Annotated in this window: 46 protein-coding genes (1 of these 46 running past the window's edge); 11 read left to right on the top strand and 35 right to left on the bottom strand. The window is 62.9% G+C overall.

Annotated features, from left to right (window positions below; genetic code table 11):
• Positions 1-95 carry the beginning of a LysR family transcriptional regulator gene (locus E8F06_RS09220; RefSeq protein WP_280366396.1) on the bottom strand. Its footprint begins 844 nt before the window's first position, so 95 of the gene's 939 nt are visible here — the first part of the coding sequence; its start codon is at positions 93-95; the stop codon falls past the left edge of the window.
• Positions 96-184: 89 nt separating this feature from the next.
• Here E8F06_RS09220 and E8F06_RS09215 point away from each other — a divergent pair, with 89 nt between their 5' ends.
• Positions 185-1,108: a carbon-nitrogen hydrolase family protein gene (locus E8F06_RS09215; RefSeq protein WP_280366394.1), complete on the top strand. Its 924-nt coding sequence runs from the start codon at positions 185-187 to the stop codon at positions 1,106-1,108.
• Between the two features lie 152 nt (positions 1,109-1,260).
• Here the strand turns inward: E8F06_RS09215 and E8F06_RS09210 are convergent, their stop codons facing one another.
• Complete coding sequence (locus E8F06_RS09210) at positions 1,261-4,059, bottom strand: winged helix-turn-helix domain-containing protein (RefSeq protein ID WP_280366393.1); 2,799 nt, start codon at positions 4,057-4,059, stop codon at positions 1,261-1,263.
• 479 nt (positions 4,060-4,538) lie between these two features.
• Between E8F06_RS09210 and E8F06_RS09205 the strand changes: the two genes are divergently transcribed.
• Positions 4,539-4,937, top strand: coding sequence for an AraC family transcriptional regulator (locus E8F06_RS09205; protein WP_280366391.1), 399 nt, complete (start codon positions 4,539-4,541; stop codon positions 4,935-4,937).
• 175 nt (positions 4,938-5,112) lie between these two features.
• On the opposite strand, the gene E8F06_RS09200 is transcribed toward E8F06_RS09205, so the two are convergent.
• Together E8F06_RS09200 and E8F06_RS09195 are read right to left on the bottom strand one after the other, a co-directional pair.
• Positions 5,113-6,486 (bottom strand): winged helix-turn-helix domain-containing protein, encoded by a 1,374-nt coding sequence (locus tag E8F06_RS09200; RefSeq protein ID WP_280366388.1) that lies wholly within the window; start codon positions 6,484-6,486, stop codon positions 5,113-5,115.
• Positions 6,487-6,657: 171 nt separating this feature from the next.
• On the bottom strand, positions 6,658-7,614 hold the full coding sequence (locus tag E8F06_RS09195) for a GlxA family transcriptional regulator (RefSeq protein WP_280366386.1): 957 nt from the start codon (positions 7,612-7,614) through the stop codon (positions 6,658-6,660).
• Between the two features lie 241 nt (positions 7,615-7,855).
• On the opposite strand from E8F06_RS09195, the gene E8F06_RS09190 reads away from it, so the two are divergent.
• Positions 7,856-8,509, top strand: coding sequence for a hydrolase (locus E8F06_RS09190; protein ID WP_280366383.1), 654 nt, complete (start codon positions 7,856-7,858; stop codon positions 8,507-8,509).
• A 162-nt stretch (positions 8,510-8,671) separates the two neighbouring features.
• Here the strand turns inward: E8F06_RS09190 and E8F06_RS09185 are convergent, their stop codons facing one another.
• The 4 genes from E8F06_RS09185 to E8F06_RS09170 all read right to left on the bottom strand — a co-directional run bounded on the left by E8F06_RS09185 (position 8,672) and on the right by E8F06_RS09170 (position 13,265).
• On the bottom strand, positions 8,672-9,583 hold the full coding sequence (locus E8F06_RS09185) for a LysR substrate-binding domain-containing protein (protein WP_280366381.1): 912 nt from the start codon (positions 9,581-9,583) through the stop codon (positions 8,672-8,674).
• 366 nt (positions 9,584-9,949) lie between these two features.
• Positions 9,950-11,791, bottom strand: coding sequence for an amidohydrolase (locus tag E8F06_RS09180; protein WP_280366377.1), 1,842 nt, complete (start codon positions 11,789-11,791; stop codon positions 9,950-9,952).
• 11 nt (positions 11,792-11,802) lie between these two features.
• Positions 11,803-12,621, bottom strand: a complete 819-nt coding sequence (locus E8F06_RS09175) for an alpha/beta hydrolase (protein WP_280366375.1) — start codon at positions 12,619-12,621, stop codon at positions 11,803-11,805.
• 74 nt (positions 12,622-12,695) lie between these two features.
• The gene (locus E8F06_RS09170) at positions 12,696-13,265 is read right to left on the bottom strand and encodes an antibiotic biosynthesis monooxygenase (protein ID WP_280366373.1); all 570 of its coding nucleotides are present in this window, start codon (positions 13,263-13,265) and stop codon (positions 12,696-12,698) included.
• A gap of 266 nt (positions 13,266-13,531) precedes the next feature.
• Between E8F06_RS09170 and E8F06_RS09165 the strand changes: the two genes are divergently transcribed.
• Positions 13,532-14,461 (top strand): malate dehydrogenase, encoded by a 930-nt coding sequence (locus E8F06_RS09165; RefSeq protein ID WP_280366401.1) that lies wholly within the window; start codon positions 13,532-13,534, stop codon positions 14,459-14,461.
• A gap of 320 nt (positions 14,462-14,781) precedes the next feature.
• Here E8F06_RS09165 and E8F06_RS09160 read toward each other — a convergent pair whose 3' ends face one another.
• Complete coding sequence (locus E8F06_RS09160) at positions 14,782-15,816, bottom strand: aldo/keto reductase (protein WP_280366370.1); 1,035 nt, start codon at positions 15,814-15,816, stop codon at positions 14,782-14,784.
• A 52-nt stretch (positions 15,817-15,868) separates the two neighbouring features.
• The gene (locus tag E8F06_RS09155) at positions 15,869-16,741 is read right to left on the bottom strand and encodes an alpha/beta hydrolase (protein WP_280366367.1); all 873 of its coding nucleotides are present in this window, start codon (positions 16,739-16,741) and stop codon (positions 15,869-15,871) included.
• 205 nt (positions 16,742-16,946) lie between these two features.
• Between E8F06_RS09155 and E8F06_RS09150 the strand changes: the two genes are divergently transcribed.
• Entirely contained in the window at positions 16,947-17,825 is an 879-nt protein-coding gene (locus E8F06_RS09150) for a LysR family transcriptional regulator (protein WP_280366365.1), read from the top strand.
• A gap of 135 nt (positions 17,826-17,960) precedes the next feature.
• On the opposite strand, the gene E8F06_RS09145 is transcribed toward E8F06_RS09150, so the two are convergent.
• The 12 genes from E8F06_RS09145 to E8F06_RS09090 form a co-directional block, all read right to left on the bottom strand.
• A complete protein-coding gene (locus tag E8F06_RS09145; RefSeq protein ID WP_280366363.1) occupies positions 17,961-19,385 on the bottom strand; it encodes a coniferyl aldehyde dehydrogenase in 1,425 nt (474 codons plus the stop codon).
• 18 nt (positions 19,386-19,403) lie between these two features.
• A complete protein-coding gene (locus E8F06_RS09140) occupies positions 19,404-20,066 on the bottom strand; it encodes a hypothetical protein (RefSeq protein ID WP_280366361.1) in 663 nt (220 codons plus the stop codon).
• A gap of 21 nt (positions 20,067-20,087) precedes the next feature.
• A complete protein-coding gene (locus E8F06_RS09135; protein ID WP_280366359.1) occupies positions 20,088-20,741 on the bottom strand; it encodes a c-type cytochrome in 654 nt (217 codons plus the stop codon).
• A gap of 9 nt (positions 20,742-20,750) precedes the next feature.
• A complete protein-coding gene (locus E8F06_RS09130; RefSeq protein ID WP_280366357.1) occupies positions 20,751-22,244 on the bottom strand; it encodes an FAD-dependent oxidoreductase in 1,494 nt (497 codons plus the stop codon).
• Between the two features lie 75 nt (positions 22,245-22,319).
• The gene (locus E8F06_RS09125; protein ID WP_280366355.1) at positions 22,320-23,036 is read right to left on the bottom strand and encodes a hypothetical protein; all 717 of its coding nucleotides are present in this window, start codon (positions 23,034-23,036) and stop codon (positions 22,320-22,322) included.
• A 62-nt stretch (positions 23,037-23,098) separates the two neighbouring features.
• A complete protein-coding gene (locus tag E8F06_RS09120) occupies positions 23,099-24,466 on the bottom strand; it encodes an FAD-dependent oxidoreductase (protein WP_280366353.1) in 1,368 nt (455 codons plus the stop codon).
• Between the two features lie 316 nt (positions 24,467-24,782).
• Entirely contained in the window at positions 24,783-25,658 is an 876-nt protein-coding gene (locus E8F06_RS09115; RefSeq protein ID WP_280366351.1) for a crotonase/enoyl-CoA hydratase family protein, read from the bottom strand.
• 3 nt (positions 25,659-25,661) lie between these two features.
• Positions 25,662-26,633 carry a nitronate monooxygenase family protein gene (locus E8F06_RS09110; protein ID WP_280366350.1) on the bottom strand — a complete coding sequence of 324 codons (972 nt, stop codon included), beginning with the start codon at positions 26,631-26,633 and terminating at the stop codon, positions 25,662-25,664.
• 351 nt (positions 26,634-26,984) lie between these two features.
• A complete protein-coding gene (locus E8F06_RS09105) occupies positions 26,985-27,950 on the bottom strand; it encodes a YCF48-related protein (RefSeq protein ID WP_280366348.1) in 966 nt (321 codons plus the stop codon).
• Between the two features lie 10 nt (positions 27,951-27,960).
• A complete protein-coding gene (locus E8F06_RS09100; protein WP_280366345.1) occupies positions 27,961-30,375 on the bottom strand; it encodes an efflux RND transporter permease subunit in 2,415 nt (804 codons plus the stop codon).
• 8 nt (positions 30,376-30,383) lie between these two features.
• Positions 30,384-32,030: a DUF1302 domain-containing protein gene (locus tag E8F06_RS09095; RefSeq protein WP_348532251.1), complete on the bottom strand. Its 1,647-nt coding sequence runs from the start codon at positions 32,028-32,030 to the stop codon at positions 30,384-30,386.
• 23 nt (positions 32,031-32,053) lie between these two features.
• On the bottom strand, positions 32,054-33,478 hold the full coding sequence (locus tag E8F06_RS09090; RefSeq protein WP_280366341.1) for a DUF1329 domain-containing protein: 1,425 nt from the start codon (positions 33,476-33,478) through the stop codon (positions 32,054-32,056).
• A gap of 463 nt (positions 33,479-33,941) precedes the next feature.
• Between E8F06_RS09090 and E8F06_RS09085 the strand changes: the two genes are divergently transcribed.
• Complete coding sequence (locus E8F06_RS09085) at positions 33,942-34,541, top strand: TetR/AcrR family transcriptional regulator (RefSeq protein ID WP_280366339.1); 600 nt, start codon at positions 33,942-33,944, stop codon at positions 34,539-34,541.
• Positions 34,542-34,750: 209 nt separating this feature from the next.
• A complete protein-coding gene (locus tag E8F06_RS09080) occupies positions 34,751-36,931 on the top strand; it encodes an EAL domain-containing protein (RefSeq protein WP_280366337.1) in 2,181 nt (726 codons plus the stop codon).
• Between the two features lie 166 nt (positions 36,932-37,097).
• Here the strand turns inward: E8F06_RS09080 and E8F06_RS09075 are convergent, their stop codons facing one another.
• The 3 genes from E8F06_RS09075 to E8F06_RS09065 form a co-directional block, all read right to left on the bottom strand.
• Positions 37,098-37,880 carry an SDR family oxidoreductase gene (locus E8F06_RS09075; protein WP_280366334.1) on the bottom strand — a complete coding sequence of 261 codons (783 nt, stop codon included), beginning with the start codon at positions 37,878-37,880 and terminating at the stop codon, positions 37,098-37,100.
• 236 nt (positions 37,881-38,116) lie between these two features.
• Complete coding sequence (locus E8F06_RS09070) at positions 38,117-40,228, bottom strand: 3-hydroxyacyl-CoA dehydrogenase NAD-binding domain-containing protein (RefSeq protein ID WP_280366331.1); 2,112 nt, start codon at positions 40,226-40,228, stop codon at positions 38,117-38,119.
• A gap of 62 nt (positions 40,229-40,290) precedes the next feature.
• Positions 40,291-40,437, bottom strand: a complete 147-nt coding sequence (locus tag E8F06_RS09065) for a hypothetical protein (protein ID WP_280366328.1) — start codon at positions 40,435-40,437, stop codon at positions 40,291-40,293.
• A 238-nt stretch (positions 40,438-40,675) separates the two neighbouring features.
• Between E8F06_RS09065 and E8F06_RS09060 the strand changes: the two genes are divergently transcribed.
• Together E8F06_RS09060 and E8F06_RS09055 are read left to right on the top strand one after the other, a co-directional pair.
• The gene (locus E8F06_RS09060) at positions 40,676-41,734 is read left to right on the top strand and encodes an AraC family transcriptional regulator (protein ID WP_280366326.1); all 1,059 of its coding nucleotides are present in this window, start codon (positions 40,676-40,678) and stop codon (positions 41,732-41,734) included.
• Positions 41,735-41,740: 6 nt separating this feature from the next.
• Entirely contained in the window at positions 41,741-42,796 is a 1,056-nt protein-coding gene (locus E8F06_RS09055; RefSeq protein ID WP_280366323.1) for an AraC family transcriptional regulator, read from the top strand.
• 503 nt (positions 42,797-43,299) lie between these two features.
• Here the strand turns inward: E8F06_RS09055 and E8F06_RS09050 are convergent.
• Complete coding sequence (locus tag E8F06_RS09050; RefSeq protein WP_280366321.1) at positions 43,300-43,566, bottom strand: hypothetical protein; 267 nt, start codon at positions 43,564-43,566, stop codon at positions 43,300-43,302.
• A gap of 515 nt (positions 43,567-44,081) precedes the next feature.
• Between E8F06_RS09050 and E8F06_RS09045 the strand changes: the two genes are divergently transcribed.
• A complete protein-coding gene (locus E8F06_RS09045) occupies positions 44,082-44,504 on the top strand; it encodes a hypothetical protein (RefSeq protein ID WP_280366319.1) in 423 nt (140 codons plus the stop codon).
• A 138-nt stretch (positions 44,505-44,642) separates the two neighbouring features.
• Here the strand turns inward: E8F06_RS09045 and E8F06_RS09040 are convergent, their stop codons facing one another.
• The 6 genes from E8F06_RS09040 to E8F06_RS09015 all read right to left on the bottom strand — a co-directional run bounded on the left by E8F06_RS09040 (position 44,643) and on the right by E8F06_RS09015 (position 51,175).
• Positions 44,643-45,071 (bottom strand): hypothetical protein, encoded by a 429-nt coding sequence (locus E8F06_RS09040; RefSeq protein ID WP_280366317.1) that lies wholly within the window; start codon positions 45,069-45,071, stop codon positions 44,643-44,645.
• A 55-nt stretch (positions 45,072-45,126) separates the two neighbouring features.
• A complete protein-coding gene (locus tag E8F06_RS09035; protein ID WP_280366315.1) occupies positions 45,127-47,082 on the bottom strand; it encodes a methyl-accepting chemotaxis protein in 1,956 nt (651 codons plus the stop codon).
• 447 nt (positions 47,083-47,529) lie between these two features.
• Positions 47,530-48,423, bottom strand: a complete 894-nt coding sequence (locus E8F06_RS09030) for a LysR substrate-binding domain-containing protein (RefSeq protein ID WP_280366314.1) — start codon at positions 48,421-48,423, stop codon at positions 47,530-47,532.
• 80 nt (positions 48,424-48,503) lie between these two features.
• A complete protein-coding gene (locus tag E8F06_RS09025) occupies positions 48,504-48,710 on the bottom strand; it encodes a 4-oxalocrotonate tautomerase family protein (RefSeq protein WP_280366312.1) in 207 nt (68 codons plus the stop codon).
• An 8-nt stretch (positions 48,711-48,718) separates the two neighbouring features.
• The gene (locus E8F06_RS09020) at positions 48,719-49,981 is read right to left on the bottom strand and encodes an acyl-CoA dehydrogenase family protein (RefSeq protein WP_280366309.1); all 1,263 of its coding nucleotides are present in this window, start codon (positions 49,979-49,981) and stop codon (positions 48,719-48,721) included.
• 288 nt (positions 49,982-50,269) lie between these two features.
• Complete coding sequence (locus tag E8F06_RS09015) at positions 50,270-51,175, bottom strand: LysR family transcriptional regulator (protein WP_280366307.1); 906 nt, start codon at positions 51,173-51,175, stop codon at positions 50,270-50,272.
• Positions 51,176-51,763: 588 nt separating this feature from the next.
• On the opposite strand from E8F06_RS09015, the gene E8F06_RS09010 reads away from it, so the two are divergent.
• On the top strand, positions 51,764-53,191 hold the full coding sequence (locus E8F06_RS09010) for a cytosine permease (RefSeq protein ID WP_280366305.1): 1,428 nt from the start codon (positions 51,764-51,766) through the stop codon (positions 53,189-53,191).
• Between the two features lie 259 nt (positions 53,192-53,450).
• On the opposite strand, the gene E8F06_RS09005 is transcribed toward E8F06_RS09010, so the two are convergent.
• From E8F06_RS09005 to E8F06_RS08995, 3 genes are all read right to left on the bottom strand, one after another.
• Positions 53,451-54,083, bottom strand: a complete 633-nt coding sequence (locus E8F06_RS09005; protein ID WP_280366302.1) for an NAD(P)H-dependent oxidoreductase — start codon at positions 54,081-54,083, stop codon at positions 53,451-53,453.
• Positions 54,084-54,139: 56 nt separating this feature from the next.
• On the bottom strand, positions 54,140-55,330 hold the full coding sequence (locus E8F06_RS09000; RefSeq protein ID WP_280366398.1) for an OprD family porin: 1,191 nt from the start codon (positions 55,328-55,330) through the stop codon (positions 54,140-54,142).
• 185 nt (positions 55,331-55,515) lie between these two features.
• Positions 55,516-57,671, bottom strand: a 2,156-nt coding sequence (locus E8F06_RS08995; protein WP_280366301.1) for a malate synthase G, incomplete at its 5' end; no start/stop codon positions are given.

Here is a 57,671-nt window from a genome sequence, read left to right as displayed (position 1 = left end):
CGAAGGGCTGCCCGGCTTGCGCTGGATTCCTCATACAGCGCTTCGAACACCTTCAGCAGGTTCAGGTCTACATCGGCGATATTCATGAGGCTCATATCAACTAGAAGTGATTGGTTGTTTATTTATAGTTTGTCCGACCCTGAAAATGCGCGAAACCCCACCGCACATCGAGGAGCGTCACCCCATGTCCAAGTCCATCGTCGCTGCGCTACAAATCGGCTCGCTACCTGGCGGCAAGGCCGACACACTCGAACAGATTCTTTCCTACGAAACGGCCATTCGCGAAGCCGGCGCCAATCTGGTGGTCATGCCGGAGGCTCTGCTGGGTGGGTATCCCAAGGGCGAGCGATTTGGCACCCAACTCGGCTACAGGCTGCCGGAAGGGCGCGAGGCCTTCGCCCACTACTATGAAAACGCGATCGATGTGCCCGGGACTGAAACTGATGCTCTGGCGTCCCTTTCCGAGCGCACTGGCGCCGACCTGGTGGTTGGCGTAATCGAGCGCAGTGGCCACAGCCTTTACTGCTCCGTGCTGTTCTTCACTCCCCAGGCAGGATTCGTTGCCAAGCATCGCAAGCTGATGCCCACGGGCACCGAGCGGTTGATCTGGGCAAAGGGCGATGGATCGACCCTGCCCGTGGTGGAAGGTGAGTCTGGCCGACTGGGCGCGGCCATTTGCTGGGAGAACTACATGCCCCTCCTACGCACCGCGATGTACGCCAAGGGGGTCGACGTCTGGTGCGCACCCACGGTCGATGAGCGGGAAATGTGGCTAGCCACGATGCGCCACATCGCTTGCGAGGGGCGCTGCTTTGTCGTTAGTGCTTGCCAGGTGCAGGACTCACCTTCGGCGCTCGGCCTCAAGGTCGAGAACTGGCCGGAAGAGCGTCCGCTGATCAACGGCGGCAGCGTGATCGTGGGCCCTCTGGGAGATGTGCTGGCCGGCCCACTAACCGGAGAACGCGGCCTGCTGGTAGCGGAGATCGATACAGCCGACCTGGTACGTGCGCGCTATGACTTCGACGTGACCGGTCATTACGCGCGACCCGATGTCTTTGAGCTGGTCGTCGATGAGCGAACCAAGCCGGGCGTGAAGTTCATTCAATAGCCATAAATATCTTCAACACCCTCGGCCGGAAGAGGCAGCTTCCGGCCAGAAGCGGGCTCTTCAGTTGCACAAGCAGCCCTCCCTGGTCACTCCCCGTAGGCCAGGACGCAGTGGTCACAGCGCGGTTGAACCAGGCCGGAAAACGCTCACCTTCAGCGCAGCGTCTCCAAGCACGCGCGTGCGGCTACAAGATCGGGTGTACCCAGGCCTTCTTCATAACGACCATAGACGGGTTCAAGCAGCTCCATCGCCGGCTGCCTATGCCCTTGGTCACGCCATACCTGGGCCAGGGTGGTCGCGCTGCGCAGCTCCCAGGCAAGCGCGCCGCCTCTGCGGGCCAGCTCCAACGATCGGGTCAGCAGGGCCTCGGCCCCCTCCGCACCGGCTTCAAGCAGTTGGCAAGCCTCCAGTCGAAGCATCTCTGGGGCACACCATCCAGTGGCGCCGATGCTGCTCTGGAGCGATGCAGGTCGCTCCTCGAACGACCTCGATCCCCCGAGTGTCATGACGATATCCCTCACCAATCCACTTGCCGGTAGCGTCGGCCTGGGAAGACCTTCGCAGCCCATCACCCCGGCATAGTGCTGCGCCCAGTCGGCGAACAACGGGATGGAGTGGCGTGAAGAGGCCTCGAGCAGGAGTTGCAGGCGGAGGGATGCCTTCTCGTACTCACCGTTGTAGTAGGGAATCACGCAACCGGCCGTGGCCAGCAAGTACGATATCGACGGGATGTGCTCCAGCTGGTAGGCCAGGTCCAGGGCCTGCTGCACGCGCTGTTCGGCCTGGTCCGGGTAACCCCGAAGCCAGAGGATACGAGCCAGGACGGTGAGCGACGCCACCCTTTGCTCGTATTGCACACCCATGCAAAGCGCAAAGCGGTTCGGGCGATTTTCGCGCTCGAGCGCCTCCAACACCGATTCAGCCAGGTGATGGGCCCGCTCCTGCATCCCCGAATAATGAAGGGCGAGGACCTTGAGGCGTTGCGAGCTGACCGCTAACTCTTCACCACGCCCTTGGGCCAACTGATCGAACTCTTCGCTCAGCGCCAAGGTTTGCAGGTACCGTCCAGAACGCAGGTTGGCCGCTAGCTGGCCCGAAATAGCATGCAGCATCGCGCCCGGGTCCCCGCTTCTCTCCGCGAGCGACTGGGCGCTCTGGAAGGCTCCGATGGCCTGGGTAGCAACAATCTGACCATGGTAGGAACAGTTGCCCAACGCCAGCTGCAACTGCGTCGCCAGTTGCAAAGACTCATGGCCTTCAGCATCGAAAGCCGTGCTCAGTAGGCTGAGGGCACTCGCCACATAGGAACCATACTCGTGCAGGAGCGACATCTCCTGCCAGATCGGTGCCGAGCATGCTGTCAGGCGAATGGCCAGGGGGTGGCGCACCTCGGCATCCAGCCCCCAGTTCAACGCCGAGCGCAGGTCACCCAGCCACCTGGCGTATCGCTCCAACCAACGGCTGGTTGGCAGGCTTTCCCATTCAAGCTGCGCCTGCTCCAGGCGCGCCATGCAAATTCCAAGGTGTCGGACGCGGGTTTCGTGGAGCTCACCCGCCGCGTCCAGCTTTTCCAAGGCATAGAGCCGCGCCGGTTCGAGCAGGCGGTAAGCGAACTCATCGTCGCTGACCTCGACGCTGATCAGCGACTTCATCGCCAACTGCGAGATGAGCATGCAACCGGCCCCAGGGTCGCCCGGGAGGCCAAACAACGCCGCGGCGGACTCCAGGGAAAAGCTCCCGCGAAACACTCCCAGGCGACGCAGGCCGGCCCGCTCCGCATCGGACAGCAGGGCGTAGCTCCAGTCGAACATTGTGCGCAAGTGCCGGTGTCGTGGATGGACATCCTGGGCGTCGATGGGACAGTCCAGGTAGCAATCGCCGCCGAGCAGCGCCGCGCCAATGTCCCGCTCGCTGGCGATCTGGCCGGCCGCCAGTTCAATCGCCAGAGGCATGCCGTCCAGGCGATGGCAGATATCAACGAGGCGCGGCAGATCCGCCGCACCAGGCTCGAAGGCTTCGTCGACGTTCCTGACCCGCTCAACCAGCAGGGCGAGCGCCGGGTAGGCAAGCGCCTCGGCGACCTCGGTAATCTGCATTGGTGGGTTGGCCAGCGGAGGCAATCGATAAACGCGCTCGTGCGCGGTACGCAGCGCCTCCCTGCTGGTGGCAAGCACATGAATCCCCGGAGCAGCGCACAGCAGGCACTCCATGAGGTGCGCCGCCGCTTCGACCATGTGCTCGCAGTTGTCGATCAGCAGGAGCATCTCGCGCGAGCCGAGCTGGCTGCAGAGGACCTCGAGCGAGCTATCTGCCTGCCCGGGTATGCCCAACAGCGCGGCAAGGGTGCTGGCCAGCGGCCCGGCATCCTGAAGCAGCGTGAGGTCGAGCATGCGGATCCCATCGCGATAGCGGCCGATCAGCTGCTCAGCCACCAGCAGGGCGACACTGGTCTTGCCGATTCCCCCGCAGCCCACCACCGAAACGCTGCGACCGCTCTGCAGCTGGCCGATGATATGTGCTACTTCCCGCTCCCTGCCGACCAGGCGACTGCGCCGCGCCGGCAGGTTGTGCTGGCTCGACGGATCCACGCTCATCAAAGGTGGGACACTGCCAACCTGGCTGATCGGTGCGACGAAACTGTAGCCTCGCAGCGCCACCGTCACTATGTAGCGGCGCCCTTCCTGGCCATCTCCAAGAGCCTTCCGCAATGCCGCCATGTGCACGCGAAGGTTGCCTTCATCTACCGCCAGGCCGGGCCAGGCCCTGGCCATCAGGTCGCGCTTGCCGACGACCTCGCCGGCGTTTTCCAACAGCACGAGAAGCAGATCGAAGGCGCGCTGCCCCAGGCGTAGCGGTCGGCCACTATCCACGATCGAGCGCGAGGTGGGATAGACCACGTAGGGGCCGAAGCACAACGCGGACTCGACCGGCATCAGTTGTTCTTTTCTCATCGTTACCAACAAAAAATTGCACGCGGGCCGGGTGCCGGTCTCTTTCTAACGGGAGGCCTCGAACACAGCTCCGCAGAGCTGCCACCTCCGTTCTATTGCAAAAAAGGTGAGCTGCCGAGGGCTCTTCATAAAAATTAACAACGACCATCACCGCTGCTTCCGGCGGCAAGCGGTTCACGAAAAACCTTGCGCTCGTCCCGCGCACGGTCGTCACGGTGCCGACGCCGGCGGAAGTGGCCGGCCGACTCACCAAACCCGCACGGTTCACCCGTGGCACTTGGGCACCTGAAGGCACCCTTCGGCTTCACAGAAACGTCGCAGAAAGATGGGCCTGGTCACGCCACTGATTGACGGTTGCGCCATCGCAAAGTTCATGGTTCCCAGGCGACTGTCCGCTTAATGAACTTTAACCGGCATTAACTGGCCGCCTCGCTCCAGCCTGCGAAAGATAGCGATACATCAGATCGGCGAGAACACCCATGCTGAGCGAAAGTATCGAGCGATCCACAAGTTACGCAGAAGCGCGCAAGCTCGCCCGCTGGCAGGAAGAACAAGCATTGAAGCTCATCCTCACGCACCTGGAAGCAGGCATCACCGTCACGTGGCTGGCGGACGCCTGCGCACTGTCCAGAAGCGACTTCACACGCAAGTTCAAGGTCAGCACCGGCCACTCGCCGCTGGAGTGGGTACGGCTCCAGCGGGTGGAAAAGGCCAAGCGCCTGCTGACCGACGCGGATCGGCCATTGGCGGAGATCGGTCTGGAATGTGGCTTCTACGACCAAGCGCATTTCTGTCGTGTGTTCAACCGCCTGACGGGGATTTCTCCCAAAGGCTGGATACGCCAAGCGCGGGCCTGCCCCCTTACCTCCGCTTCGTAGCCGAACTGGTGGTCGGAATCTGCAGGAGCGCCGGCACGCCCGCCCGCTTCCACCGGCCGCCTGTACCGATGAAGAACCGGTCGTCGTGCGGCCCTGCGTAGCAAGTACGGAGGTGCAAGCCAGTCACGGATAAAGGCGATGGCACGGTAGACGGCGCGCGGCCAAGTCTTCCGCGTCACGCCGCCGGGCTGGCGGCGTCAGGCCTACTGACGCAGATCCCCTCGAGTACATAGGCGCGAACCGTGTGGAGCATCCGGTAGCGCACGCCGCGCTCGCCCTCTTCCACCAGCAACAGCGACTTGTCAGCCAACTGGCTGACCGCGGCGAAGATGCGTTCGCGGCACAGCCGGGTATCCACCAGCGCGCTAACCGCCGTTTCCAGCGTGAAGCTGCTGCCCAGCGGCGCGAGCAGGCGCAGGCATGTTTGCTCGGTGCCGCTGAGCTGGTCATAGCTCCAGTCGTAGGTGGCGCATAGGCTGCGTTGCCGCGCTGGAGCGGTGCGGCGGCCGGGCATATGCAGTAGAACGCCGCTGTCGAGTAGCTTCGGCAGTCCGGTCAGGCCCAGGGTATCGATCTGGCGGGCGGCCATCTCGATAGCCAGCGGGATACCGTCCAGACGCCGACAGACTTCGACTATCGCGCGCACCTGGGCCGGGCTCAACTCCAGGCGGTCGTACACATCGCGAGCGCGCTGCACGAAGAGTTGCACTGCCGAACAGCACAGCGCACCGACCAGCGTCACCTCGTCGCTGACGGGCAGTTCCAGCGGCGGCAGGCGCAGTACGTGTTCACCCTCGGCACGCAACGGTTCGCGGCTGGTGGCCAGGACGCTGAGCGCCGGGTGCTGGCGCAACAACCGCTCGATCAGTTGGGCGCAGGCGCAAGCCAAGTGCTCGCAGTTGTCCAGCACCAGCAGCAGCCGTCCCTTGCCGGCCGCCTCGAGCACCGTGGCGAGCAACCGGGCCAGCGCCTCTGCGTCGGATACTGACGACAGGTCGAGGAACCGAATGCAGACGTAGTGCTGCTGTAGCGACTCGCAGACCTGGATTGCCAACGAGGTCTTGCCTATCCCTCCCGGCCCCACCAGGGTCAGCAGGCGGGTGCCCAGCATCTGCTCGAACAGGTGCTGGGTGAGGTGCCCGCGCCCCACCAGCCCCGCCAGCAACACCGGCAGATTGCTGGCGGGCGTGACCTGGGTCGGCTGAGCCTGCAGCGTCTCCACCACGCCGACGAAGCCGTAGCCGCGCAGCGGCACGTTGGCGATGTAGCGTTCACCGGTGTGCCCCTCGCCCAGGACGCGGCGCAGCGCGGCGATGTGCACCCGCAGGTTGATCTCCTCGACCACCGTGGTGCCCCAAACGCGGGCAATGATGGTCTCCTTGGCGATGATCTCACCGGGCTGAGCCACCAGTACCAAGAGGATGTCCAGGGCACGGCTGCCGATGCGGACCGGGCGATTGCCCTGCAACAGCTGACGTTTATAGGGGTGCAGTTGGAAGCGGCCGAACTGCAATACCGTTTCCGTGCCGATTGGCGTGGGGGCGTTCATGTCATCTCCCGCCTTGTCCGTACCGACCGCTCTACCACGGGGGGATCCGAGCAAATTCGAACGAATCGGGGCGGTGGCTCCTTTTTGTCGATGGACCCATTCTCCGGTCTCTGGATGACAGCGCAATTCGGCCAGAGGGACGGATACGGCCAAGAAGGGTGCATCAGACGGTCAAGTAGCGGAAAACTGTTGACGGTACTGACTGGGCGTCATGCCGATGCGCTCACTGAACACCGTGCGCAGGTGCCGGGCGCTGCCGAAGCCGCTGCGGCAGGCCACCACCTTCAGTGGCAGGTCAGTCGTTTCCAGCAACCGCCGCACGTGCTCGATGCGGGCATTCTGCAGGTACTGCATGGGCGTCAGTTTTACTTCGCGCTGGAAGGCGCGGGCGAAATTGCGCGGGCTCATCGCCGCCAGCTCGGCCATACGCTTGATGGTAAAGGGCTCCTCAATGTGATCGGCCATGTAGGCCTGCACCCTCGCGATTGCCGAGCCATCGCGCAGGACCGTGGCCAGCAGCGGTGCAAAGGGGGCTTGGCCGCCCTGACGCTTCATCACCACCAGCAGCACCTTCGCCACCTCCAGCGCCAGCTCCTTGCCATGGTCCTCGCCGAGCACCGCCAGGGCCATGTCGATGCCGGCGGTGATGCCGCCAGTGGTGATCAGGTTGCGGTCCACCACGTAGATCTGCTCGGCCTCCACCCGCGTGCAGGGAAAACGCTGCGCCAGGCGCTCCAGGTAGTTCCAGTGGGTGGTGCAACGGTAACCGTCGAGCAAGCCGGCATTGCCCAGCAGGAAGGCGCCGGTGCAAATCGCCCCGTGTCGCCGCGCGTGCCCTGCCGCCTGTGGTAGCCAGGCACTCAGCGCCGGCTGCGCGGTGTCGTACGCGCCGGGGCCGCCGGGCACCAGCAGCAGGTCAATGCCGGCGGGCAGCTCTTCCAGGGTCAGGTCGGCCAGCATCTTCAAGCCGCAGGAACTGCGGATCGGCTCGCGGTTCTCGGCGACGGTCAGCAGGCGGTAGTGATGCTCCGGCGCGAGGAAGCGATTGGCGATGGAAAACACCTCCATCGGCCCCGACACATCGAGCATCAGCACATCGCTATAAAGCACCATCGCCACTGTTTTCATCGCACCACCGCTCAATTCGCCACCCTCACTCTCTCAGCATCACAGCAACCCATTGGCTGATCTGCGTATCTACCTACACGGAACAGCCATTCTATCTTCGACGTACACAACGCGCCCGCACCGAGCACATCGATCCAATAACTCCTCCGCCACCCCGGCGATAGTGGGCCATCGCGCCGGCCGCCGGCTGGCGCGTCCCTTTGCGCCATCCGGCGCGTCACCGACCCAGGAGCTTCATTTCATGGCCACCGCTTCCGCCGTTCCCGGCAAGACCCTGCTCAGCCCCATCGACCACACCCTGATCATGATCGACCACCAGTCGCAGATGTCGTTCGCCACCAAGTCGATCGACGCGGTGACCCTGCGCAACAACACCGCGCTGGTGGCCAAGGCGGCGAAGGAGTTCGGCGTCTCCACCATCCTCACCACCGTTGCCGAGAAGAGCTTCTCCGGGCCGATCTTCGACGAGATCAAGTCGGTGTTCCCCGAGCACAACATCATCGACCGCACCAGCATGAACACCTGGGAAGACCCCCGCATCGCTGTGGAAGTGAACAAGTTCGGCAAGCAGAAGATCGTCCTGGCCGGCCTCTGGACTTCCGTATGCATCGTCGGCCCGGCACTGTCGGCACTGGACCAGGGCTTCGAGGTCTACGTGATCGCCGATGCCTGTGGCGACGTGTCCACCGAGGCCCACGAGATGGCGATGCAGCGCATGATCCAGCTCGGCGCGCGCCCCATGACCTCCCTGCAGTACCTGCTCGAACTGCAACGCGACTGGGCCCGCGGCGAAACCTACGACCAGACCGTGAAGACCTCCATCGAGCACGGCGGCGCCTACGGCCTGGGCCTGATCTACGCCAAGACCATGTTCAACGCCAGCGAAGGCCACTGAGCCTCGCGAGGGAGCGGCGCTGTCGCTCCCTTTTCCCTTTCTTCCTGGTAGCTCCCCTGTCCCCAGACGACCGTACCAGCGGCGTTTTCTGATTCAGCCACGAACAGGCTCGGACATTTGCGCCGGGTATCGCTTCGCTCCCTCCGACGAAAAGCACTGGGCTCAGGGTAGTGGCGCGCTCATGTGTTCGACCATTCGCTCGCGCAGCCAGCGCTCGGCCGGGTCGTTGTCGTGGGCGGCGCTCCAGACCAGAGAAAGTTCCGCCGGCTTGATCTCCAACGGCGGGTCCTCGGCACGCAAGCAGCTGTCTTCCACCAGGGCACAGGCGGCATAGTCCGGCACTGTGGCGATCATCCCGGTGTTGCGCAGCAACGCGCGAAGGCTGCCGAACTGCGGCACGGCCAGCACTACCCGGCGGCGACGGTCGATGCGTTCCAGGTCGAGGTCGATGGCGCCGTTGAGGTCGCCGGAGAAGGAGACCATCGCATGCGGTCGCGAGCAGTATTCGTCCAGGGTCAATGGGCCGGGGCGGTCGTCGCCGCGCAGTACCTTCACGCCGATATCGCGCAGCTTGCGGCGCTTGGCATTGGCCGGTAGATCCGTGGTGTAGCTGACGCCGGCGGTGATCTCGCCGGAGGACAGCAGTGCCGGCATCAGCAGGAAGTTGGCACGGCGCACCACCACCGTGATGTTCGGTGCCTCCTGCTGCAGGCGCGCGAGGAGCGCGGGGAACAGACCGAATTCGGCGTCGTCCGAGAGCCCCAGGCGGAAGATGTTGCAACTACTCTGCGGGTCAAAGCTCTTGGCCCGGCTGACGGCGGCGGATATCACATCCATCGCCGGACGCAGTTCCTCGAAGATGTGCAGTGCCCGACTGGTGGGCTCCATGCCGCGGCCGACGCGCACCAGCAGTGGGTCGTCGAACAGGTCGCGCAGGCGCGCCAGGGCGGCGCTGACGGTGGACTGGGTGATGAATAGCTTCTCGCCGACGCGGGTGAGGTTCCGCTCCAGCATCAGGGATTCGAAGATCACCAGCAGGTTCATGTCCAGGCGGCGCAGGTCGTTTCGGTTCATGGGTAGTCGCTCGGGGCTCTGAGGAATGCGGTTGGTTACGCGGGAGAGGGTCGCGCCAGTCGATCAACTTTCGCCGCGCTTTTCTTGTACGGCTGCGCTTGAAACCACAGTCCACGGCCCGATTCGATCAAGCATCGGATCGCCTTCATTTGCCCCCATTCCGGAGCGGCCTTCCGCCGCTGATGGAACCACAGGAGAAGGGAGATGCCGCTCGCGGAAAACAAAACGCCCCGCGAACTGGATAGCGCTCGCGGGGCGTGCTTTTCGCCAGGGATCAGCGCAGATCGAAGCGATCCAGGTTCATTACCCTGGTCCGGGCATTGACCTGGAAGCGCTTCCGACAGGCAACGGTGCCGACCTGATCCATCAGAACGCGAAGCACGAACAGCCGAACGCGCCCCAGAACCCGGCGAAGTCGCTCACCGGCACGTCCTTGGTGCGCGCGCGCTCATGGCTGTGGCCGTGCACACCGCAGGAGCCGATGCACTGGTGCACGGCCTGCTGCAGCGGCGCCTGCGGGCGCCAGTGGCCGGGAACCATGGCCACCGGGGACCACTCCGGTACCACCGGGATGCTCGGCGGGGCCAGCTTGTCGAACTCGCGATCGCCATGGACGATCTTGCCGCCTACCACGGTGAGCACCGACTCGATGGTCTTGATGGCTTCTTCCTCGACGCTGAAGAAGTCTTCGGAGAGCACCGCCAGGTCCGCCAGTTGGCCGACCTTGAGCATGCCCTTCTTACCCTGCTCGCTCGAGAACCAGGCGCTGCCGTGGGTGAACAGCTGGATCGCCACCTCGCGCGACAAACCTTCCGGATACAGGCTCAGGCCGCCCACGGTCTTGCCGCTGACCAGCCAGTACAGCGAAGTCCAGGGGTTGTAGCTGGACACGCGGGTGGCGTCGGTACCGGCGCCCACCGGCACGCCTTCGGCCAGCATGCGCTTGATCGGCGGCGTGGCCTCGGCGGCCTGCTTGCCGTAGCGATCGACGAAGTACTCACCCTGGAACGCCATGCGGTCCTGGATGGCGATGCCACCGCCCAGGGCGCGGACGCGCTCGATGTTCTTCGGCGAGATGGTCTCGGCGTGGTCGAAGAACCACGGCAGGCCATTGAAGGGAATGTCGCGATTGACCTTCTCGAACACGTCGAGCATGCGCGAGATGGACTCGTCATAGGTGGCGTGCAGGCGGAACGGCCAGCGCTGCTCGACCAGGTGGCGCACCACCGGCTCCAGTTCCGCTTCCATGGTGGCGGGCAGGTCCGGGCGCGGTTCGAGGAAGTCCTCGAAGTCTGCCGCCGAGAACACCAGCATCTCGCCCGCGCCGTTGTGGCGCAGAAAGTCGGTGCCCTGGCCGTAGGTCACGCTGGAGGTCCAGTTCTTGAAGTCGGCCAGCTCTTCCTTGGGCTTCTGGGTGAACAGGTTGTAGGCGATGCGCACGGTGAGCTGGTCGGCGTCGGCCAGCTGCTGGATCACCTGGTAGTCGTCCGGGTAGTTCTGGAAGCCGCCGCCGGCGTCGATCACGCTGGTCAGGCCCAGGCGGTTCAGCTCGCGCATGAACTGCCGGGTCGAGTTGACCTGGTATTCCAGCGGCAGCTTCGGCCCCTTGGCCAGGGTCGCGTAGAGGATCATCGCGTTGGGACGGGCGATCAGCATGCCGGTGGGTTCGCCGTTGCTGTCGCGGACGATCTCGCCACCGGGCGGGTTCGGCGTGTCTTTCGTGTAGCCGACAACACGCAGCGCCGCGCGGTTGAGCAGCGCGCGGTCATACAGGTGCAGGACGAACACCGGGGTGTCCGGCGCCGCCTTGTTCAGCTCCGAGAGGGTCGGCAGGCGGCGCTCGGCAAACTGGAATTCGTTCCACCCACCAACCACGCGCACCCACTGCGGCGACGGCGTGCGCTGGGCCTGCAGGCGCAGCATCTCCAGCGCGTCGGAGAGCGAAGGCACGCCCTCCCAGCGCAGTTCCAGGTTGTAGTTCAGGCCGCCACGGATCAGGTGCAGGTGCGAGTCGTTGAGGCCGGGGATGACGGTGCGGCGGTTGAGGTCGACCAGTTGGGTCGAACCGTCGCGGTAGGCCATCACTTCGGCGTCGCTGCCCACGGCGAGGAACTTGCCGTCGGCGATGGCCACGGCGGTGGCGTGCGGGCGCTCGGGGTCGACGGTGTGCAGCTTGCCGTTGAACAGGATCAGGTCTGCAGTGCTCATGTTCGGGTACCTCAGCGTTGCAGGAAGGCCAGCAGGTCTTCGTTGAGTTGTTGTGCGTGGGTGACGGCGAAGCCATGGGGCGCGCCGGCGTAAACCTTCAGCTGGGAACCCGGGACCTGCTCGGCGGCCAGCTTGCCGGTGGTTTCGAACGGTACGATCTGGTCGTCATCGCCATGGATCACGAGGGTCGGCACATCGACCTTGGCCAGGTCCGCGCGGAAGTCGGTTTCCGAGAACGCGGTAACGCAGTCCACGGTGCCCTTGAGCGAGGCCAGCAGCGCGATGTTGAGGGTCTGGGTCAGCACGCCGTCGGAGACCTTCTGGCCGTGGTTGGTGCCGTAGAACGGTGCAGCGAAGTCCGCGATGAACTGCGCGCGGTCCTTCAGCAGGCCGGCCTTGATGCCGTCGAACACGGAGGTTTCCACGCCCTGCGGGAAGTCGGCGGATCGGCCGAAGATCGGCGTCACCGCGCCCAGCAGAACCAGGCCTGCAACGCGCGAGGCGCCATGGCGGCCGATGTAGCGGCTGACGTCGCCACCGCCCATGGAGAAGCCGACCAGGGTGACGTCACGCAGGTCCAGGTGCTCGATCAGACCGGCGATGTCATCGGCAAAGGTGTCGTAGTCGTAGCCGTTCCACGGTTGGCTGGAGCGGCCGAAACCGCGGCGGTCAAAGGCGATGGTGCGGTAGCCGCGACTGCTCAGGTACTCCATCTGGTATTCCCACATGTCGCCGTCCAGCGGCCAGCCGTGGCTGAACAGCACAGGTTTGCCGCTGCCCCAGTCCTTGTAGTAGATCTCGGTGCCGTCGCGGGTTACGAAGGTGCTCATGGAAAACTCCTGTGACTGCGGTGCAGGTCGTTGTGGGAACGGGCGCCACGCAGGGCGCCGCGGAAAGGGAATCGTCAGTCGGCGCGGAGCCAGCCGGCGCACCGCCGGGTGACCCAGGGCATGATCAGGAAGACCACCGGCACCACGATGCACAACGTGATCAGCAGGTTGCTCGGCACGACGCCTCCCAGCACCGGGTAGCGCTCGAAAGCCGGCGCCCAGAGGCGCGGGATGACCATGGTCAGCGGGCAGATCACCAGGTAAGTGAGCACCGCCTGCTTCCACTTCGGTGGCTGGCGGACGTTGCCGTGGGCCGGGGTGAACCAGAACTCGGCGTCGTTGTGGATCAGCGGGTGGTCACCCTCTTCCAGCAACGGCGAGACTTCCTGGATAAGCGCCGCACGCTCGGCCGAATCGATCCATGCCTGCAACTGCCCGGCTCGAGCAAAGCGCACCACGGTGGTGAACATCGCGCCCTCGCCGCCTGGGCGGATTACGTTCACGCCCAGGTGCCCCGGCTGCCGACGTGCGGCCGCCACGGTGCGGCGCAACCAGGCTTCGTAGCTGGGCAGGGCTTCGCGGCGCACCTTATGGTGGACGACCAGCGTCACCACGCTGTTCAGATCGATAATTTCGGCGCTCATGGGTGTCCCGAGGGCTGATGCAAGTGCCGCTACTATGGCGACGCCGTGGAGCCCTCTATTGGACGCATGTGCTGCATCACCTCCGTCAACCGGGTCTAACTCGCTTCAACACGCCGCCTCGGGCGCTTCGGGACACGCCCTGGGGCCAGGACTGCCCATTAGCAACGGCTTCGGCCACCTTCGGGTGGCCTTTTTGCATTAGCGGGTAATACTTCTCTGCAGAGGTGGGCATGTCGCTGGTGGCGCGCGCCTCGCGGAGGTGTGAGGTGAACAAGCTATCAATTGTGGGTGCCGGCATGGTCGGTGAGGCGGCAGCTCAGATCATCGCCCGGGAAGAGTTCTGTCGTGAGTTGATGTTGATTGATGTGCAGGGTGAGTTGGCACAGGGCAAGGCGCTGGACGTCTGGCAGGCGGCAGTCGAGTCAGGTTCTGATACCCGGGTTTACGGCGGCTCCAATGCTGAAATGCTGCGGGATTCTGACCTGGTGGTGATTACGGCGGGTGTGCCCCGCAAGCCTGGTCAGTCACGCCAGGATGTATTGAGCATCAATCTGCCAATCCTCGACGGCATCATGCGGGATATTAACCATCATGCTCCGGCAGCGACGGTGTTGGTGGTGTCGAACCCGGTCGACGTGCTGACCTATCGGGCCTGGTCTCTCAGTGGGCTGGGACGCGACAAGGTGTTCGGGCAGGCGGGGGTGCTGGATACAGCGCGCATGAAGTGTTTCATCGCCGAGGAGACAGGGTTTTCTGCCCGGGATATCACGGCGCTGGTGCTGGGAGGGCATGGCGATAGCATGGTGCCGCTGATGCGTTACTGTGCGATCGGTTCGGTGCCGCTGTCTCACTTCCTGTCCAGTGAGCAGATAGAGCGGATTGTAGAGCGCACACGTCAGGGTGGCGGCGAGATTCTGGGTTTGAAGAAACTCGGGAGCGCCTGCGATGCGCCGGGCGTGGCAATTGCGCAGATGGTGGATGCTATCGCCAATGGGCGAAACCGCATCTTGCCGACGGTCGCGATTCTCGAGGGCGAGTACGGGCGAACAGACATTGCCATGGGTGTCCCCTGCGTACTGGCAAAAGAGGGGCTGGTGCGGGTGATCGAACTGCCTCTGGATGCGCAGGAGCAGGCGATGTTCGACCGTTCCGCTGATCATGTGGTGCGTGATATTGCTGAAATGAATGCGTTGTGACCGGGGCTATACGAGGGGGTTCTGGGCGCAACGGGGACCCTGTCCCAGGATGGGCGTAACCGGGGTCTAGCCGAAGCGCCCAGAGGTTCACTGCGCATCGCGTGCGTACCTGCCCTGGCCTGTCGTCATGCCTGGAGTGATCGGTGCCTTTCCCAGGCAGCATGGGACGGGGGAAGGGATAGATTATTTCTCTACTCTAAACTGCCGCTTTTTGCCGAAAGCTGATTCTCGCTGCCGGCTGAAATCGAACCAAAGACGACCTTCGCTTTTTGGCCAAAGGCGTATCTGACAATCACGCCTTTGGCCTCTACCGCTCCAAATCAACGAATAGCGCGGGTTGGCGCATCGATAAGCTCCGGCTTCCCACCAGCGAGCGCTGGTGCCGTGGCGGCTACCACGTCGTGCGGGAACCCGAGGGTTATGGCGCTGGCCGCATCTAGCCGTTCGAGCTGTGCCGACGTCAGCCGAACCTCTAGCGACGCAAGGTTGTCAGCGAGCTGTTCGGCGGTGCGTGGGCCGATGATCGGAAGTGTTCCCTTGGCGAGAACCCACGCAATGGCGACTTGTCCTGGTGAATGCCCTGTCTCTTCGGCGATTGCCAGCACGGCATCGAGGGTGGAGGTCTTGCGTTGGTCGCTCTCGCCGTGGATGACCACACCCAGACCCTGCGCTCGACCCGTTTCGCCCTTGCGGTATTTACCGGTAAGCAAACCGCCTCCTAGCGGTGACCAGCCGACCGTTCCCAGATTGAATCCAGCGGCCATCGGTATAAGCTCGCGCTCCGCCGACCTTTCCACCAGGCTGTACTCCAGCTGCACGGCCGAGATGGGCGACCAGCCCCGTAGCTCCGCCAGGGTAGCCGCAGTGGCCACCCGCCAGGCGGGGAAATCCGACAAGCCAGCGTAGAGGATCTTGCCGGAACGAATCAGGTCGTCGAGGCCGCGGGCGATTTCGTCGATGGGAGTTACCCCGTCGGGCATGTGCACCCACAGCAGGTCGATGTGATCCGTCTTCAAGCGTTTCAGGCTGGCTTCGACCGAGCGAAACATGGCCTTGCGACTGTTACCGGAGCGCTGGAGGCCAGCATCAGGTGAGTCGCCGAGGGAAAATTTGGTGGCAAGGATGATGTCGTCGCGGTCAGCGGCGATGAAGTCGCCAAGCATCGCTTCCGACTGGCCAAACTGGTACTGATCGGCCGTATCGATGAAGTTGCCGCCGGCCTCGCGATAGCGGGTGTAGATCTGGCGAGCTTCCTCCTGGTCGGCGCCATAACCCCAGCCCTTGCCGAAGTTGCCAGTGCCCAGAGCCAGTGAGGAAACCCGAAGTCCGGTATTGCCGAAGATGCGATAACGCATGGTGTGTTCCCGTAATGGACAGGCCGCGTTCGGCGGCCTGCATGGCAAATGGTTACTTGGATGTGCGCGCGATGAAGTCGGCGATGTACTCGGCTGACAACTCCGGATACTGGTGCTGCGGGCCATGCCCAGCTTCGGGATAGAAGACGAATTGTGCGTTGCGCAGTTGGCCGATGAGCGGGAACCAGTTCTGGCCGGCGGTGCTGGTGTCGTTATCGCCACTGATGACCAGCATCGGCGTACGTGTCTGGGTCAATCTGGCGCGGCGTCCCAGTGCATCTTCGCCGAAGGCTTCGGCGGCCTTCAGGTACACCAGAAACTGCTCCAGTTGCGAAGGAATCTTCGACACCACATCGGCGCGGGCGTAGATACGTTCATGGGAGGCCTTGGCTGCGGCGCGACTGAACTCGGATTGTGGTTCGAAGAACAGCACTTCTTCGTCGTCCAGGTCGTTCACCTGTTTCATGGCGCGCTCGATGAACACTTGCTGGATCGGCAGTTGGCCCGGCCCCGGTGGATTGGTGCCTACCAGGATCGCATGGGTCACGCGCTCCGGTTGGTCGAGCAGCAAGGTCTGCGTGGTAAACCCGCCCCACGACCAGCCCAGCATGGCGAATTTGTCCAGCTTGATGGCAGTGGTGAAGTCGTTGACGAAGCTGGCGACCTGCCCCAGGTCGTCGGGTAGCTCGCCACTCGAGTATCCAACGCCCGGATAGTCAAAGGTAATGACGGTGTGTCGTTCGGCCAGCTTGTCCAGGAACAGCGGATCCCAGGTGTCGAGCGTACCGCGCATACGGTTGGCCAAGACGATGGGGCTGCCTGAGCCGATGGAGCGATAGGCGATGGTGTTGCCATTGACTTGCACGTACTGATTTTTGGCAGTCGCGGCAGTTTCTTCGAGGGGTGTGGCAAGCGGGGTGCTCATGAACATTTTTCCTGTAGCGAGATAGAAGTCGAAGTGGTGAGCGGGCCGTCCTGCCAGAGCTCTGTCGCCGCTGATGCCGGCGCTGTAGTCATCCGATGGGCACTTTTTACGCCTCGCTGGCCGTTGCTTAAATAGCTACGATTGCAATCGCAAGTTGCAAAAAAGCAATGCAATTGGCGCAACACTTGCCCTGAGTACGAAACCCATGAACTTCGACTGGAATGACATCCCCCTGCTGCTGAAGCTCGCCGAATCCGGCAACATGGCCCAGACAGCACGCGAGCTGGGCTTGGTTACCTCCACCGTGAGCCGACGGGTCGCGGCGGCCGAGCAAGCATTGGGAATCAGACTGTTCATCCGCGACAACACCGGCTACCAGCCAACTGCTGGTGGAAAGATTCTCTTGTCCCATGCCGACACCATCGTTGACCGTGTCAAGACGATGCTCCTGGAAAGCCAGGAGGAAGCACACGCCATCTCCGGTGCAGTCAATATCACTGCAATCGACGTACTGCTTAGCCATTGGCTGGTGCGTCATGTGCCGGCACTGTTGGCCAAGCATCCACGCCTTGAGTTGAACCTGATAGGAGATTTCCGTGAACTTTCGTTCACCCGGCGCGAAGCCGATCTCGCCCTTCGTCTCAACAGGCCCAGTGCAGACGCCGCCCTACGAATGCGCAAGATCGGGACGCTGGGTTTTGCGGTTTACGGCGCCGAGAACTTCTCCGGTGCCACACGCAAAGACTGGCCAGCCCTGCCTTGGCTGTCATTCCCAGATGAGATGGCCCGGCTGGCAGAGATGCAATGGCTGGCCAAGATTGGACCGCTACAGAAGATTCGGCTGACCAGCATTTCAATGATTGCTAGCGCCTGCGAAGCAGGGATCGGGATCGCACTGCTTCCCTGTGTAGTGGGCGATCGCTTGGGGCTTGTCCGGTTACAACAGGAGACAGAGTCACAGAGGGAGCTGTGGTTGCTCAGCCACAAGGATGCAGGTCAGGTAGCTCGGTTCCGCGCGGTATCACAATGGTTGAGCGAGCAGGCGGAGCAGGATTCGGAGCTGTTAGCAGGGAACGCTCAATAGGTTAGGGCTGGCCGCTTCTGGCCGGAAGCTTCCACTTTCAGTCAACGTCCCCCTGGACACGGCACTTCTTCCACCCCAAAAAAAGGCGCCCCGAAGGGCGCCAAAAGGAGTAGGTACGGTTCTCGCCGAAGGCGATCAGCGCAGTAGCAAACTCAGCAATCCCTGGGTCAGCCGCCCGTAAGGTGGCTTGAGCAGGAAGCTGCCGTTGAGCCGGGCCTGGTAGAAGATCGGTCGCATCTTGCTGAAGGTCTGGAAGCCCTCTTCCGCGTGGTAGTGCCCCAGACCCGAATTGCCGACGCCGCCAAACGGCAGGTTTTCTTGCAGCACGTGCAGCATCACGCTGTTGACCGAGACACCGCCGGAAAGCGTTTGCCGCAGCACTTGCTGGACGCGCCCCGAATCGTCATCGAACAGATACAGCGCCAGCGGCCGCTCATGGGCATTGATGTAGTCCAGGGCCTCTTCCAGCTGGTGATAGCTGAGCACGGGCAACAAGGGGCCGAAGATCTCTTCCTGCATGATCTGCATGTCGTCGCGCACGCCGAACACCAGGTGAGGCGCCAGCTTGCCAGCGCGGCGAGCCTCTTCGACATCGGCCAGCGCGACGACCCGCGCGCCCTTGTCGCGAGCATCGGCCAATAGGGCTTCGACCCTCGCCATCTGGCGGCCGTTGATCATGCAGCTGTAGTCGGGATTCGCTCCCAGCGGCTGCGGGTAGTAGCGGGCCACGGCAGCTTTGGCGTGCTCGATGAATTCGGCCTCGCTGCCCTCGGGAAGGAACAGGTAGTCCGGGGCGACGCAGGTCTGACCGGAGTTCAGGCACTTGCCCCAGAGAATGGTCTCGGCGGCGACCTTCAAGGAGTATCCAGGCGCCACCAGGGTCGGTGACTTGCCGCCAAGCTCCAGGGTCACCGGCGTCAGGTTTTCGCTGCAGTTGCGCATGATCTGCCGACCGACTTCCGGTGACCCGGTGAAGATCAGGTGATCGAACGGCAGGCGGGAGAACTGGTCGTTGATTCCGGGCCCAGGCTGAATCACGGCCACCAGGTCCTGGCTGAAACGCTGGCCGAGCAAGCGCGCCAGCAGCGCCCCATAGCGACTGGAGTCACTGGCGATCTTGATCATGGCGCGGTTGCCGGCGGCCAGGGCCCCGCACAGCGGTCCCAGGGTCAGGTACAGCGGATAGTTCCAGGGCGCGGCAATACCGATCACCCCGAGCGGCTGGGCGAGCAGCGCAGCGCGTCCGGGCTGGAACCAGATCCCGACACCCCGTCGCTGCGGCTTCATCCAGCGTTTCAGGCACTTGAGCGCATGGTTTATTTCGCTGACCAGGCCAAAGATGTCCAGCAACTTGGTCTCGTGCACGGAGCGATGGCCGAAGTCGGCGGAAATGGCCGCTGCGATTTCATCGGCGTTGTCCAGCACCAGTTCCTTCAAAGCCAACAGGTTGGCACGACGGGTCTGATACGAGGGATAACGCTCAAGGGCGAAGGCCGCGCGTTGACTGGCAAAGACCTGGCGCATCTGCTCGACGGCCGGCCCGACTTGTTCGATCGACATAGGAAGGACTCCGGCGTTTCAGCGAATGCGGACCGCTTTGGCCCGTTCGAAAGCGAAATAGGAGTAGTACAGCTGGACCATCATGTACGACCAGCTCACCAGGGCAATCGTCAGGAACACCACCTTCGTCTCGTCACCGGGGATCGGGAAGAAGTCATAGATGCAGGCAACCATCAGACCCAAGGCGCCCCCGAGGGTGACGCCCAGCGCATGCCACTTCTCTCCAACGCTCGCCAGCTTCCAGATGAAGTAGGCGAGGTAGAGGGTATATACCCCCCACATGCTCACGTAGTAGTAGGGAAGCGGCTTGACCATGAAGTCGGCTTTGATCAGGACGAAGGTCGCCGCAAAGGTGACCACGAATATCAAGGCGTCCTTGAATGCCGAGGGCTTGAAGCTGTGGGTGACGGCCATCAGGCCAAGGACGGCGACGATGGGGATGCCAAAGCCACGGGAGAAGGCGTCGAGAAAGTACGAGATGCTGTAGTTGATCTTCGCCAGCCCCGGCAGGTCGGTCTGGATCAACATCCAGAGCAACAGATTGGTGCCGGAGAACGCGACGATCATCCACTCGAAGCCGAGCAGGTAATTACCCCGTCTGACGAACTTCGCCCCGTAGATGTATCCGCACAGCACCAGCAGGACGCAGGAAAGCAGCGCCAAAGTCTCTTTGATATCCATGGTAATAGCCTCTGATCTTGGTTACTTCGCCGCTGGAGCGAGTGCTGCCAGGTAGTGGGAAAGTGCCTTGCGATCGTCCGGGGACAGGTTCGCGGTGACGGCCTTCATCGAGCCGGTCGGATCGGTTCGCCGGCCCTCGGCGAAGGCATCCAGCTGCGCCTGGAGGTAGTCGACCCCCTGCCCCGCCAGACGCGGGAACTGCGCTTGCCCCATCAACGTCGCCCCGTGGCAGGCCGTACAGGCTCCGGTCGCCACCAGCTTCTCGCCTTTCTCCCGCAAGGCGGGATCGGGCTGGAACCCGTGGTTCGCGATGGCTGGCTGGCGGGCGAAGTAGTCCGCCAGCCGCGTGATCTCGTCCTCGCTCAGGGTCTTTGCAAGCGGTTCCATGTTCGGGAAGCTCCGCTGGCCATTGGCGAAGCTGTGGAGCTGTGCCGTCAGGTACGCGGCGGGCTGCCCCGCCAGACTCGGATAACGCTGGTGCAGGGAGCTGCCGTTGGCGCCGTGGCAGCCGGTGCAAGCATCTGTCACTTGCGGCCATGCGCCCTCGGCCTCATAGGCCTTGGTGGTGGTTTCTATATGGTCCAGCAGGTAGTAGAGGCCGACGAGGTCGCGCCCGAACAGTGCCAGCAGCGCAACGAGCAGAACGCCGATACCCAGCAGTAGTTTCTTCTTCATCACCGCCCCCTATGCCTTGCGCAACGAACTGAGCGCCTGCAGCGCGCTCTGGTGACCCGAGCGAACGGCGCCGTCCATGTAGCCCGCCCAGATCTCGGCGGTCTCGGTGCCAGACCAGAAAAGGTTGCCGCAGGACGGCCGCAGGGATTCACCATGGGTGGTCCAGAAACCCGGCGGGATCGCGGAGACGCAGGTGATGCTCCAGGGATCGGCCTGCCCCCAGTCATGCTCGTGATAGGCAACCGGGCTCAACGCCTCGTCGCCGAGGGACCGCGCATAGACCTCCGTCAGAACCCGTTGCGCAGCCTGATGGTCGGAAGGCACCTGGGCGTTGACGATGAAGGCATTGATGACGCCGATTTCCCCTCCAGGCGGCGAGTTGTCCCAGGCCCAGAGCACAGGTCCCTTGACCTGGATGGTGTGCCCGTTCAGGCCCTGCTCGCGCCAGAACGGCCGCTTGTAGACCATCGCCGTCTTGCGTGCCGGGCTGTGAGCCGGCCAGGCACGCTGCAGGGCTGCGCGCCCTTCCGGTAGCGGCGGATCGAAACGGACCTGGTTGCACAGGGCGGGATGGATGGCCACGATCACCCGGCGGGCGCGGATTTCCCCCTGGTCCGTGTGCAGCGTGACCACGTCGGTATTCCAGCCGGAAATCTCACGGACGGGGCACGCCAGGCGCACCTTGTCGCCGAGCTGCGCCGCCATCCTGATGCACAGAATCTGCGAACCCCCAACCAGCCGGGTCCCCTGGGCGCTGTCCTTGATCGAGTCGAGCTTCATGTAGTCGCAGCTCGCCGAATTGACCATCGACAGGAAATGCAGAAACCCCATCTTGGCCGGCGGCACGCCGCAAGTGAGCGTGAAGCTGGTGTCCCAGCCCGAGCGATCCTCGGGCTTGATGTTCTGCTGCGCCAGCCAATCGCCCGCCGAGAGCTTGTCCAGCTCGGCGGCACGCGGGGACTTCCAGGGCGAGCCGGAAGGCACATCGCGGGACAGCTCGCTGAGCTTGGCAGCGACAGCCTCATCGGTGCCGAAGGTGCCCTTCAGGTCGATCGCCAGGCGTCCTTTCTCGCCACCCAGGATGACGGTCTTGCCCTCGCAGTAGGTCGGGAAGGTCCCCACCTCCAGCTCGCGGGCGAGATCCGCCACGGCCGTCTGGCCAGGCCCGATCCATTGACCGCCCACTTCGGAAATGTAGCCCGAGCCCAGGTCGTGGTTGAGCACCCTGCCCCCGACCCGGTCCCGCGCTTCCAGGACCACGAAGGAATCGCAGCCCGCCTGTTGCAGGTCGCGAGCCGCAGTCAGCCCGGCGATCCCCGCACCGATGATGGCGATGTCGAGGATGCCATCCGCCTCGCCGCGGGTGATTTGCGGATTCTCGCTGGCGCCCGCCAGCCCCACGTGCAAGCCAAGGCCGCCCACGGCCGCCGAGGCGCCGGCGAACTTCAGCAGTTGCCGCCGATTCAAATCGAAGGATGAAGATGAGGTGGGCTTGTCAGCCATACAAGGAGCCTCACGCAAGGGTTGTTCGGTGTCGCCGCTCGCCGTTGAACGGCTGTGCGGAATCGAGGAAATGGCTCAGGCGCCAAGCGGGCTGAGGACCAGCCTGCGCCGCAACTGCACGCCGAACATGACCATCCACAGGGGGAAGATCAGCACGACGACAACCAGCAAGGCAGCGGTGAACGCCTCCAGCTCCGGGAAGAACCCGGCTACGAAGTAGAGCCCGAAGCACCAGCCGACAAGCTTCAGCGGCAGCAGTATCGAAGCTCCCCAGCCCGCTCTCTTCAGGTGGCCGCCAACGACCAGCCCCCAGAACAGAACGACAGGCCCTTCGCACCACCACAGGCCCCGTTGGCTGCCGACCGCGATGGTCGTCCAGGCAGTTTCGGCGGCAGCCCTCGCGGCCTCCCCGCCTGCGGCATGGAGTTCGGCAAGCGGATTCAGCACGGCCAATTGCAGCCCCGCACCGACCACACCCAGCACGACATAAGTGGTGATCGCCAGAACGGCCATGTCACCCAGGGCGCCCGCCTCGCTGCGAAAGCGGTTCCAGAGGTAGCCGCCGATCGCCAGCAACGGCAGGTAGAAGCCCAGGACGTCGGCGAACATCGACAGCCGGAAGTACTGCCTCGCCTCAGCGGGCAAGGTCAGCATCGAGGCGCCTTGCAGCGTCACCGCCATGTCGCCGTGCGTCACCATGACCATGAAGATGACGTTCAGGTAGGCAAAGATGCCGCCCAGGATCGCGGCCCAGGCCGTCACGCGTACGGCCCCGTTCGAGCAGGTATTCATAGGTACTCCATGAGTTGAAAGAGATGGCCGAAGCCGGGGCCATCGACCGCCGGCGTTGGCGGTCAGTCGACGGAGGCGCCACGCACCCGGCGATTCACAAAGAGGTCCATTGCGTTCGCGCCCATCAGCGCAGCCTTGATGGCGCACCACTGCAGCGGTTCGGGAAGCGTGGAAGGCGTCTTGTGGCGCAACGCCGCGAGCAGCGGGTGTTCGATGCCACCGATCCGCTCGGCCAGCAGATAGCCGACCAGGGACTGGGTGCCGACGCCGTGCCCCGAGCAGCCTGCGGTGTAGAGGATGTTCTGCTGCGGTCCGGTTTCCCCCACCACGGGCAAGGCGTCGTACGCCAGGCTGATGTAGCCGCTCCAGCACGCGCGGATGGCAATGCCCCGCAAGGTCGGGAAACGTTCGTCCATAGCCTGTACCAATGCGCCATAGGCTGCCGTGTCCGGCTGGTTTGGCGTTTGCGAGCCATAGGCATAGCCAAGCTGCTTGGTCGTAACCAGAAGCGTGTCGCGCGCCGTCAGGCGGTGGCTTTCCATGGTCCAGTGCGGTGTCACCACACCCTCTCGTCCCGCCCAGCCGAGGGAGGCGAGTTGCGCCTTGGACAGCGGCTCGGTTTCGATCGCAGAAACCCGTAGAGGCGCCACCTTGTCACGCAGCAGGCCGAGCTGCGGCGTATAGGCGTTGGTGGCGAGCACCATGAATGGCGCGCTGGCGGTGCCCCGCGCGGTCTTGCAGGTGATGGTCGGACCTTCGCTGTAAGACAGCAGAGGGGTCTGCTCGTACAGCTTCACGCCGGCCTTCAGCGCCGCGCGCCGCAACCCCATCACGTACTTGCCGGGGTCCAGCGTGCCGCCATGCTGCACGCAGCCGAACAGGAAGGCCGGCGGAATACCCCGTGCACGCATCTCAGCGGAATCCACGAAGCGGGTGACGGAGCCCAGCTCCGCACCTTGGGCCATGCTGTGCCGCAGCCTCTTTTCCTGGGACGGATGCACTACCGCGCGGATGAGCCCGCTCGGGTTGTAGTCGCAGTCGATGGCGAGTTCGCGCAGCCGTCTTTCCACATAGGTCACACCCTCGTCGTAGAACTTGACGATCCCTTTGGCCTGCTCGTGGCCCACGCGCTTGAGGAAGAGCTCGAACTCGATGCCCATGCTGCCGGCGAGGTAGCCCGCATTTCGCCCGCTCGCACCGAAGCCGGCGAACTCCTGCTCAAGGACGATGACCTTCGCCCCCAGGGCCGTGAGTTCCAGTGCAGTGGACAGGCCAGCGAAGCCGGCACCGACCACGATCACGTCGGCGCTGACATCACCCACCAGTTCCGGCTGCAGATCGTCAGGCTGTTCCACCCATCCGCCAATGAGACGAAATCTCTCGGCCAAGGGACTTCCCTTTGATTCTTCTGCAAGACGGGTCGCGAACATGGAGGTGTCTCCTGGGAAGCTTTTGTTGTTTTGTCGAACTCTAACGCTGGAAATACTTTTACGCAACAACTGTTATTTTAATTTGTCGCGAGACAAATTCATCCCCCGGCGTAACGCCGAAATGCGCCAGTTATTGGCCGTTCCAGGACGAAAATCGCCTGCTTGAAAGACGGGAAGCCCCCAACAACGGGGGCTGCCGCGATACGAGACTCCGACCAGGGAGAGGCATCACCCGGTGCGGAGCACGGAGCACCATGCCTGACTGCAAATGGCCCGACGAGCGGGCCTCAACAGCAGGCGCCGCGATTCGGTCTGATCACTCCCACGGATAGAACGGCGGCATGCTGGAAGCCCGCCCGGAAAAGTGCGGCACGCGCTTCTCGATAAACGCCCGCACGCCTTCGCGCCCGTCAGCCTGGCTCGTGTAGAACATGGCCAGTGACTCAACCTCATGTGCAGCCATGGGAGAGGGCTGAGCACTGTTGCGCCACAGCATCTGGCGAATCAGGCCGATAGATACCGGTGAACGGTCTTTCACCAGCGCTGCGGCGAATACACAGGCCTCCTCCACCAGCGTTTCTGCCGGCAGAACTGCGCGAATCAGCCCCTTCTCGTGCGCTTCGTTGGCGTCGAAGATATCCGCCCGGTAAAGCCACTCCATAGCCTGCTCCAGACCAACGATGCGAGGCAGGAACCAGCTCGAGCAGCCCTCTGGGGTAACCCCGAGCTTGCCGAACACGAACCCGAAACGGGCCTTGTCCGAAGCGAAGCGAAAATCCATGGGCAGCAGCATGGTCGACCCGACACCAACCGCCGCACCATTGATCGCACCAATGATCGGCTTGAGACACTCGTACATGGCCAGTACCACGCGCCCGCCGGTGTCACGCACGCCATGCAGGATCTCCGCGCTCTCCCCCCGCTCACGCACGTCTTGCAGCGTTGGCGTCAGGGACTCATTCAGGCCGAAGACGTTGCCCTCGACCGACAGATCCATGCCGGCGCAGAAAGCACGCCCCTCCCCCGTCACGACGATGGCGCGCACCGAATCGTCCAGGCTGGCGCGGCGGTAGGCATCGACCAGTTCGTCACACATCTGGACGGTGAAAGCGTTGAGCTTGTCCGGACGCGACAGAGTGAGAAGCAAAATGCCCTCGTCGTTCACCTCATAGCGAATCGTCTCGTAAGACACGCCTCAATCTCCCGTCAGCGTTACGCCGCGAGCGATGGCCAGGCGGCAGTCCGTCACGATGCGTTTAACCAGCTCGGCACAACTCGGCACATCATCGATCAGGCCGATGGTTTGCCCCGCCCAGACCAGCCCACCGTTCACATCCCCGCTTTCCAGGGCGGCACGGCCACGCGCGCCGGCCACCAGAGGCCTGATGTCCTCGAAGGTGGAGCCGGCCTGACGCTCGATCTCGACCACTTCTTCCGACACAGCGTTGCGGAACACGCGACCGGTATTGTTGAACGGCCGGAAAATCAGCTTCGTGTCCCGCTCGTTACCCGCTGCGAGCGCGGCCTTGATGTCCTCGTGGATCGGCGCTTCCTTGGTCAGCATGAAGCGTGTGCCCATGTTGATCCCCTCTGCGCCCAGCATCAGTGCTGCGGCCATACCACGGCCATCGGCGATACCGCCCGACGCGATGATGGGAATCCGCAGGGCTGCGCTGGCGGCGCGAATGAGCACAAGTCCCGGCACATCATCCTCGCCGGGATGCCCTGCCGCCTCGAATCCATCAATGCTGATCGCATCGACTCCGGCGCGCTCAGCCGACAGCGCATGGCGAACCGAGGTGCACTTGTGGATGATCTTCACTCCGGCTGACTTGAATCGCTCGATGAAGTCGGCAGGACTGCGTCCAGCGGTTTCCACCACCTTCACGCCACTGTCGATGATTGCCGTCACGTAGTCCGCGTAAGGAGGCGGGGTGGTAGTCGGCAGGATCGTGAGGTTCACGCCGAACGGCTGGTCCGTCAGGGAACGGCAGCGCGCAATCTCCGCCGCCAGGGCATCGGGCGTCGGCTGCGTCAGTGCGGTCAGCACACCCAGCGCACCTGCGTTGGAAACCGCGCTTGCCAGCTCGGCACGACCCACCCATTGCATGCCACCCTGAATGATCGGATAGCGCGTTCCCGTCAGTTCCGTAACTCTCGTATGCATAAAGACCCCACCAGGCTGTCATGTAAGTTGTTCGAGTCGCACGTATCCGTCCGCGCCGAAGCGGCTCGGATACCGGTCATCTAATTTAGATAACGTCAGTTATTTTATTTTTCGTGAACCGCCGCTGGCAAGGACCGTTCGCTCCAGAGCCGAAGCTCCGGGCGAACGGCAGGGCTATGTCCCTGATAGCTGTTGCTAAGAAGTTCCGGTTGGGGCTCGGAGCCTTGTAGGGTGGGCTTTAGCCCACGCTGACCTCCGATGGTGGGCTGAAGCCCACCCTACGGGCTGGCAAGAACCGTTCAACCCGGAGCCGCAAGGCAGCGGCAGTCGTGCCGACGACCAGCCCTGTCCTCACTGCGCCTGCACCGGGATGACACCGCGTCGGGAGAACAGCAGCGGAGCATCCCGCCCGGTGAAGAGCGCCGCGGTCAGCGAAACGCCATCGGCGGTCCGTTGTTCCTCGAAGGTGCGGCCGCTATCGGGGCTGCTCACCATCAGTCCATCGAGTCCGACCGCGACCACGTGCGGTCCGGACACCGCGATTGACGTGATCGAGCTCTTGCCCTCCAGGGCGACACGCTGCCAGGACGCACCATCCGCCGAACCGTGCAGCAGGGTGCCGCGCTGACCGCCGACCAGCAGGCTGCCGTCGGCCAATACCGCCCCGCTCCACAAGGTGCCTTCGTAGCCGGTGTCCAGGTAGCGCCAGGTCTTGCCACGGTCATCGGAGCGCAGCAGCTGTCCCCGCTCGGCGGTGGCGTAAAGGTTGCCGTGGCCGTCGGCGAACAGGCCCATCAGGTTGAGGTCGGCGCGACTGTAGCCAGGCGGCGCCTGCAGGGTCTGCTCGTTCCAGGTCTTGCCGCCGTCCTCCGTGGTCAACACCAGGGACCAAAGGCCCACGGCGACGCCCTGCCGCGCATCGAAGAAATGCACGGCAAACAGCGGCCGGTCTTCTTCGCTGGACAGGCGCTGGATGTCCCAGGTCTCGCCGCCGTCGGCGCTGGCCAGGATCGTCCCCCACTGGCCCACCGCCCAGCCGTGGCTGGCGTCGGCAAAGCTGACGCCGGTGAGCAACGTCGACACCGGTACGGACCGTGCCTGGCGGAAGCTCCGCCCCTGATCGTCGGAGATCAGCACCATGCCGTGATCACCCACCGCCACCAGGCGGTCCGTGGCGTGTGAGGCGCCCAGCAGCATGGCCTGGGAGGCATTCGCCGAGGGAACCGCTGCCACCGGCGGCAGCACAGCCCCCTGTCCGGAGGCCAGGGGTAACAGACCGGCCAGCACAGCGGCCAGGAGTGTGTTCAGGTATCCCATGCTTCTCTCCTCAGTGCGCCAGCGCGCCGATCATGCGCACCGGGCGCTTGCGCGGGAACACCCGCTCCAGCCACACGGCGAAGGCCGGCAGCACCGTCATGGCCATGACCATGTTGACCATGAACATGAAGGCCAGCAGCTTGCCCATGTCTGCCTGGAACTTGAGGTCGGAGAAGGCCCAGGTGGCCACGCCGACCGCCAGGGTGATGGCGGTGAAGATGGTCGCCACGCCCACTTCCAGCAGCGAATGTTCCACCGCCTTGACGATGGGCTGGCCGTGGGCCTGGTGCAGCTGGATGCGGTTGTAGATGTAGAAGGCGTAATCGACGCCAATGCCCACCGCCAGGACCATCACCGGCAAGGTGGCGATGGTCAGGCCGATCTGCAGCTCCTTCATGAACCAGTAGCCGATGAAGGTGCCGATGGTCAGCGGCAGGCAGCACACCAGTACCGCACGCAGGTCGCGATAGACGACGAACACCAGCAGGGCGATGGCGGCGTAGACGTAGAGCAGCATCGGTGTCTCGCTCTTCTCCACCTCCTCGTTGATGGCCGCGATCACTCCTGCGTTACCCGAGGCCAGTCGCACCGCGATCCCCGGCATGGGGTATTCGCTGCGGAAGGCTTTGGCGGCTTCGATCACACGATTGATGGTGGTGGCCTTGTGGTCCGCCAGGTACAGGTGCACGGCGGTCATGCTGCAATCGCCACGCATCAGCCCTGGAATACGCGCTACTTCGGCGGCCAGCGAGGAGTAGTTCATCGGGTCGATGGGCACCGCACTCATCTTCGGGTTGCCTTCGTTGTAACCCTCGTTGAACTGGCGCATCGCGGTGGAGAAAGAAGCTACCGAGAGCACGCCGGGCACGCCCTCCATGGCCCAGACGAAGCGATCCTGGTACTGCCCCAGGGCGACGTCTTCGCAGGCGGCCGCAGCGCCCTCGCCTGCTTCCTCCGGCCGCGCCTCGAAGACCACGCTGAGCCAGTCGAGGCCGATGTCGTAGTTACTGGCGATGGCCACCGCATCACGGTTGAAGCGTGAGTCCTCGCGCAGCTCCGGCGCACCCGCCTGGAGGGAGCCGACGACGCGGTCGTGGCTCTGCCAGACCGCCGTGGCGAACACCAGCAAGGCAACCACCAGAACCAGACGCGCCTTTCGCCACTCCGCCAGTTTCGCCAGGCCGTGCAGCCAGCGGGTACGGCGCTCGCGGGACTTCTCCTCGGCGGCAGCGTAGTTGCCGCCCACCTTCAGCATCGAGGCCACCAGCGGCAGCATCACCAGATTGGTGATGATCTTGAAGGCCACGCCCAGAGACGCGGTGATGGCCAGCTCACGCACCATCGGAATGGGGATCAGCACCAGGGTCACGAAGGAGACGAAAGCCGTCACCAGCGCCAGGGTGCCGGGAATCAGCAGGCCGATGAAACTGGAGCGGGCCGCCGCTTCGACGCTCTTGCCGACGGCGATCTCGCGGACGATGAAGTTGATCTGCTGCACGCCATGGGAGACGCCGATGGCGAACACCAGGAACGGCACCAGCACCGCCAGCGGGTCGAGGCCGTAGCCCAGCAGGCGCAGGCTGCCGAACTGCCACACCAGCGAGGCCATCGAGCAGCCCAGGGCCAGCAACGTGAAGCGCAGCGAGTGGCAGTACCAGTAGACCGCCGCCGCCGTCAGCAGCAGCGCCAGCAGGCAGAACTCCAGCACCGCCGAGGCACCGTCAGCGATATCGCCGATCTGCTTGGCGAAGCCGATGATCTGGATTTCAAAGCCGGCGTCCTCGAACTGCTGGCGAATCTGCTTCTCCAGCACCCCGTTGTAGGCCACGTAATCCAGGCGCTCGCCCTTGGCGTCGTACTCGTTGAGCTCGGCGGTGATCATCGCGCTGGTCTGGTCGCGGGACACCAGGGTGCCGATGAAACCGCCCTGGGCGGTGGAGTTGGCAATCTTGCCGATGATCTCGGTGTCCAGGCGATCAGGGGTGACCGTTCCCGGCACCAGCGGATCGGCGCGGAAGCCTTCCTCGGTGATCTCGTTGACGAAGGCGTTGGGCGTCCACAGGGAACGCACGCTGCTGCGCGAAATGCTGGGCAGGAAGATCACCGCCTGGGTGACGTCGTACAGGCGCTTCAGCGCCGCCTCGGTCCAGATATTGCCCTGGCGCGCCTTGACCACGATGGTCAGGCGGTTCGCCCCCAGCAGGTCTTCGCGGTACTGCTCGAAGGTGTCCACGTACTCGTGGCCGATGGGCAACTGCTTCTCGAAGCCGGCATCCATGCGCAGTTGTACGGCGAACCAGGCCATGCCCAGGGTGAAGAGCGCGAGCACCGCCAGCACCAGCCGGCGATGCCCGAACAACAGGTCCTCGATGCGCGGCAGGACGCCACGCACCGGGGTTTCCGACAGCTTTACAGAACTGTTCACGACAGGCCTCACAGAGAACGCGAAATCACGACGCCAACGTAGTCACGGTCACGCAGCAGTTGGTCGTAGGGCGTGTCGCCGCCCATGAACTTTGCGTAGTTGAAGGAGACCTGCCAGCTGGCGGGGTTACGCACCAGGTTCAGGTACAGGTTCATGCTGCTGGAGTCTTCGGTGAAGGTCATCGCCAGGTTCGGCGTACGCCCGCCCAGGGACCGCGAATAGAAGATCCCCGGCGTGACCTGCCAGCCCGGAATCAAGGTGCCGTCGTAGGTGAGGCTCAGATCGAGGTTGATGCCCTTGGACGTCTTGTCACCCTTCCCCGTGGGCGCAGTGGCTGGGTCCAGCTGCCAGGTGTAGGCACCCGGCGCAACGGGCTCACCGTCGAACTCGTCATGCAAGCCCGGGTAGTGGATCACCACCAGCTCGGTCAGCAGGGTGCCGGTACTGGCGCCAGTGAAATCCAGCAGTGCGGGCGAGTTGGACGGCGTCATGCTGTACAGGCCGGTCAGGTGCCACTGGAACTTCTTCTCGTCTTTCCAGCACTCACCGCCGTTGTTCGCGCAGAGGTCGACGGCGGCGTTGAGCGGCACTGCGTCCTTGGGTCGGTAGGAGAGCTCCGTGCCCACGGCCCAGTCGCCGATCGGCATGTTGGCGCTGATGCCGTAGAGCATGCGGTCTTCCGGATAGACCCACTCCTGCGACAGCGCGAAGGTGTTGGGGTCGAGCAGCTGCATGGTCAGCGACGGCAGCTTGTCGTGGTAGCGCATCACGTAGAGGCCGTAGTTGACGTCGCTGTCCTCCGGCTGCCAGCGCAGCGAGACGCCCCACTGCCCGCTGTCGCGCGCGTCCTTGTCGACGAAGCCGTAGGTCTCCATGCCCTTGCCCAGGGCCTGGGTCGTGGACCAGTAGCTGCCAACCGGCGGCACTTCACTCTTGTTCCAGCCGAACTGGTAATACGCCTCGACGTTCAGGCCGGAGCCCAGGCCCGAGGCGACGCTGAGCATCGGGGCCGGCAGCACGGCCTCCTTGAGCTGGACGCCGGGGCGCGCGAGTGCCTGGTAGTCGTAGGCGTTGGTGGCGTTGATCCCGCCCACCACGAACAGGCTCTCGCCCCAGTTGATCACCTGGTTGCCCAGGCGCGCGCGAACGCGCTGGTCGCCCACGTCGAAGCTCTTGCTCACCCACAGGTCGAGCAGGCGCGCCTTGAACTCCAGATCGTCGCGAGCGGCGTCGGTCAGCCCGTCGCTGCCGACGCCCGGTGGCGTATTGAACGACAGCGCGCCAGTGGTATCGCTGGCAGCGAAGTCGCGGATCCAGCTGCCACGGGCCATGAAGGTGAAGTCGTCCGGCAACTTCAGCAGCAGCTCGTGGGTGCCTTTCAGGTAGTTGGTGAACAGGTCGCCCTTGTCATAGTTCAGGTTGCCCTGGTCGCCGATGCTGGAGGTTTGTGCCAGACACCCGGCGGGCGGATGGTGCCCGGTGGCGCCCTGGTTGATCAGGTTGCAGCCTTGGGACTCGGTGCGCAGCCCCATGCCGTAGGAGATGGTGGAATCGAACGAGCCGCGGATGTTTTCTGTTTCGAAGGTGAATCCCATCGCCAGGGGAGTCACGCACGCAATAGCAAGGCCTGAAGCTTTTGTGATTGTTCTTTTCATGTTGGCTCTCGAATAGCGGAGGTTCAGCGTTCGCTGATGGCACGCAGGTTGTCGGAGGTGTAGAAGTCACGCTTCAGGCGGGGATTGCCGGCGTTCTCGGTGATCCAGCGGTGATCTTTCTTGCCCACGCCGATGGAGGTCATGTCGTAGAGGTAGCGGCCGTCCACCAGGTTGTACTGGGCCTGGGCCTCCATATCGCAGGTGCCGGTCTCGTACACGGGGATGGTGTAGCCCTCGCGGACCTTCCAGATCTGCCCTTGCTTGTCGTAGTCCACCGCCATCAGGCCGTTCCAGCTGTCTTCATCGACATAGAACAGGCGCTTCGGTGCCTGGTGGCGCATACCCTGGCGGACGTTGGCCTCGACCACCCACACGCGGTGCAGCTCATAGCGGCGGAATTCAGGGGCGATGGAGTCCGGCTTGGCCACGTCCTCGATCTTCGCGGAGGCGTCATAGGCGCCGAAGGCGTTATAGGGGACCAGCAGCTCCTGCTTGCCCACCAGCTTCCAGTCGAAGCGGTCCATGGGGCCGAAGAACACGTTCGATTCGTCGATGGTGTACTGGTTGTCGAGCCCGATCTGCGGGGCATCGTAGGAGTACGACGGCATCCGGCGCACACGACGCTGGCCGGGGAAGTAGTAGAAGGTGGTTGCTTGTTCGCCGGCCTTGGTGGTGATGACGCCGGACTGGCCGGCCAGGGCGGCAGGCTCCATGTAGGAGAAGTAGGTGGAGCTCTCCAGGCGGTCGAAGGAAGAGAACAGCTGGCTACCCTTCTCACCCCAGGGCGTGAAGATGAACCAGTCGGTGGAGGTCCGCAGCCAGTCGCCGCCGCCCTTGCGCGGGGACAGCCCGGATACGGTCTTGGACATGTCGAAGCCTACGCCGCGGTAGCGCATCTTCATGTTCCACATCACCTCGGCGCCGGTAGTCGGCATCGGGAACGGCACGCCTGGGACGTGGGCGTCCTGCAGGGCCACACCGTCGGAATTCAGGCTGGCGAAGCCGACGTTCTTCTTCGTGTTCTCGGCCACGAAATCCGGCACGCCACAGCTGCGGCGGGTCGGATACACGTCCATGCGATAGCCCGGGATTTTCTTGAACAGCTCCAACTGGCCGGGGGACAGCTTGCTCGCATACTGCGCGACGTTGTTCGCATCGATGCTGTACAGCGGCTTGTCGCCCTTGAACTTCCAGTGCTGACCACGCACCTGGCCGTAGCTCCAGCCCTCATCCTGCTGACCGGGCGGCGTCCAGGCCGGGATCGCCCCATCGGCGCTCGCGGCAACCTCTCCCCCCAACGGCGTCAGCGTGGTACCCAGCCGGGAAGCATCGCTATCGGCCGCCTGAGCCGAACAGAAGGCGGCCGATGCCGCCAGCGCTACCAGCAGTTGCCTGACCCCAACCGGGGTGAAATTGCCGACATCGGGGCGCTGAATCACGTCTTTCATTGGAAGGTCCTCATGGGGCTTTGACCGGCCACCCGAGCTTCCTGGAAGGACGAAACGGGCTGTGCCAGACTGCTGATCATCTGACTTGATCAATTGACCAAGTCAGATGACCAAGAGCAAGCCGTGTGCCAACCCTTTAAAAAGTCTATTTATCCTTGTATTTCATGCACTTATATTTTTTATAACAATTGTCATGTGATACCTGAAACCCCATAAACGCACCAACTTGCTTCAGCCGCATGCACCAGCATGGGTATTTACGAAACAATTGTTACCTTAAATCTCCGAAGCAGGAGAAAAGAAACACCGGGGAGAGCTCCACGCCGGTTGGCCGGACAACGGAAAGGCGCCATGGATGGATACATATCGCTCCAAGACGCCGCGAAGGGGCATGGGGTAGCATCCGCCGGCGCCGCCCCTGCCAGGGCATGAGCGCAATTGCGACAGGAACGGAGGAACTTGCATGGCCAGAGTGGGCGCTGAACTGCGCAGACAGGACTTCGTGAAGGCGACGGTCAAGGTGATCGCCGAACATGGCGTGGCCAATGCCACCACACGGCGAATCGCCGCTGAAGCCGGCTGCCCACTCGCCTCGCTGCACTATGTATTCCGGACCAAGGACGAGCTTTTCTACGCCGTCTACGAATCGCTATTCACCCTGCCCCAGCAGTCCCTCGAGCAGGTACCGGCAGGCACCACCCCGTCAGAGACGGCGGCCGGGATGCTGCGTCAGGTGGTCAACTGGTTCTCGACCAATCCGGATCTGGCCCGGGCGCAATCCGAACTCTTCTTCTGGGCCATTCGCAACCAGCCGGAAATGGCGAGCAAGATCTATTCGTTAGGCGTCGAGGTAACTGAGCAGGCCCTTGGGCGCGCCATTGGCAATCATCTCGACCCGGCGGCGATCAAGGCCACCAGCCGCACGCTCGTCCTGCTGTTCGACGGTCTGCTCGTAGCCTGGACCGCCCACGGCGACCTCGAGCGCCTGCGAGCGGAAACGGAAACCGCGTGCCGGGCGCTGGCCCTGCTGGTGAGCAGCCACTCTCCCGCGCCCGTGTCATAGACAGAGCCGGGCGTTTCCTGGAAGGGATGAAGCCTGCACCCGCCCCGCCTCAGGGTGCACTGCGCGCATCGATTCCGGGCTTGGCTCCGACGCAACTACACTGATTGCTGGAACCTGCCCGTCTTCCCTGCACGGGCAGAAGGTCCATCAGCGGTACGTCAGGCGATCTCGTTACGAACCCGTGCCAGCCCGGCGGGAGGAGTCGCGAAATGACCGTTCGTCAGCCACGCTCAAACCATGACCCCCTGCCCGATCCGGAACTCGACGGCTACCTCAGGCTGGCAGCCATCGCCTGCCAGGTTCCGATCGCCCTGCTCGGTTTCCTCGATACCGAGCGGGAATGGTTCGTGGCCCAGTACGGACTGGAATGCGGCGAGATACCACGGCCTCTGTCGCTGAGTGCCGCCGTGACGGAAGCCGGGCATCTGCTACAGGTACCCGATGCCATTGCCAGTGAGCGGCTGCGCCATTGCCGCCTGGTGGAAGGTCCTCCCCACGTCAGGTGTTTCGCGGGCATCCCAATCGCGGTGCCCGGACAGGGCATGGTCGGCGTCCTTTCGGTCGCAGATACCGAAGTCCGACACCTCGACGCGACAGGGATGGAGGCCCTGCAGCTTCTGGCTGACCAGATCACGACCCTGCTTCGCCAACGCAACCGCATGCGCAACCTGCTGGATGCTGCCGCCAGCCGGGAGTCCAGTGCCCTCGACAATCTGCGGGAAAGCCAACGCACACTGCAGACGCTGGTGAGTAATCTGCCGGGGGTGGCCTACCGCTGCCGCAACGATCAGTCCTGGCGCCCCGAAATCGTCAGCGAGGGCTGTCTTCAGCTCACTGGATATGCCGCCTCCGATCTCGTCGACGGCACGGTGAAGATGCTGGACATCATTTACCCGGAAGACCTTCCCGAGCTCCAGCGCAAGGTCGCCAGGGCCTTGCGGACCGGGAGGCCATTCCAGTCCACCTACCGAATCCGCACCGCAAAGGGCGAGATTCGCTGGGTTTGGGACAAGGGCTGCGCCGTCTACTCTGCCCAGGGGCAAGTCATCGCGCTGGAAGGCTTCTTCACCGACATCACAGAGCGCAAGCAGGCCGAGGAGTGCATCCGGCGCATGGCCTATTTCGATGAGCTGACTGGTCTGCCCAATCGGCTTTCCATGCGGGACGCCCTGGGTAAGGCCATCACCACGTCAGGAGACGCCCACAGACCCTTCGCCCTTTTGCACGTCGAAGTCGACAACGTCCGGGACATCAATGAAACCCTGGGTTATCACGAGGGTGACCGGCTATTGCAGGAGGTCGCGAAGAAGCTGCGGGGCACGGTGGACGACGGCGAGACAGTTGCCCGCATTGCCGATTCATCGTTCTCAGTCCTGCTTCCGGGAATGGATGCCCGTCATGCCGTGCAGACCGCACGCAAGATCATGCAGACGCTGAATACGCCCCTTGAGCTGGACACTCTTCTGGTAACCGCTGACTGCAGCACCGGAATCGCCCTGTTTCCCGGACATGGCAGCGACCCCGATGCGCTGTTGCGCCGGGCGAATGTTGCGCGCTATGGCGCCACTCGCAGTGCGGAAAAACTGGCGGTCTACGCGGGCTCGCTCGATAGCGACAATGCCCAGCGGCTGATCCTGATGACCGATTTGCGCCGAGCCATCGACGGCGACGAATTGCTCCTGCTGTTCCAACCCAAGCTACGGGTGCAATCCAGGCGCGTGAGCGGAGTGGAAGCGCTGATACGCTGGAAGCATCCTGAACGGGGATTGATGAGCCCGGCACAGTTCATCGGCTTCGCCGAGAGCACAGGCCTGATCACGCGGCTGACCTATTGGGTGCTGGCGGCAGCCGTTCGCGAAAGCCATGCCTGGCATGGTTCGGGCCAGGCTGTACCGATTGCCATCAATCTGTCGCCCCATGACATTCGGGACACGCAGCTGTTCGAGCAGATCTCGAGCGCCCTGGAGACCTGGGGCGGCTCCCCAGACTGGATTCAGTTCGAGCTGACCGAAAGCTGCATCATGGAAGACCTGCCGGCCGCTCAGCGTGTGCTCATGCAATTACGCGAAGCGGGCTTCAAGCTGTTCATCGACGACTTTGGCACAGGCTATTCATCCCTCTCCTACCTCAGGAAACTCCCGGTCGACTACATCAAGATCGACCAGTCATTCGTGAAGGAGCTCGACAGCGACAGGGAGTCGGCGGCCATAGTCGAATCCATCATCAAACTCGCCCACAGTCTGCGTATCGAAGTGGTCGCTGAAGGAGTCGAGTCGGCGGCAACGATGGATATGCTCTCGAACTGGGGGTGCGAGGAAGCCCAAGGCTATTGCATCAGCAAGCCAATCTCCGGACGTGACTTCCAGTCATGGAGCAAGGCCTATGCGTGAGAAACAGTCGAGCTCATCAGCCCGCTGAAGGCAAAAAAAGAAGGGGCCTGTCGCCGATCGACGACAGGCCCCCTTAAACGTCGCAGTCACAACTTGATATCGCGTTACAGTTCCACTTTCCCGGTCCAGCCGCCGTCCAGGGCAAGAAAAGGAACTTCCTGTAGCCTCACATGCTGCTGACCAGGTGCCCTCCATCAACCGCCAGCACGCTGCCGGTCATGAAGGATCCAGCCTCACTGGCCAGCAGCAGGAATGGCCCTTCCAACTCCTGTAGCTCTCCCAGGCGGCGCATGGGCACCATGTTGCGGATGTAGTCGCCGCCCTTGTCGCCCTCGAAGAAAGCCTCGTTCATTTCGGTCTTGAAGTAGCCGGGGGCGATGGCGTTGACCCGGATTCCATAGCGCGCGAACTCCAGCGCCAGTGACTTGGTCAGTTGCACCACACCCGCCTTGGCGGCGCAGTAATGGCTATACCCCGTTGCGACACGCAGCCCGAGGATGGACGCGACATTGACAATGCTGCCGCCGCGCCCGCTACGGGCCATGCGTTGCGCGGCCACCTGAGCCACCCGCCAGACGCCGTCGAGGTTGGTCGCGAGCATGGCACGCCAGTCTTCCTCGCTGATTTCCAGCGGGCGCTGACCGTTTCCGATACCCGCGTTGTTGAGCACCACATCGACCACTCCGAAATGCGCTTCGGCCGCATCGAAGGCCGCCTCGACGCTGGCCCGATTGGTGACATCGAGGCTGACCGGCAGCACTTGTCCGTGCTCCCACTCAATGTCCGCGGCCACCTGCTGCAGCCGCTCGAGACGGCGCGCCGCCAGCACCACGCGGGCACCGGCACGGGAGGCCAGCCGCGCCAGGTGCGCACCGATGCCGCTCGAGGCGCCGGTAATCAGCACCACGCGATCGGCGAGGGAAAAGTTACGGATGTAGGGGTGAGTCATGGGAGAACCTCGGACAGATGGAACTGGCAAGCTCCCTGGCCGGCAAGGGAGCCAGGCGGGATACCGCGGAGAGGATGAAGCGATTACGGGACGAATCCCGGCGTACAGACGGTGGGTAACCGGGCAGCATCGATCAACGATCGCTACACCAGGCTCCCCACCTCCCCCGGAAACGGTGTCGTCCAAGGTCGGGCGTGGTCACCCTGAACGAACCCATTCCCGGAGCAGGGGAACCCTCAGAAGCGCTCTATGCGCTTCCTGCCGGCAGCCACCAGGCGCTCCAGCAGTGGTGCCGGTTTGAACCACATCTCACCGTACTCGCCCAAGGTCTGGCGGTAGCGCTGGAGGCCGACCAGTACATTGCCGAGGCCCAGTTGCTCGGCGTAGTGCATTGGGCCGCCCAGGTGGGCGGGGAAGCCGTAGCCGTTGATCCACACGAGGTCGATATCACCCGCGCGCAGGGCAATGCCCTCATCCAGCAGTTGGATACCTTCGTTGATCAGCGTGAACAGGCAGCGCTCCAGGATTTCCTGGTCGCCAATCGGGCATCGGGGAATCTCCAACTCGACCGCAAGACGCTCGGCCAGCGCGATCACCTCCGCGTCGTCCTTGCGGTTCCGACCTTCATAGAGATAGAAGCCTCGCCCGCTCTTCTGGCCGTATCGCCCCATGGCATGCAGCTCTTCGCCCAAGCGGCAGTAGCTCGCGTCTTGGGAGACAGAGGCCAGGTGGGAATCGCGCATCAGGAAACCCATATCGATGCCGGCCAGGTCGAGCGTACTGAACACACCCATGTTCAGGCCCAGCTCGGTGAGCACACGATCCACCTGAGCGGGTGTCGCGCCTTCCAATACCAGTCGATTGGCCTCGCGAGCGTACGGCTCGAACATGCGGTTACCGATGAAGCCGAAACCGACGCCAGAAATCACCGGCAATTTGCCAATGCGCCTGGCGACGTCCATGACGGTGGCCAACACGTCGGGCGCAGTGACCTCTCCCCGCATGACCTCGACCAGGCGCATGGCACTGGCGGGGCTGAAGAAGTGCACGCCCACGACATCATGCGGGCGCGTCGTGGTCGCCGCGATGGCGTCCACATCCAGGGACGAAGTGTTGGTCGCCAGAATCGCGCCCGGCTTGCACACCGTTTCCAGGGTGCGGAACACCTGCTGCTTGACCTCCGGCTTGTCGAAGACCGCCTCGATCACCAGGTCGGCCTCGGACAGGTCCGCGTAGTCAAGGGTGCCGAAGATCAGGTCCATGCGTGACTCCACCTCCTCGGGGCGGAGCCTGCCACGTCGGACGCTGGTCTCATAGTTGCCGCGAATCTGTGTCAGGCCCCGGTCCAGGGCCTTTCCATCGTTATCCAGCAGGGCGACAGGAATACCGGCATTAGCGAAGCTCATGGCAATCTCGCCGCCCATGGTGCCGGCGCCTATCACCGCAATTCGCGTGATCTTTCGCAGCGGCAGATCGGCACCTACGCCTGGAATCCGGGCCGCCTCGCGCTCGGCAAAAAACACATGGCGAAGCGCCTTCGACTGACGAGAAGACTCTGCCTGCCTGAACAGTGCCAACTCCCTCAGGAGCCCCTCATCGAGCGGCAGCAGACAGGCCGCCTCCATGGCCAACAGCACCAGCCGCGGCGCAAGGCGGCTTTTCCAGGTCGGTTCATGCTCGGCGCGATAGCGGGCGAGGAAGTCATCCGGCAGGCCCTCCCCGGGCTCCGGCCAAGCTTCCACTGGCCGCGCCGGCGCCCGACAGGCGATCAGCTCATACGCGTACTCACGGGCTTCCTCCAGCAACCGCTCCGCACTGGGGGCGATGCGGTCAAGCAAGCCCAGCAGACGAGCGTTCTCAGCCCCGATGAGTTTGCCCGAGAGAATCAGGTTCAGGGCGGACTCGACGCCGATCAGACGCGGTAGACGCTGGGTACCGCCGGCCCCGGGTAGCAAACCCAGGTTGATCTCCGACAGACCGACACGCAGATTCGGTTCGCCAATGCGATAGCCGCAGGCCAGGGCCAGTTCCAGTCCACCGCCCAGCGCGACCTTACCCAGGGCAGCGATCATCGGTTTGTGAATGGCGGCCAGGCGCGTCAGCGTGCTGGGCAGGTCCGGCTCGGCAAATGACGCGTCGGTGCCGAACTCTTTAATTTCAGAACCAGCGCTGAACAGCCCGCGCTCGCCGTGAAGGATGATGGCCAGCACCCTGGGGTCAGATGCGGCACGCTCACAGGCGTCGGACAGCGCCGCGCGGAGGGTCTGGTCAAGCGCGTTGACCGGCGCGCGATCAAGGCCGATCAGGGCCAGCCCCTTTTCAAGGCGGTAGTGGATCAGGTCGCTCAATGGAAATCCTCGGGTTGCCAGGCAGTCACCGCGCGGCGGGAAGACGCCTCCCGCCTGGTTGCTTAGAAATGCCTGAACACATCGCCGATGCTGGCGATCGGCAATGCCGTGGGAGGGCCTGCGAGGGTGACCAGGATCGGGGCTTTGATCGAATGAATGGCAGCGGCGGCCAGGAGCACGAGCAGGCAAGAGAGCAGGAATCGGCGCATGGAAACCTCCGTCATCCGGCTGGCGCCGAATGCAGTGCCTTGTTGTTTTAAGTAGCTTGAGTCTGGGCGCTGACCGGCACGAAAGCTTTGCAGTTCGCGCCATAAAATCGGTAATTCATGACACGCCGGATGCGTGGCGCTGCGGGCTCGGCGCCGTGGTGTAGGATCGCAACGAATACGGCAGTCATCGGATTTCCGCTGGTCCCCACCTTCGCCAGGAATCAATCAGGCACTCGCAATGACGTCTTTTGTCCGCGGCATCGCCCTGTTGGGCTTCGACGAGTTCGCCATCAGCCAGGGCCTCGATGCGCATGCCGTCCTGGCGGAAGCCGGACTCCCTACCGATGCCCTGGACGGACTGATCTCCGGTGGGAAGTTCAACGCCCTGCTTGAGCTCTGTGCGAGGCGTACGGGGAATCCACTGTTCGGGCTGCAGTTCGGCCTGCACCAAGGCTCCCAGGCGCTGGGCGGGCTGCTCTACCTGATCCAGAGTGCCCGCACGGTGGGCGACGCGTTGAAGGCGCTGGCGCAGTACTTCCATGTCCACAGCAGCGGCGCTGAACTCCATCTCGAACGACAGGGTGACCAGGCACGGTTCCTCTACGAGGTCGTCGACGGTGAGGCTGCCTCGGTGCGGCAGACCGTGGAACTGGCCATGGGCATCGGCGCCCAGCTCATGCAAAGCCTGTTGGGCCATCCCTGGAAGCCGAACGCACTGTGGCTGCGACACCCGGCGGCAAGCGAGCCCGGCGCCTACCGGCGCCTGCTGGGCGTCACACCGCGTTTCGGCGGCCCGGTCAATGCCTGGGTCTTCGATGCAGCCTTGCTGGAAACACCCCTCAGCGCTACCGATGAAAGGTTCCAGCAATCGGCTCGGCGTCAGCTGAACGAACTGGCCCGGCTGACCGTGCAGGAACTTCCGGCCTACGTGCAGAAGCTGCTGCGCCAGCGGCTGCACACGGGTCACATCAGCATCGAGCAGATCGCCGGGCACATGCAGCTCAGTCCGCGCACCCTGCAGCGCTATCTCCAGGCCGAGGGCACCAGCTTTCAGGAGCTGCTGGACCAGACACGCCAGGCAATGGCCACACGCTACATCTGCGACTCGTCCATCAAACTGACGCAACTCGCCGCGCTGCTGGGCTATGCCGATCTCAGCGTGTTCTCCCGGGCCTTCACCCGCTGGAACGGCGTCAGTCCGCAGAAATGGAAACAGCGCTTTCGGCAGGCTCAACTGCTGGCCGAGTCCGGCGCCGCGCCGGCATCCTTTCGCCCGCCACGCGCGACCGGGCAGTAGCGGAACATGGCACTCAATCCGTTCGTTCGCGCCCTCAGCCTTGTTGGCTTCGATGCATTCGCCAGCGGTCAGGGCCTCAATCCGGCGGAGATGCTTCGCCAGGTGTCGCTGCCCCAAGACAGCCTGCGCCGGCAGGACGGCATCCTCTCCCATCGCCGCTACTGCGAGCTGCTGGAACGCTGCGCGGCGCAATCGGGCAATGCCTCGTTTGGCCTGCAGTACGGGCTGTTCCAGGGCATCGATGTCTTTGGCGAGCTGTTCTATCTGATTCGCAATGCCGGCACCGTCGGTGACGCGCTTGCCGAGTTGCGCGCCAACTACTTCCTGTACAACGGCGCGGCCGAAATCGGCTTCGACCTCGATGGAGGCGTCGCCCGCCTCGGCTATCTCGCCAACCAGCGCGATGTTCCCGGACTGCCCCAGGCGGAAGAGCTGGCCTGCGGAGTCGGCGTGCAGTTGCTGCGTGCCCTGGTCGGTGCTGGATGGCGACCGGCAGCGGTCCGGCTCCGACACCAGCCACTGGGCAATGAGGCGACCTATTGCCAGGCATTCGGTGTGCGACCGGTCTTTGCCGCCGGCTGCACCGAACTGGAATTCGACGCCTCGGTGCTTTCCCTGCCGCTGGCCGCGACCGACGCAAGGCTGCACCAACTGCTCGCCGGACACATCGCAAGGATGGAGCGGCTGCCAGCCGACGAGATGCCCAGTTATGTCCGGCAGCTGCTACGCAGCCTGCTGCCCAGTGGCCGCGCCACCCTCGAGAAGGTCGCCGACTGCATAGCCGTCAATCCGCGCACGCTGCAACGCCGGCTCGAACAGGAAGGCACATCCTTCCAGCGCTTGCTGGATGAAACCCGCCAGGAAATGGCGCGTCACTACCTCGATGACCCGTCCATCAGCATGGCGCAGATGGCCGGGCTGCTCGGCTACTCCGACGCCAGCGGATTCAGCCGGGCCTTCAACCGCTGGTTCAACGACAGCCCCTTGAAGTGGCAAAAGCAGCACGCCACAAACCGGCAGCCACGCCTGCTGCGCAACCGCCAATCGAACCTCCAGAGCTAAGCGAGCCTTGCAGCAACTGGGACATTGGAAGGTGGATGTGAAAAGCGACATCCACCCTACGACAGCCCTACACGTGCGGCTGGGGCAGTTGATCAGTGATGACCGCGCCCAGTGTTCACAGACAACGTTCCTACTCTGCGCAGGGCAACATGATTTTGAACTGCGCTGGATGGCCGTCTGCGGCAGGCAATTGGAAGGCAAGGTGTCTGGCACCGCACTTCGCACAGATCACCGTTTGTGCGTCGTAGTCTGGGTCGTAATGCAGACGGACATCCGACCACTCACCGCAGTCCCTCGCCTGGCATTTGAATTTCTGGAGTTGGAGCATTTGCCACCTCCCATCACGGACGATACACCGTGAGGTCGTACCTCCCCCGCCTTGGCATGGTTCGGCTCCACTCCGGCAAGGTTTCTCCGGGCATACCGACCACCCCACGGGCGGTTTTGGCTCTAGGGGGTGCACGGCGGACGGTTCAAATCCGCCGTTTTGCTCCAGCTATTGGTTACTTGGTTTTCAGGGACTTCTCTGCAACGACAACACCAGATTGGACGTGTTCAGCCATCGACTGCAGGTGATCCATGTTCTGGTGTAACAGCGCTATAGCCTTCATCAATGTGATTGATGAGGTCCCTGGCAAGAATTTGGATTCGTTCCAAATGACCACGGTTGCGTCATCGCAACGCTTTTCCATGTCCAACAACTCACGACGCAACTGCTGACTCGCTCGATTCATAGCCATTTTTTGCACCCCACCGATGGCGGAGCACATGGCAGCACTTGTCCACTGTAGACCCCGCCTCTAACGACGAGAGAAAGCTCGCCACTCTGGGCGCCCATTGCAGCCACAGTAGCTGTCGTCTAAGGCGGTGCTATCACCCGTATGGAGGGACCTCCAGCTATAAGCCTAGTTAAGAATGCCTAGCACCACCGATTAATTACCGCCAATAGAGAGAAACTTGTCGTGTCTTGCCCAGAGACGGGCTACCCACTTACGGAAACCCAACATGCCCATACCGGGAACGGCACGTCAGCGGCGGGCTGTAGGGGCATAGCCGCACCGTTAGAGAGCAAAGTGCCATCGGTCTGCCAACTGAACCGGACACATAGCTGGAACTATCCTTATACCGCGACGGCGAAGACCGAAAGACTGCTTGATAAGCGAGGACGCAGTTCGCCAGGAACCTGTCGAACAGTTCCGAATAGCCATGGCCGCCAGGGCCTTCACAGCATGCTGTGAAGCGTTGTGGTTTTGCCTGTCCCGAAAAGGGAATGAGGAATCTGGCCATGGGCAAAGCTATAAGAACCGTTTACCCAAGACAGCTGCCGCGCTACCACGTGATGATGAACTACCCGAACGTCCACGGTCGGCGATGGGTTGTCCTGGAAGAGGATTACCGAGCCTTGGTGCGGCAAAGGGATCTTCTGCTTGAAAAGGTCGAGACGCTACTAAGAGACGGCGTTCGACTGGATGCCATTCAGGTGAACGGCTGGGACGTGCGATTCACGAAACTTCCCGCCATTGAGGAGGCGGCCATTGGCGTCAAGGTCGTCGGCCACTACATGACCCAGCCTGTGGAACGCGTGATCGGCGTGAGCTCTCACGAGGATTTACGCGCGGCCATCGACCAAGCGCGAGCTGCCGATGCGGACCCGCCCGAAATACCCAAGTCAGGCAATCACGGCAGGCCTGTGCGTCGCAGTTCCTGACCCTGCCCTGCCGCTCGGAGAGCACGGTTTCGCGGCTCCACTGCGTCAGAGAAAAGGCCGACAAGCTCGCCCAAGCCGCCACAGACCAAGCCGCTTTGCTCACTTGACTGATCTGGACGTACGTCGATGGCCTTGAGCTCAGTTGCTGTCTTTCAGCGCGAGACCTGATGCACGAATGGCTTCGTCACAATGGACGGTGTCCTCTGTCCACCGGCGCTGCAGGTAGCTCTCCGTCTTGCCCTTGTACACACCCTGGGCGCAGGTGTACGCATAGCTCTGGACGTCCACCATGGACTGGCGGCAGGCATGATATGAAGCCAATGCCTGGCCGTTCTGATGCTCTGGCCATTCATCCAACTGCTTCACTGCATCTTCAGCTGCTTCATAGAGCAGCCCCGTGGCGCTCGGGTCTGTACAGATTTCAGTGACCTTGGCATGCAAGGCATTCGCTTCCTTGATAAACAATTGGGCCTTACTCGCCGCCTCTGCGTCGGTGGAGACGTCTTCAACCTGCGCCCACGCAAGCACCGGCCAGGCCAATGTAAACACCAGATGTAAAGCTCTCATCACTCAGCGTCCTCCGTGTAGAAGTAAGCCCTGCGCTGGTTAGGGCGTGGATTGTCTAGGTACGGAACTGTGCGACCAGGTCCTGCAACTCGCCGCCCAGGCGCGCCAGTTCGGCGCTGGAGGCGGCGGTCTGCTGGCTGGCGCTGGTGCTCTGTTCGCCGATGTCACGTACCCGGCTCACGCTTTCACTGATGTTTTCCGCCACCGAACTCTGTTCCTCGGCAGCGGCGGCGATCTGCTGGTTCATCTGCTCGATGGTGCTCACCGCCTGGGTGATGCGCACCAGGGCATTACCTGCCTGTGCGGCCAGACCGACCGTGCGCTGGGTCAGGCTGCGACTGCTGTCCATTTGCTCCACGGCGCCCCTGGCCATGCGTTGCAAGCTGGCAATCAGGCTCTCGATTTCCTCGGTCGAGTCGTGGGTGCGCCGCGCCAGCGCCCGCACCTCGTCGGCCACCACGGCGAAACCGCGCCCCTGGTCGCCGGCCCGGGCGGCCTCGATGGCGGCATTGAGTGCCAGCAGGTTGGTCTGTTCGGCAACGCTGCGGATCACCTCCAGCACGCTGGTGATGCGGTCGCTCTCATGGTTCAGCGCGGCGATCGCCTCGACCGAACGCTCGACTTCGGCCGCCAGCTCGCCGATATGGCTCACTGCCTGCTGCACCACCTGGTTGCCCTGCTGCGCCTCATGATCGGCCTCGCGCGCCGCCAGCGAGGCCTCCTCGGCGTTCTGCGCCACCTCCTGCACCGTGGCGGCCATCTGATGCATGGCAGCGGCGGCCTGGTCGGTTTCCAGCTTCTGGTTCTGTACCCCGGCGCTGGTCTGCGCAGTGACCGCCGACAGCTGCTCGGCCGCCGCGGCAATCTGCCCTACCCCGCCGCCGATCCGGCCCACCAGGGTTCGCAGGTTGCCGGTCATGTCCTGCATCGAGGCCATCAGTTGGCCCAGTTCGTCACGCCGCTGCAGCGGAATATCCTGGCTCAGGTCTCCCTCGGCGATACGCCGGGCAACAACCACGCTCTGACGCAAGGGCCCGACGATCGAGCGGGAGATCAGCAAGGTGGCAAGCAGGCCGAACACAACGGCGGCGACGCCCATGCCACCGAGCTGTATCAGTGCCCAGTCGCTGGCATCCGTCATGTGCTGCCGCTCCCGCAGTTGCGCCGCCTCGGCAAGGTCCAGCACCGAGCGCGCCTGCTCGATCATCGACTTCTCGCTGCCACGGCTCTGCTCGCGGATCTGCTGGTAATGGCCGAAGGATTGCTGGTATCGGGTCAAGGCTTGCAATGCCGTGTCGATCACAGCCTTCTGCTCATCGGTCAATCCGGTCACCATGCTGTCGGCGACGCCGCGCAGGTCTTCGCAGACCAAGGCCCACTGCTTCAGGGCCTCGGACGAGCCGTCGATGATGAACAGGGTCTCCTGAGTGCGCAGGTCGAACATGGACTTGCTCAGGCTCGAGGCGGTCTCCGCCAGACCAAGGGGGTCGTTACCGGAAACACGGTCGCTCTGCTGGAGCTGCTGGCGCACGCCGTCGTACATCTCCAGCTCGACCGCCTCGAACTGATCGCGGGCCTCGGCGGCGGCTTTGCCCATGTCCTGCCGCGCGGTACGCGCCTTGCCCTGCAACTCGACATAGCTGTCGAATTGATTCAGGTACCCGGTCACCGCCTCCTGCATCTCCTGCACACGCTGCTGCTCGGAGGGCGCAGCGTCCTGCGCCAGACCGGCCAGTAGCTCCTGCACCCGGAGCAAACTCTCGCGCACCTGCCTGGCGCTCTCGGCGTTCTGCTCGACGGCGAAACTGCGCTCCAGCTGCCGCGCCTGCAGGATCTCCACATTCACCGCCGCCAACTGATCGACCTGGCGATGCCCTTGCAGCACCGCCTGGACCGCCAGGAAGCCGCTGACCGTGACCGCGACGGTGAGCAATAACACCAGACCGAAACCACACAACAGCTTCTTGCCCACGGCAAGGTCTACGAACAGGCGGGTGGCGGCCTGTGACATGCGGGCAACTCCATTCTTGTTATTGGGATACTCCGGACCCTGCCGGCGGGCGGGCGGCAGCTGATCGACCGCGCTGCCTGCCGCCCGGATGCTAGGATCAAACGGACCGAAATAGCTTGGCTTTTCGCGCCAACAATTTGATTTTCAATGACACTCATGGCGCCTGGCGCGCAGGCTGGAACTGGCCACCTACAGCCTCACCGAGAACAAATTCCGCCTGTTCCAGCGGGTGCAGCCAGGCGCGATTGATTACGGCCTGGCTGTGCCTTTCTCCACAATCGACAGTCCCGCAACATTCGATGCAGGCATGACCATGCTGCTGGATGGTTTTGAAAAATGGCGGGGGCCGTCTTCGAAATCGTGAGGATCGGCTCGAATACTGGAGCAGCGGCAGCTCGGTGTAATAACGGCTTCTGGTCGAAAACGGCCCGTCGTGAACGGGTTTAATCAGAATCGCTCGTTCGCAATGAATTCGAGCCAATCGAGCAAGTAGTCGACACCCGGCTGCCCGCGTTTAGCAGCAGAGCAAAGGCCGTAGTAGCTTTTCGCCGCCGGAACCGCGAGCTTCAGGGGCTGGATTAGACGGCCTTCCTCCAAGTCCTGGCGGGAGGTACTTTCGTCGGCCAGAGCCACGCCAAGGCCATCGCGAGCCGCTTGCAGAGCCATCTCGATATCCTCGAAATGGATATCGGCTCCACCTGGGTTTGTGCCGCCGACCGCTGCAAGCCATTGCTGCCACTGGTGTCCGTCGTCCTCGTGCAACAACCTGTGCTTGCGCAGATCGACCACGCTGCGGATTGCGTCAGAGCCTTTTGACAAGCGCGGGTTGCAGACTGGCGTCAGGCGCGTCTCACGTAGATGCCTCCAGAAAAATCCTTCCCATGGCGGCGTGCCATGTACCACTGCGCAGTCAGCTATCGTCCAGTCGACCTCATCGAAGGAGCTGGCAGTGATGATGGTGAGGTCTGCTCTCTCATTGGACTCCATGAAGTCGAACAAGGGCGTCGCGAGCCAACCGATCGTATGAAGCGGTGGCAACGACAAGGTGAGCCTTACGGGTTGCAGGGCCGTCGAATCATCATCCTGCAGTGCGTGGATCGCTTCCTGGATCTCGCTGATGGCTCTGGAAACGCGCCTCTGCAACAGGGTGCCCTTGTCGGTCAGTGCGAGATGCCTTCCGCTTCTGACCAGCAGCTCGAAGCCAAGATGGCCCTGCAGGGTCTTTACTTGCTGACTGACGGCTCCGGCGGTCACGTTCAATTCGCCAGCGGCTGCAGTGACACTGCCGAGTCGTGCGACGGACTCGAATACCCTGAGGCTGTTGAGCGAAGGCAATGCCATGGCGGTGCACCCTCGTGCGTCTTGCGAAAGTGGAAAAGGCCAGGAAGCCGGCCCCTGTGCAGGGCCGGTTTTCCATTCACTCAATCGCCGCCATCCGCCAGCAGGTGTTGTTTGACGGAAAGGCCGGCATGGCCCCAGTTTTCCGGATCGACCTCCTCGATCACGATGTGGGTCCACTCCGGGTTCTTGCCCAGGACCCGTTCCAGCGTGGCCGTGAACTCGTGGATGATTTCCTGCTTCTGGCGCTCAGTTGCGCCCTTGGTGATTCGTAGCGAAATGAAAGGCATGGTTCACCTCAATGTTTGGAAGGGGCGCGGCCTTCGCACGCAGCCAGGTGATCGTAGTTAGCGCTGGCGAGGGCCTTGTGCAGCACGCGCCTTCTGATGCCCATGTTTCCGCCGTCATACAGGGGGAAGGCCATGGCGTCCTTGAGCAGGCGGGCGAACGGCATTTCATCGGCATAGCTTTCAATGCCGACAAGGCGCATCGCGTCATAGACCACTTGAACGGCCTGCTCGGAGCAGTACACCTTCGCCATCACGGCGAGTTCAGTGCCCTCACCATTGGTGGTGTCGAAGTAGTGAGCGGCTTTCCAGGTCAGGTACCGGGCTGCCTCCAGGCGCATTTTCATGTCGGCCAGCATGTAGCCGACGTTCTGGTGCTCGATGATGGGAACCGACCCGTTGCGCCGGTCGGATTTGGAGAACGCCAAGGCGGCTTCGAAAGCCTGCCGCATGACGCATACGGCCTCGGCGGCAACACCCACACCAGAGGCCGCGAATGTCTGAGACAGAATCTGCACCCCGTCACCGGGCTTGCCGATCATGTTCGCCAGGGGCACGCGTACCTTGTCGAATCTGATTCGCGGCGATGGCGTGGCGCGGTGCCCCATGGTGTCCAACCCCTTGCCGAAGGACAGGCCCTGTGTGGGACGCGGCACGGCGAACACCGCCAACGATTGTGCTGCGGGGACTGACGGATCGGTTCGCGCGGAGACGACGAACAGGTCAGCGCCCTCGCCCTCCCAACCCCAGCCGTTGGTGATGAAGAACTTCTCCCCTGAAATCACCCATTCGTCGCCGTCGCGGTAGGCAAATGTCTGTGAACCAGCGCTTGGGTCAGGATCATCGAAGTTCGCGGTGCCCCCTACTTCGCTGAAGGCAAGCGCGGCCAGCGGGGCACCATCGTCGACCAGGAAGGGAGCGAGGAACTGCGCGCGTTGCTCCCGGGTGCCATGAGTGATGATCGGCGACAGGGCAAGTGCGCAGGAGAACAGCGCGCAGGTGACGTTGACGTCGCCAATCGAAGCCTCTTCGCCACTGATGACCATGTCGAGAAGCCCTTGGTACGTGCCGCCATCCTCGACCGGAATGATGGATTTCATGAAGCCGGCACGCACCATTTCCCTGAAGAAGGGTTTGATGGCCCTGACGCGCTCCTCCGGGGTGGCGAAAGGGGCGATGGCGGATTCGACGTTGGAAAGATGGGTGATGGCGAAGTCGCGCATCGCCTCCCGGGCGGCGGTCTGCTCCGGAGTGAGCGTGAAATCTACCGGCATGATTGCTACCTCTTGTTCTGGTTGGCGCTCGACGGCTCCCAAACGGTGCCGTAACGAGGCATGAAAAACGCAAAGGATGGGTGCCGGACTCGCTCTGAAGGACGCTGGTCGCGCTTCAGGAACGCCGGTCGAAGGCAGGATAGGAAGGATCGATTTCGGGATATATCCCGAACTTCAGAAGCTGGCTTCAGCGGTTTCTGAAGCCAGGTGCAACGCCGGTTGAGGCAGCTGGCGGACGCTTATCGGCAGGGACGAGTGCGTTGGGTGAGGGGTTGCTGGCCGGCGCGCTCAGGGGGTGATGACGCCGTGGACATGCAGCAGGTCTTCCATGAATGCCTGGGCAGCCTCGCTCTGCGGATTGGCGTTGCTGGTGATCATGTAGTGCTGGACATCCTGCTGCATGATTTCGGGCAGCAGGATTCGCATCTTGCCCCGAGCCACCCAGGGCTCTGCGCAATGCAGTGGCAGAAACCCCAGGTGAGTGCCGGCAAGTATCGCGTGGATCACCGCTTCGAGGTGGTAAGCGGTTGCGGTGGAGGTCGTCGGCCTCACCATGCGCTCCAGGTCGGCGGAGAGGAAGCCGTAGGAAATCCAGTCCGCGTCCTCCAGGTCGAGGGGCTGGATGTCGTCATTGTCGAACAGGGCATGCGACGCCCCGCAGAAGATGCCGACCGGTTCCGTGTATAGATTCCGGTAGGTCAGATTGGGGAGGACTCTGTTGAAGTAGGAGATGGCGACATCGATCTGCTTGTCGATCACCGCAACCTCCAGCTCAGCGGGAGAGTTGACGAACAGATGCAGATGGGCGCTGTGTCCGCGCTGGTAGAAACGGGCTATGGCGGCGTCGATGTGGGCGCTCGACAAGGTCGAGATGTTGTCCGCCAAGCCAACGTACACGTCTCCCATCAACTTGCCCGACAGGGACTGGGCCTGGTCCTTGAACTGGTCCAGCGCTTCAAAAATCTTCTCCGCCGCATCGAGGATTATCTGGCCCTTCTCCGTGACGCTGAAGCCTCCCTTTCCGCGTTCGCAAACGCGATAGCCCAAGCGCTTCTCCAGCGCGGAAATCTGCATGCTGATATTGGAATGGCTGATGTTCAACTCGGCCTGAGCGGCCGTGAAGCCACCGCATTTGACCACTGCCGAAAACAGCCTCAGCAACTTCAGGTCCATATCGGAAACATTACGCAGCATGCTTGGTTTGCCTGGCGACTATCCGCTGAAAAGTGATGACGCGAGCGCAACTGTCCGCGCCGAGTGAAAGAACTGCAGAGGAGTATCGGACGTCCAACCCGGCATGCCAACCGGCAGGCTTTGTGGGCACCGAATGGATGCCGGACATCTCTATAGAATCGCTGAAAGCTCAGATTCGACGTTTTAGAAATTCTTATCTTTCGTGCCGTTCCCGGAGCGTCTCCACGGCAGCGCCTCACGGCTCTGGACAAGTATCCGGTGTTTCCTGAAATCACAAATATGCATACAAATCATATAGTTAATCAGGATCTCGATCAGCCAAAGCGGCTGCCGAAAGTCTGCATGGTAGTTCTTGGATTTCTGAAGTTATTTTTTGCAGACGCTGATTTTTGCCCTTCAACTCTGAGCGCACACTGAGTTCGCCAGCATCCAGGAACAACTTCACACGCCTGGCTGAACTGACGCTTCCAGACTGCCCAACCACTCCTTGCAAACGCTGCAGAACAGTTCCCGACGTGCGTGGGAACTGAGGTTCCTTGCGCTTCTTGCAGTGCCCATTACAAACACAAGAATAAGGTGATTCATCCAATGAACAAGAATCCGCCAAGCGGGCCGATGCGGCCTGTCATCGAGGTGCGTTCCATCGATTACGTTCCGCGCAACGAGCGACATGGAAAGGTCTGGCACCAGGGACCATTCTGGTTTGCCGGGAACTTCGTGATCATGACGCTCATGATCGGGTTCATTGGTCCATCGATGTCCCTGGGAGCCTTCTATTCAGTGTTGGCCATCCTGCTGGGCGTTGCTTTCGGGACCCTGTTCATGGCCTTCCACGCCAATCAGGGACCGACGATGGGGCTGCCACAGATGATCCAGTCCCGGGCGCAGTTCGGTATTCGCGGCGTCGTGTTGCCGCTGTTCGCCGTGTACTTCTGCTACACGGGCTTCAACGTCTTCAATGCCATTCTGGCGACGGATGCCGTGCAGACAGTCACCTCCGGCCCACGCGACCCCTGGTACTTCATCTGGATTGCAGCCTCGGCTGCCATGGCCATCTTCGGGCACGATCTCCTGCATCGCTTCCAGCGCTGGCTGACCTATCTGATTGTCGTGGTCTACGCGCTGATGTCGGTCGCCGCAGTCGTCTACCTGACACCAGATGCGGCACTGAAGGGCGCAGGCTTTTCCATGGATGCCTTCCTGGTACAGCTCGGCGCGGCGGCTGGCTATCAGATCAGCTACTCGGTGTATGTCTCGGACTACTCGCGTTATCTGCCACACGACACGCCCGCACGCAGGATCATCAGTTGGACCTACCTGGGAGCTTTGCTTTCCGCAGTCTGGATGATGTCGCTCGGGTCGTTGATCGCGTCGTCCATGCCCGAGCCCAGCGCTATTGGCAGCCTGCGTGAGATCGGAAACCGGCTGATTCCAGGCTTCGGCACCTTTGCCGTGCTCGTTTCGGTTCCGGCGATCCTGGGCATCATGGCCGTCAACTTCTATGGGGCCATGCTGACCAGCATTACGGCTATCGATGCATTCAAGCCGGTTACACCGACATTGAAGAGTCGCTTGGTGGGCATCGCAGCGGCCGCGCTGATCGCCCTGGCCATCAGCCTGGTAATTCCCGAGAAATACATCGGCACGTTCAACACCTTCATCATGATGATGCTCTACGCGCTCATTCCCTGGACCGCCGTGAACCTGGTCGATTTCTACTTCGTCCGCAAAGGACATTACGCGATCAGCGAGCTCTTCAACCCTGAAGGCATCTACGGAAAATGGTCGAGGAACGGGCTCAGCGCGTATTTTCTCGGCATCCTGGCAATGGTCCCCTTCATGTCATTGAGTTTCTACGTGGGGCCCGCCGCGCAGGCACTGGGTGGCGCGGATATCACCTTCGTTATCGGACTGGCGGTGTCCGGTATCACCTACTTCTTCATCGGCAAGCGATCCTGCGGCACGGACGAGTTGCGCCTGATCCTGGAAAGCGAAGCGATGCTGGACGGGCGCTGAGAGGAGGTAACCAGGGGCGTTCCCGGTGTACGAAGTATGGGTGTTCATGGCTTGTCCTCCGCGTTGAGGAAGGACAAGCGTGGATCAGCCACCGCACACGGTCGCCTGGCCTTGCTTATTGACCCGCCCCAAAAAAGAGACCCATCACAAGGACGGGCCGAAAGCCGACGCGAAGTCGGTCAGAGCAACGCAATTGGGAAAATGGTTTGCCCTGCGCGAGGTGGGCAGCCAAGTGGCACAAGCGGACTGCGTCTCCAGTCTATGCACTGAACTCCAGGGCCAGAGCATCGGCAATCTGCTGCTCCGCAGTCCGGGTTCCCAGCGCCTGCTGGTCCGCCGACATTTTTTGTCGTTCAGCGGAAATGACACTGAAGTCCGTCATGCCCAGCAGGCCGAGCACGGCGCGCAGGTAGGTATCCTGGAAATTGTTCGCGGCACCTGGGCCCTCGCTGTAGATCCCGCCACGGCTGGCGATCACGTAAACGCGCTTACCGTGCACCAGGCCTTGCGGACGCCCTTCGGCGGTATAGCGGAAGGTCTTGCCTGCAATCGCGATGTTGTCGATCCAGCACTTCAAGGTTGAGGGAACCGAGAAGTTGTACATCGGAGCGCCAATGACAATGACGTCTGCGTCGAGTAGCTCATCTATCAGTGCTTGAGCGGCCGCGACGGCTGTTACCTGCTCCGGGGTTCGCTCCTGGACTGGAAGGGAAAGACCTGTAAAGAGAGCCTCGGAAACATGCGGAGGTGGGTTCCTGCCAAGGTCGCGACGCACGATGGTCACTGTCGGCTCACGGCGTTCCCACTCAACCAGTAAGCGATTGGTGATACGTCGTGAGGCCGATGCGGGCTCCTGCTGAAAGCTACTTTCGATGACGAGGATCTTGGTCATGGGTGGTTTCTCCAATGACGCCCGCCTCGGCGGCGGGCGTCCTTCGATTTGCGAACTCAGAGCAGCGACAAGGGGTAGGTGACGATGATGCGGTTCTCGTTGAAGTCGTAATCCATCCAGTCGCGCCGCACGGTGTTGTTACGCCAGCGAACAGCGAGGTCCTTCAGAGGGCCGCTCTGGAACATGTAGCCAACCTCCAGCTCCCGAACCCATTCCTCGCCATCACTGTCCAGGCCGGCGTTCACACCATCGCCCTTGACATATCGCCCCATGAAAAATGCGCCAGGCACCCAGCCCTCGCGGCAGTAGTAGTCATAACGCAGTTGGACCGATCGCTCTCCGGCGGCGTCGAACTTGCTGCTATAGGTGTGGTTTGCGAGGTACTGGCCCTCGGACGAGGTTACGTCGACGTTCATCCAGTCGCTTTTGCCGTCGACCTTCTGCAGGCCGAGATAGAACGTGTGTTGCCCCAGGTTGGCGGAGAAGAAGCCGGAGTAAGTGTTGTTCTTCAGGTCGCCGGCCTTGGCGCTGCCATCTTCGCGCCCGGTGTACCAACCCAGGCTTGAGCTGAGCGTCCACGCCCCGACTTCCTGGGAGTGCTTGTACTGCACGTATTCCTGGCTGTAGATGTCCTTGAGCTCGGCGTGCCACAGGCCAATCAACGAACGGTCCTGGTTGAAGCTGTATTCACCCGCGGCAAAGCTGAACTGATCGCTGGTGACACCAAAGGCGGGCATATCCTCCATGCTGGCATCATCGCGTTGGCTGGTCTGGGTGAATTGCCCCCCCATCAGCGTCAGTCCATCCAACTCCTTGGAGGTGACCTGCGCGCCCTTGAAGGTCTGCGGCAAGCTCCGCCCATACTCGTCGGCGTAGAGGACCGGAATCTGCGGTACCCACTCCCCTGCCTTGAACTCGGTGTCGGAGATCCTGGCCTTGGCTGCCACGGCCAGCCGACCGAAGTCATCAGCCTGGCGTCCGTCGTCATGAATCGGCAGCAAGTCGGTACCACCGGTTCCACGGCCACCGTCGAGCTTCACGGCGAACAGCCCCCGCACATCCACACCGAAGCCAACGACACCTTGGGTGAACCCCGAGCTGGCATCGAACATGAACGCTTGGGTCCAGGCTTGAGCCTTGCTTTGGTCCGGGTTGTGGACGAAGTCGCGATTGATGAAGTAGTTGCGCAGGGACAGCCTGGCTTCGGCGTCCTCGACAAAACCCTCCGCGCTCGCGTGGCTGCTCATACCCAACAGGGGGATGAAGCACGACAGGGTTTTGAGTTGCCGCAACTGACGGCCTTGTTTCATAGCGATTTACCTCTTCTTGTCTTTATTTTCGGTGCAGAAACCCCTCCGCATGGGTGCGGATGAGGCGGGATCGGTGAGGAGCACAGGCCCGGTGGCAGCCGGGCCGGATCAGGCCGGTGGGGTCAACCGGCCCTCAGCCTGGCCTTCAGCTCCAGGCGTCGTCGGTGCAGGACCGGTTCGGTGTAACCGTTGGGTTGGCGAGTACCGTCCAGGATGATTTCCAACGCGGCCTGGAAGGCCACGTTGTCGGCGAAGTTCGGCGCCATCGGACGGTACAGCGGGTCGCTGGCGTTCTGGCGGTCCACCACGGCGGCCATGCGCTCCAGGCTCTCGACGATCTGCGCCTGGCTGACGATGCCGTGGCGCAGCCAGTTGGCCAGCAGCTGGCTGGAGATACGCAGGGTGGCGCGGTCTTCCATCAGGCCGACGTCGTTGATGTCCGGCACCTTGGAGCAGCCGACGCCCTGGTCGATCCAGCGCACGACATAACCGAGGATGCCCTGGGCGTTGTTGTCCAGTTCGTTCTGGATCTCGTCCGCGCTCCAGTTGGTGTTCGGCGCCAGCGGAATGGTCAGGATGTCGTCCACCGACGCCGGGGCACGCTTGGCCAGTTCGGCCTGGCGGGCGAACACGTCGACCTTGTGGTAGTGCAGCGCGTGCAGGGTGGCGGCGGTCGGCGACGGCACCCAGGCGGTGTTGGCGCCGGCCAGCGGGTGGCCGATCTTCTGCTCGAGCATGGCGGCCATCAGGTCCGGCATGGCCCACATGCCTTTGCCGATCTGCGCTTTGCCTTGCAGGCCGGTAGCCAGGCCGATGTCCACGTTGCTGTTCTCGTAGGCGCCGATCCACTTCTCGTTCTTCATGGCGCCCTTGCGCACCACGGCGCCGGCTTCCATCGAGGTGTGGATTTCGTCACCGGTGCGGTCGAGGAAGCCGGTGTTGATGAACACCACGCGCTCGGCAGCGGCCTTGATGCAGGCCTTCAGGTTGACGGTGGTGCGGCGCTCCTCATCCATGATGCCGACCTTCAGGGTGTTGCGCGGCAGGCCCAGCACGTCTTCTACGCGGCCGAAGATTTCGGTGGCGAAGGCCACCTCGATCGGGCCGTGCATCTTCGGCTTCACGATGTACATGGAGCCGGTGCGGGTGTTCTTGCGGCTGGTGTTGCCCTTCAGGTTGTGCAGCGCGATCAGGCCGGTGAACAGGCCGTCCTGGATGCCTTCCGGTACTTCGTTGCCCGCGGCGTCGAGGATGGCCGGGTTGGTCATCAGGTGACCGACGTTGCGCACGAACAGCAGGGAACGGCCGTGCAGAGTCAGCTCGGAGCCATCGGCCTTGCTGTAGACGCGGTCCGGATTCATGGTGCGGGTGAAGGTCTGGCCGCCCTTGCTGACGGATTCAGCCAGGTCGCCCTTCATCAGGCCGAGCCAGTTGCGGTAGACCACGACCTTGTCGTCGGCATCGACGGCGGCGACGGAGTCTTCGCAGTCCATGATGGTGGTCAGCGCGGATTCCATCAGCACGTCTTTCACGCCGGCGGCGTCGGTCTGGCCGATCGGGCTGGTCGGGTCGATCTGGATTTCGAAGTGCAGGCCGTTGTGCTTCAGCAGCACGGCGGCCGGCTTGGCGGCCTCGCCCTGCAAGGCGATGAACTGGTCGGCGTTTTTCAGGCCGACTTCGCTACCGTTCTTCAGGGTCACGGCCAACTGGCCGTTCTTCACGGCGTAGGCGGTGGCGTCGACGTGGGAAGCACCCTCCAGCGGCGCGGCTTCGTCGAGGAAGGCGCGGGCGAAGGCGATCACCTTGTCACCGCGAACCTTGTTGTAGCCCTTGCCCTTCTCGGCGCCACCGTCTTCGCTGATGGCGTCGGTGCCGTAGAGCGCATCGTAGAGCGAACCCCAGCGCGCGTTGGCGGCGTTCAGGGCGAAACGTGCGTTCATCACCGGCACGACCAGCTGCGGGCCGGCCATGGTGGCGATTTCTTCGTCGACATTCTGGGTCGTGGCCTGGAAGTCGGCCGGTTCCGGCAGCAGGTAGCCGATCTCCTGGAGGAACGCCTTGTAGGCCACGGCGTCGTGGGCCTGGCCGGCACGGGCCTGGTGCCAGGCGTCGATCTTGGCCTGCAGTTCATCGCGTTTGGCGAGGAGGGCTTTGTTCTTCGGAGCCAGGTCATTGATGACGGCTTCCACACCGGCCCAGAACTGCTCGGCCGCAATGCCGGTTCCGGGGATGGCTTCGTTGTTCACGAAGTCGAACAGGACTCTGGCGACCTGAAGGC

The organism is Pseudomonas sp. BN411, from assembly GCF_029871235.1.
Classification (GTDB): Bacteria; Pseudomonadota; Gammaproteobacteria; order Pseudomonadales; family Pseudomonadaceae; genus Metapseudomonas.
The sequence above is the reverse complement of the archived record's forward strand: the minus strand, read 5'-3'. Positions and strand labels throughout refer to the sequence as shown.

Excerpts from the sequence above, each read along its gene's own strand:
- E8F06_RS09180 (WP_280366377.1), bottom strand. The coding sequence starts at position 11,791 with ATGAGCACTGCAGACCTGATCCTGTTCAACGGCAAGCTGCACACCGTC.
- E8F06_RS09045 (WP_280366319.1), top strand. The coding sequence starts at position 44,082 with ATGGGCAAAGCTATAAGAACCGTTTACCCAAGACAGCTGCCGCGCTAC.
- E8F06_RS09005 (WP_280366302.1), bottom strand. The coding sequence starts at position 54,083 with ATGACCAAGATCCTCGTCATCGAAAGTAGCTTTCAGCAGGAGCCCGCA.
- E8F06_RS09035 (WP_280366315.1), bottom strand. The coding sequence starts at position 47,082 with ATGTCACAGGCCGCCACCCGCCTGTTCGTAGACCTTGCCGTGGGCAAG.
- E8F06_RS09050 (WP_280366321.1), bottom strand. The coding sequence starts at position 43,566 with ATGTGCTCCGCCATCGGTGGGGTGCAAAAAATGGCTATGAATCGAGCG.
- E8F06_RS09210 (WP_280366393.1), bottom strand. The coding sequence starts at position 4,059 with ATGAGAAAAGAACAACTGATGCCGGTCGAGTCCGCGTTGTGCTTCGGC.
- E8F06_RS09055 (WP_280366323.1), top strand. The coding sequence starts at position 41,741 with ATGGCACTCAATCCGTTCGTTCGCGCCCTCAGCCTTGTTGGCTTCGAT.
- E8F06_RS09215 (WP_280366394.1), top strand. The coding sequence starts at position 185 with ATGTCCAAGTCCATCGTCGCTGCGCTACAAATCGGCTCGCTACCTGGC.
- E8F06_RS09060 (WP_280366326.1), top strand. The coding sequence starts at position 40,676 with ATGACGTCTTTTGTCCGCGGCATCGCCCTGTTGGGCTTCGACGAGTTC.
- E8F06_RS09150 (WP_280366365.1), top strand. The coding sequence starts at position 16,947 with ATGAACTTCGACTGGAATGACATCCCCCTGCTGCTGAAGCTCGCCGAA.
- E8F06_RS09190 (WP_280366383.1), top strand. The coding sequence starts at position 7,856 with ATGGCCACCGCTTCCGCCGTTCCCGGCAAGACCCTGCTCAGCCCCATC.
- E8F06_RS09010 (WP_280366305.1), top strand. The coding sequence starts at position 51,764 with ATGAACAAGAATCCGCCAAGCGGGCCGATGCGGCCTGTCATCGAGGTG.
- E8F06_RS09000 (WP_280366398.1), bottom strand. The coding sequence starts at position 55,330 with ATGAGCAGCCACGCGAGCGCGGAGGGTTTTGTCGAGGACGCCGAAGCC.
- E8F06_RS09140 (WP_280366361.1), bottom strand. The coding sequence starts at position 20,066 with ATGGATATCAAAGAGACTTTGGCGCTGCTTTCCTGCGTCCTGCTGGTG.
- E8F06_RS09120 (WP_280366353.1), bottom strand. The coding sequence starts at position 24,466 with ATGTTCGCGACCCGTCTTGCAGAAGAATCAAAGGGAAGTCCCTTGGCC.
- E8F06_RS09090 (WP_280366341.1), bottom strand. The coding sequence starts at position 33,478 with ATGAAAGACGTGATTCAGCGCCCCGATGTCGGCAATTTCACCCCGGTT.
- E8F06_RS09085 (WP_280366339.1), top strand. The coding sequence starts at position 33,942 with ATGGCCAGAGTGGGCGCTGAACTGCGCAGACAGGACTTCGTGAAGGCG.
- E8F06_RS09145 (WP_280366363.1), bottom strand. The coding sequence starts at position 19,385 with ATGTCGATCGAACAAGTCGGGCCGGCCGTCGAGCAGATGCGCCAGGTC.
- E8F06_RS09185 (WP_280366381.1), bottom strand. The coding sequence starts at position 9,583 with ATGAACCGAAACGACCTGCGCCGCCTGGACATGAACCTGCTGGTGATC.
- E8F06_RS09110 (WP_280366350.1), bottom strand. The coding sequence starts at position 26,633 with ATGCATACGAGAGTTACGGAACTGACGGGAACGCGCTATCCGATCATT.
- E8F06_RS09095 (WP_348532251.1), bottom strand. The coding sequence starts at position 32,030 with ATGAAAAGAACAATCACAAAAGCTTCAGGCCTTGCTATTGCGTGCGTG.
- E8F06_RS09105 (WP_280366348.1), bottom strand. The coding sequence starts at position 27,950 with ATGGGATACCTGAACACACTCCTGGCCGCTGTGCTGGCCGGTCTGTTA.
- E8F06_RS09025 (WP_280366312.1), bottom strand. The coding sequence starts at position 48,710 with ATGCCTTTCATTTCGCTACGAATCACCAAGGGCGCAACTGAGCGCCAG.
- E8F06_RS09030 (WP_280366314.1), bottom strand. The coding sequence starts at position 48,423 with ATGGCATTGCCTTCGCTCAACAGCCTCAGGGTATTCGAGTCCGTCGCA.
- E8F06_RS09015 (WP_280366307.1), bottom strand. The coding sequence starts at position 51,175 with ATGCTGCGTAATGTTTCCGATATGGACCTGAAGTTGCTGAGGCTGTTT.
- E8F06_RS09080 (WP_280366337.1), top strand. The coding sequence starts at position 34,751 with ATGACCGTTCGTCAGCCACGCTCAAACCATGACCCCCTGCCCGATCCG.
- E8F06_RS09065 (WP_280366328.1), bottom strand. The coding sequence starts at position 40,437 with ATGCGCCGATTCCTGCTCTCTTGCCTGCTCGTGCTCCTGGCCGCCGCT.
- E8F06_RS09130 (WP_280366357.1), bottom strand. The coding sequence starts at position 22,244 with ATGGCTGACAAGCCCACCTCATCTTCATCCTTCGATTTGAATCGGCGG.
- E8F06_RS09125 (WP_280366355.1), bottom strand. The coding sequence starts at position 23,036 with ATGAATACCTGCTCGAACGGGGCCGTACGCGTGACGGCCTGGGCCGCG.
- E8F06_RS09170 (WP_280366373.1), bottom strand. The coding sequence starts at position 13,265 with ATGAGCGCCGAAATTATCGATCTGAACAGCGTGGTGACGCTGGTCGTC.
- E8F06_RS09135 (WP_280366359.1), bottom strand. The coding sequence starts at position 20,741 with ATGAAGAAGAAACTACTGCTGGGTATCGGCGTTCTGCTCGTTGCGCTG.
- E8F06_RS09155 (WP_280366367.1), bottom strand. The coding sequence starts at position 16,741 with ATGAGCACCCCGCTTGCCACACCCCTCGAAGAAACTGCCGCGACTGCC.
- E8F06_RS09075 (WP_280366334.1), bottom strand. The coding sequence starts at position 37,880 with ATGACTCACCCCTACATCCGTAACTTTTCCCTCGCCGATCGCGTGGTG.
- E8F06_RS09160 (WP_280366370.1), bottom strand. The coding sequence starts at position 15,816 with ATGCGTTATCGCATCTTCGGCAATACCGGACTTCGGGTTTCCTCACTG.
- E8F06_RS09020 (WP_280366309.1), bottom strand. The coding sequence starts at position 49,981 with ATGCCGGTAGATTTCACGCTCACTCCGGAGCAGACCGCCGCCCGGGAG.
- E8F06_RS09175 (WP_280366375.1), bottom strand. The coding sequence starts at position 12,621 with ATGAGCACCTTCGTAACCCGCGACGGCACCGAGATCTACTACAAGGAC.
- E8F06_RS09200 (WP_280366388.1), bottom strand. The coding sequence starts at position 6,486 with ATGAACGCCCCCACGCCAATCGGCACGGAAACGGTATTGCAGTTCGGC.
- E8F06_RS09040 (WP_280366317.1), bottom strand. The coding sequence starts at position 45,071 with ATGAGAGCTTTACATCTGGTGTTTACATTGGCCTGGCCGGTGCTTGCG.
- E8F06_RS09205 (WP_280366391.1), top strand. The coding sequence starts at position 4,539 with ATGCTGAGCGAAAGTATCGAGCGATCCACAAGTTACGCAGAAGCGCGC.
- E8F06_RS09195 (WP_280366386.1), bottom strand. The coding sequence starts at position 7,614 with ATGAAAACAGTGGCGATGGTGCTTTATAGCGATGTGCTGATGCTCGAT.